We start from the raw sequence: 57,671 nt of genomic DNA on the forward strand, positions 1-57,671 counted from the left end.
AACGCCGTGTCGGCGAGGTCCGGCGCCGTGGGCGCATCCAGGTCCGCGGCGAGCGCCGTGGCGCTGCGCGACAGGGCGGCGGCGTCGCGGGCGGAGAGGGTGACCAGCTGCGGGCCGCCAGTGCCCGTCGACGGTGCCGGACGCTGGGGAGCCTCCTCCAGGATCACGTGTGCATTGGTTCCGCCGATGCCGAAGGAGCTGACGCCGGCGCGCCGGGCCTGCCCGCCACTCTCCCACGTGCGCAGATGGGTGTTGACGTAGAAGGGGCTCGCGGCGAAGTCGATGCGCGGATTGGGCTGTTCGTAATGCAGGCTCGGGGGCAGTTGGCCCTGCCGCACCGCGAGCACCGCCTTGATGAAGCCGGTGACGCCGGCTGCGGTGTCCAGATGGCCGATATTGCTCTTCACCGAGCCCAGCGCGCAGAAGCCGCTGCGGGTGGTGTGCCGCCGGAAGGCCTGGGTCAAGGCGGCAACCTCGATCGGATCGCCGAGGGCGGTGCCGGTGCCATGGGCTTCCACATAGCCGATGCTGTCCGCGTTCACGCCGGCCATGGCCAGCGCATCGGCGATCACCGCCGCCTGGCTGTCCACCTGCGGCGCGGTGAAACTCGCCTTCAGGGCACCATCATTGTTGATGGCCGAGCCGATGATGACCGCGTCGATGGCATCGCCGTCGGCCAGGGCATCGGCCAGCCGCTTGAGCACCACGATGCCCACGCCGCTGCCGGGAACCGTGCCTGCCGCGCTGGCGTCGAAGGCGCGGCAATGGCCATCGGGAGAGAGGATGCCGCCCTCCCGGGCGCGATAGCCCGATGCCTGCGACAGCGAGACCCCGCCGGCCAGGGCCATGTCGCAGTCGCCGGCGAGCAGGCTCTGCACCGCCAGATGCACGGCCACCAGCGATGACGAACATGCGCTTTGAACCGTCACCGCCGGTCCGCGTAGGTCGAGCTTGAAGGCGGTGCGAGTGGCCAGGAAGTCCTTGTCGTTGGAGACGAACAGCTCGTAGGGGCTGACGGTGCCGCGGATCCGCGCGTTGTCGTGCAGGTTCAACAGGTAGGTGTTGATGCCCGCTGCCGCGAAGACGGCGGTGGCGCCTGGCCGCCGGCCCCCGGCATAGCCTGCGGTTTCCAACGCCGCCCAGGCACATTCGAGGAAGACGCGCTGCTGCGGATCGAGGATTTCCGCCTCGGCCGGGCTGTAGCCGAAGAATGCGGCGTCGAAGCGATCGGCCCCCTCCAGCGGTCCGCCCGCCGCGACAAAGTCGGGCAGGTCCAGTTGCGCTTCCGACACGCCGTTGGCTCGCAGCGCATCCCGGCTCCAGCGGGGAATGGAGTCGACACCGCCAAACAGGTTCTGCGCAAAGTCTCCCACGTTCTGCGCGCCGGGAAAGCGGCCTGCCATTCCGATGACGGCGACATGGTGTTCGCTGGCATCGGCATGAATGGGGGCGGACATGTCGTTCATGAGCGAATTCCCTGCGGGGCCGAGGCGTGAACCTCGCGCGGTCACGAATGGAAGGGGCATCTCTTGCCGGCGGGATCGATCAGGCTCAGGCGGCCGCGCTCGAAACGGCGCAAGGTTTCCACCGCATGGCGATCGTCGTAGCGCAGGCTGCCGGCCTCGCTGCCCACGAACCGCGCGCAAATGCCCGTGTGGCTCTGCGCGAGGTGGCGATAGGCGGCCACAAAGCCGCCGTGGGCATCGGCCAGCTCTTCTGGAAGCTGCTCGAAGACCGGTCGCAGGTCCCGCCACACCCCCACCAGGACGGCATGCTCCCAGGACATCAGGCCGCTGAAATCATCGGACTCCACCGAGGGCCGCATCATGGATTGGCGGATGCTGTTCTCGTAGTCGTCCTTGGTGAAGCTGGCGGCCAGTTCCATGGAGGCCGCCGACGCGGTCAGCAGCGTGGCCGCCGCCGTCAGCTCCTCTGCGGCGGCGGCGCGCGATCCGCGCTCCAGCAGCAGGCGAAAGCGCCTGAGCGCGACGATGAGACCCTGGACATTGAGGAAGAAGGCCCAGTGAAACTCACGCCAGATCGCGTAGGGAGACGGAGGCGCGCCACTCATGCGAGAGGCTCCAGCCCGAAGGTTCTGGCCAGCAGATGAGTGTGGCACACGAACCCGTCGATCTGGCGGCGCACCTGGAGTGGGGCCAGATGATGGCTGCGCTCGAACAAGTGCGTCACCGCCCGCGCGGTCTGCACCAGGCTGCGCACCATCGCGATCGCCGGCGTGTCGGACGACAGGCGGTTGACGCGGAAGTAGCGGTCGTAGTCCTTGGCCTGAAACGGCGTGAGCTGCAGGCCAGTGGTGTCGATCTCTGCCGGTGGACCGAGCGGCGGGGGGATGTCGCGCAGCAGCGCATCCAGCTGCTTCAGGCAGGCCGGGCGGTCGAGTTCCAGTGCCTTCAGCAGTCCGTGCAGCAGAGCGCGCAGGTGCCGGCTGTCCGCCTCGCCGAGGGTAGCTTCGGCCACCAGCTTGTCCGGCAGCGGCAGATCGAGCCAAGGGTCGTGTCGGGCCGCGGCGTCCGCCGCGGGCGGCGGGGCAGCTCTCACCGGGGTCGGGGTGCCCGGGGCTTGCGGCTCGGAGCGCCGGGCATCGGGGAGGTCGGCGGCCAGCGGCGCCGACGTGTCCAGAGATCTGTCCAAGGCGCCTACTCCTGCCGGGAGGGTGCGGCGGGCAGGGCCCCGTCCATGAGGCGGCGCAGAGCCAGCGGCCGCATGTCGGTCCACACCTCGCCAATATGGTCGAGACAGGCCTGTTTGGGCCCGGAGAACCCGCCGTCGCGCCAGCCGGAGGGGATGTCCTTGTAGGTCGGCCAGATCGAATAGCGTTCCTCGTCGCTGATTACGACGCGGTAGTTCGGCTCGTCGGCTTGATCCGGAGTGCTCATGGTGTGTGTGCTCCATCGGCGAGAGGAAGGAGACCGAGGCCCGCGAGGGACTGGAGGCTCTGGCAGAAGGCGTCGTGGATGGTGTCGATGTCCGCGTCGCCGTGCGCCGTCGACAGGAAGCCGCCTCTGTCGCCGCCGCGCAGATGAATGCCTGCGGTGAGCAGCAGCAGCGACATCAGGTTCAGGGCGAGGGGCGGCACCCGGCTGCGGCCCGCCGCCAGGGCGAAGAACGAGCCGAAGTGCGTGAACACCACCGGCAGCTTGGCCGTGGCCAGGGACTGGTTGAGCCGCGTCACCAGGGCGCCGGTCCGGGCGTTCAACTGCTCCTGCAGCGCTGGTCCCTGTTCGAGCATGTGGCGGGCCGCAGCACGGGCAGCCGCGAGGGCGAGGGGGTGCCGGCAATAGGTGCCGGCGACGAAGGTGGGGGTGACCCGTGGCGCGGAGGCATCGCCATAGTGCCAGTCTCCGCCGTCGACATGATCCATGAAGCGGCTGCTGCCGGCGATCAGGGCCAGCGGCATCCCGCCGCCGGCGATCTTGCCGTAGGTCGCAATGTCCGCCTTTACCCCGAAATGCGCCTGGGCCCCGCCCGGCGCCACCCGAAAGCCGCTGATCATCTCATCGAAAATCAGCGCCGTGCCGGTCTGCTCGGTGATGGCGCGCAGGGTGCTCAGGAAGGCGCGCGGCTGGAGATCGATGTTGCGGCTCTGTACCGGTTCCACCAGAACCGCTGCGATCTGCCGGCCCTTCCGGCGGAGCAGGTCCAGCGATCGCGGATCGGCATAGTCCAGCAGGACGACATCGCGCGCACCGGCCGGCGGGATGCCGGTAAAGGCCGGCATGGCGCGGTACGCCATCCACCGCCGCGCCAGTGGGGGCATCACGCGCCGCAGGGCTCCCGGCGCGTCGCCGAAGGTCGCGGGGCGGTTGAGCACCTGGTCGCAATGGCCGTGATAGGAGCCGGTGAAAATGGCGATCCGGCTGCGTCCGGTGGCGGCGCGGGCGATGCGCAGGGCGGTCATCACCGCCTCGGTGCCGGTGTTGCTGAAGGTCACCCGTTCGTGGCCGGTCAGGCGGCAGAACATCTCCGCCGTCTCGCTGGCGAGGTCCGACTGCGGGCCCAGGGCGAAACCCTTGGCCAGCTGCTCCTCGATCGCCTGCCGGATGAACGGTGGGTTGTGGCCGAACAGATTGATGCCCATGCCCATGAGAATGTCGACATAGCGGTGGCCGTCGGCGTCCCACAGGTACGGCCCCTCGGCGCGGGTGGCGACCAGCGGATAGAGCGCCTCCTTGGCGAGCTGGGAGAACGGCACGCCAATCCCGCTCTTGTCGGCGAGGACCCGCCGGTTGGCGGCGCTTGCCGCCTTGGACTGCAGCGTGCGCCGGTTGAATGCGGCGATGATGGACGTTGCGGCCGCCGCCGGCGTCGGGGTGTCGGCGCGGGCGTTCATCGGGCGGCCGCCTGTGTCATCGCCCGCGGGGCTGGGGTGGCGATTTCAGGCGAGGTGGTCGTCGCGTTGGCGACCTTGCGGCAGAGGAAATAGGCCGCGTGCTGGTCGTCGATGGCGCCGCCGCCGGTGCTCCGCAGTTCCGGCTCGAAGCCGCATGCGCCCAGCAGCTCCGTCATGGCGTCGAGATCGTGCCCCCAGACGGTATTCGCCACCGAGTGCCGCTCCCAGTCGGGGCAAAGGCTGCCGTAGCGGGCCAGCAGCGCGAGGCGGGAGCGGCGCAGAGCCTTGCCCCGGGTGACGCGGGCGATCACGCTCCCGAGGGGCAAGCGTCTCGCGTTCCGGGGTCGCCGGTAGATGTCGACGGTGAAGGTGCCGCGGCCGGCCGCAGGGTCATAATCCGGGGTGATCAGCCAGGCATAGTCGGCGTGCAGTTCGCCTTCGGTGGGCCGTCCCCGCCAGTGGCGGGACATCTGGGCGGGATGGTTGACGTCGAAAATGAACAGGCCGTCGGGCACGAGGGCGGCGTTGGCGCTGGTGAATACGCCGCACAGGTCCTCCAGCGCGGCCATGTGGTTGAGGGATGCGCTGGTGCACAGAATGGCGTGAAAGGGGGCGTCGAACGCAAAGGCGCGGGCATCACCCTGCACGAAGGTGGCGGTGGGGGCGTTCTGGCGCGCATGGCGCAGCATATCCGCAGAGCCATCGAAGCCGGTGACGGCATAGCCGCGCTCGGCCAGGCGCCCGGCCAATTGGCCTGTGCCACAGCACAGATCGAGGATCCGGCCGCCGGCAGGGACATGGGGAAGAACGATCCGCGCGATGGGGCCGATCTTGTGCGCCACATATCTCGGGCCCAGGGTCTGATTGTAGAGCCACGCCCAATCATCATAAGTCTTGGCTTGCTCAAGCATGGATCAAACTGGCCTCGGCTGCGGGATTTAGCGCGCCTGCCCGGATGAAGGCGCGCAGATACTTGCGGAATAGCGCGGTATCGAGCGCCGGTTCGGTGAAGGGCGCGTTGGCGAGGGCCGCAGCGGCGCGGCGCCGATCGATGGGTGCGAGCGCCCTGCCGGCGGTCTCCCCGGCCGCCGCGGCGGCCTGCTCGAACAGGCCCATGAGCGGGTAGAGCGGGTGGCTGGGATCCTCGCGCGCGATACGTTTCAGGGTCGCCCGCCAGGCCGCGCGCGGCACGCGCTCAAGCGACAGACCTTCCAATGCGCAGGCCTCGAAGAGGCGTGCCGAGGAGACCGGAGCAGAATGGGTGAGGTGGAAGGTCTGCCCCGCCGAAGTCGGCTGGTCGGCCAGCGCGACGATCGCCCGGGCCACATGGTCCACCGGCAGCATCTCCAGCATGGTGTCGCCGGCCGGCGCGGCGCCGCAGCGCAGGTAGCCCTGCATCAGACGGCAGAGAATGTCCGCGCCGTTGAATGCGCCCGTTTCGCTGTCGCCGGAGATCGCGCCGGGCCGGAAGATGGTGACCGGCAGCCCCCGCTGGCGGATCTCCTCGGCGAGATGCTCGCACACCCATTTGCTGCGGTTGTAGCCGCCGATTGGTGGGGGAAAGGCACCGATACCGTCACTTTCGAGAATGGGCCCCGTCGCACCGCGCCGGGTCAAGGCGCTGAGGGAAGAGACCAGGTGCAGGGGCCGCCCCGTGCCGGCACAGGCCAGCCGGATGATCTCCCGGGTGCCGTCCACATTGATGGCCCGCAGCCGCTCATAGGGAAAAAGGTGATGCACCTCGGCGCCATTGTGCAGGATGGCGTCCATGGTGCCGGCCAGATGCGCGCGGGTGCCGGCGGAAAGGCCCAGGTCCGGCAGGGCGAGATCGCCCTGCACCACATGCAGACGTTCGGCCAGCGCCTCCTGCCACAGGCCATAGCGATCGAGGGCGGCCCGCAGGCGCTCGCGGCCACCGGTGCCGCGCACCAGGCACCAGACCTGGCGCGCCTCGTCGCGCAGCAGTTCGCGCAGCAGGTAGGCGCCGAGAAAGCCGGTTGCTCCCGTCAGCAGAACCCGGCGGGGGGGATGGACGCTCCGCACACCGGCAGGAGGGCGGAGCGACGTGTCGAGGCGGATGTCAGCGCGCAGCGGCTCATCCTGCGGCGTCGATGCCGGGGGCACGGAGAGGGTACGCCGGGCCACCCGCGCGGCCAGCGCCTCCACGGTGGGGGCCTCGAAGAGATCGAGAACCCCGAGCTCCAGCGCGAACCGCTCCCGGGCGCGGCTCACGAGCCGGGTGGCCAGTAGCGAATGGCCGCCGAGGGTGAAGAAGTCATCCTCGGCGCGGATCGAGGCGAGGCCGAGCACCTCCTGGAAGGCGCCGGCAATGGCCGTCTCCAGGGGGCCGTTCGGTGCCCGGCCGGCGCTCGCATGCGCCATATCCGGCGCAGGCAGCGCCTTGGTGTCGATCTTGCCGTTGACCGTCAGTGGCAGGCTGTCGAGCCAGACGAATGCCGCCGGCATCAGGAACCGGGGCAGGCGCTCGGCCAGCCAGGCGCGCAGCGCCGCGGGTGCCGGTGGGGACGCGGCCTTCGCCACGCCGTAGGCGACGATTTGTGCGCTCCCCGCTACGTCGGCGCGGATGGCGACCGCCGCTCCCGCCACCTCGGGATGGCTGAGGAGGATGGCGGCTAGCTCGCCCGGCTCGATGCGGTAACCGCGAATCTTCACCTGGTCGTCGAGGCGCCCGAGCACGCGAATGCGCCCGTCCGGCAGCCGGCAGGCCCGGTCGCCCGTGCGGTAGAGAACGCCGGACGTGCCCGGCGGTCGGAAGGGGTCTGGAACGAAACGCTCCGCCGTCAGGGCAGCGCGCCCCAGGTAGCCGCGGGCGATGCCCACCCCGCCGATGTGCAGCTCCCCCGGCACCCCTACCGGCAACGGTTCGAGGTTGGCGTCGAGCACATGCAGATGCTTGTTGGCGGCCGGGCTCAGTGTGGCGTCGAGCGGATGCCCGTTTCCGCAATTGACCATGCTGGCGTTCACCGTCGTCTCGGTGGGGCCATAGGCGTTGATGAAGTGGTGTTGGCCACTCCAGCGCGCAATCAGCTCCGGCGATGGCGCTTCGCCGCCCACCAGCACCGTCCGCAGCATCGGATAGTCGCCCGGCGGCAGCGCCAGCAGCGCCGATGGCGTCATGGTCACGTGGGTCACACCGTGCGCGCGGAGCCGTGCGGCCAGCGTGGGGCCAGGCAGCAGGTCTTCGGCGGTGAGCAGCAGCAGGCAGGCGCCGGCGCCCAGGCTCATCACCAGCTCCGGGATGGAAGCATCGAAGCTGAAGCTGAAGAACTGCAGCACGCGGTCGCCAGGGCGGACGTCACAGCAGCGGATCTTGTCGGTGGTCAGGTTGGCCAGCCCGCCATGCTCCACCAGCACGCCCTTGGGCCGGCCTGTGGAGCCCGAGGTGTAGATCAGATAGGCCAGATGACGCGGGTGCGAGACGGGCGCGGGATTGGTCTGCGGCGCCTGCTGCGGCCAGTCGGTATCGAGATTGATCCGCGAGGTACCTTCCGGCAACCGTATGGCGCTGTGGGACAGGATGAGCCCTGCACCGGAATCTGCCAGCATGTAGGCGATGCGTTCGGTGGGATAGGCCGGATCCAGGGGCAGGTAGGCGGCGCCGGCCTTCAGCACGGCGAGCCAGGCCGCGACCATGTCGAAGCCGCGCTCAAGGGCGATGGCGACCACGCTCTCCGGCCCTACGCCTCGCCCGCGCAGCATGTGCGCCAGCTGGTTGGCGCGGCGATTGAGCGCGTCATAGCTCAGGTTTCGCGTGCCGTCGGCGGTGGTCTGGAGCAGCGCGGCGGCTTCCGGTGCCCGCGCCACCTGGCGCTCGAACATCGCCTGGAAAGTGTCGCTCTCGTCCTGCTCGCGCCGTGTGGCGTTCCACTGGATGAGCTGCGTGTGTCGCTCGTCTTCCGGCAGGAGCGACACGCTGGCCACAGCCTGTTCGGGTGCCGCGGCGATGGCCCGCAGCATGATGAGGAAATGGGTGGCGAACGATCTGATGGTTTCGGGTCGAAACAAGGCGGTGTCGAACTCGATCGCGCCGGTGAGGCCCTCCGGCCCCTCCTGCATGTTCATGCTGAGGTCGAGCTTCGCCACACCATCACGAGGGGGCAGACGGCGCAGCTCCACGCCGGGCAGGCCGGCAGGCTGGCGGGGGGCGGAATCGAGCTGGAATTTCAGCTGGAACAGGGGATTGAGGCTGGCGTCCCGCTCCGGCTGCAGCTCTTCCACCAGCCTTTCAAACGGCAGGTCCTGATGCTCCAGAACGTCCCACAGCGTCGCCTGGGTGTGCTTGAGATTCTCCAGGAATCCCGCCGCGAGGTTCAACCGGGAGCAGATCGGCAGCGGATTGACGAACAAGCCGATGAGGTCCTCGGTCTCCTGCCGCGGGCGGTGGGCCACCGGCGTGCCGATCACGAGGTCGCTCTCGCCGGTGTGCCGCGCCACGAAAATGTTGAATGCCGTGAACAAGGTCGCGAACAGCGTCGCCCCATGTGCGCCCGACAGGCGGCGCAGGGCCGATGCCGTGGCGGTGTCGACGACGAAGCCGTGGATCTCGCCCACATTGCCGGGGGTCGGCGGGCGTTGAAAGTCGCCGGGTAGGCGGGTCTGGGGCAGCGGCCGCTCCAGATGGCGGCGCCAGAAGGTCAGCGCGCGTTCAAGGTGCGGCCCTTGCAGGTGCGCGCGCTGCCAGGCGGCGAAATCGCCATATTGGATGGGCAGGGCGGGCAGATCCACGCCGGCGCCGGAGACCGCGGCGGTGTAACAGGCTGCGAGATCCCGCATCAGGATCTCCATGGACCAGCCATCGGCGCAGATGTGGTGTAGCGTCAATTGGAGCAGGGTGAGCTCCGGCTCCAGCTCAACCACCGTCAGGCGCAGCGGTGGCTCGGCCGTAAGGTCGAACGAACGTCGCGCCTCGGTCTGTAGCAGCGTATGGATCTCTGACGGGCTGGGCGCCGCCGCACCGCGATCGATCCGCTGCACCGGAACGCGGGTATCGGCGACGACGCGCTGCACGGGAACCCCCTCTTGCGTGTCGATGCGGGTGCGCAGAATGGCATGCCGCGCCACAACCTGCGCCAGCGCGGTGTCGAGGGCTGCCAGATGAAGCCGGCCGCGCGCCTCCACGGCGAAAGACATGTGGTAGAGCCCGGCATCCGGCAGCATCTGCTCGATGAACCAGAGCCTTTGCTGCGCGAACGACAGCGGCGGTGAGGCATCGCCGCGCCCTTCGATTTCAGGCGCAACCGGCGGCGTTGTGGAGACAGCGCTCTCGAGAAAGGTCAGGATCTCGGCTTTACGGTTGCGAATGGCCTCGGTGACCTGCGGCGTGAGCGCTTGCCGAGGTCCTGAGCAGCGCAGCCGCCCACCATCGTTCCACACACGCACGCCCTGTCCGGACAGGTCTTGCAGCAGATTTTTGATTGCCTCGTGGCTCGTCACTGCGATGCTCCCGGGACCGTAAAGTCGGATAGAGCTGGCCGCAACAGATGTGCGGTTGGCAGAGATCTTGGATATAGAGACGATTGCAGGGTAGATGTTGAATTTTTAATGATTAAAAACGTTCTCTCGGGGTGACTGTCCCCTGTCCCGCGTGTGTCGACTTTATGAATTCATGTTCGCGGCCCGTCAGGGTGGCGCGTAAATGTTGACTACTGGATTCAATAATTATATGCAAGAGGCAATTCGTCAACGGCGTTTATACGCATGCGAAGGTTACATTTCAGAGATTCTAAGTTGTCGTCGTAGAAATGGCATGCCTGCAGGCGTGCCTACGCGTTTTCGGCCTTCCCCTCCAATAAGGAGAAGATGGACATGCACAACACCTCTTTGTCGGGCCGGGATAGCGGCGGCGAGAGCGGGTTCGTGAGCATCGTGCACATGCTCGAACGCAGGGCTGTCGCGACGCCCGATGAGGTGGGCTTCCGCTTCTTCTCCGACAGCGCGGTGCCGGCCGCTGAGGCGCGCTTCGATGCCTGGACCTGGCGGGAGCTGCGCGAGCGGGCGCGGGGTGTCGAGCGGGCGCTGCGCGCTGAGGGCGCGGTCGCCCCCGGCGCGCGCATTCTCGTCGTCTATCCGCCGGGCCTCGATTTCATCGCGGCCTTCTTCGGCTGTCTCTATGCGGGCGCCGTGCCGGTGCCGGCCCCTGCGCCCCGGCGCGCGGATGGCATTGAGCGCTGGCTGCATGTGGCGCGGGATGCCGGCATCTGCGGCGTGCTGTGCCCGGCGGATCTGGTCGAGCCGCTCCTGCCGCTGCAGCAGGCTGTGGGGCGCGGCTTCTGCTTCGCGCCGGCGGCTGCAGATGCCGCCGCGCCGTGGTGCACGTGCGACGAACGTCCGTTCGTTCCGCCCGGCGCGCGGCAGGTGGCCTTTCTGCAGTACACCTCCGGTTCCACCAGCAATCCCAAGGGCGTCATGGTGACCCATGGCAACCTGATGGCCAACTTGCGGCAGATCAGCGTGGCCTTCGCTTACAGCCGGCAGGACCGATCGGCCTGCTGGCTGCCCCACTATCACGACATGGGCTTGATCGACGGAATCCTGTCGCCGGTGTTCAACGGTTTTCCCGTCTCGCTCATGGCGCCGGCGTCGTTCCTGCGCCGGCCCCTGCGCTTCCTGGATCTTGCCTCCCAGTGCCGCGCCACGGTGATCGGCGGACCGAACTTTTCTTACGAGCATTGCGTGGAAAAGTTCACGCCGGAGGCCGCTGCGGGCCTCGACCTGTCCGCCATCCGCATCGCCTACAATGGGGCGGAGCCGATCCGCCCGCGCACGCTGCGCCGCTTCGCCTCGACGTTCGCTTCATCGGGCTTTCGCTGGGAGGCGTTCTATTGCTGCTACGGCCAGGCGGAGGCGACGCTGTTCCAGACCGGCAATGGCCCGGCCGATCCCCCCGCCTTCCTCGCCGTGCGGCGGGAGGACCTCTCGACCCGCGGCGTCGCGATCGAAGCGGAGGCGGATGGGGAGAAGGCACTGGAGCTGGCGGCGTGCGGCCATCCGGCGGACGGGCTCGACCTCGCCCTGGTCGATCCGGAGCAGCGCCAGCGGGTGGCCGATGGCATCGTGGGCGAGATCTGGATCCGGGGGCCCAACGTCACCCCCGGTTATTGGGGCCGCGCCCAGCTGAATGCGGAGACCTTTGACCAGCGCCTCGATGGCGCGGGCGGCTGGCGGCGCACCGGTGACCTCGGCTTCCGCGTGCGTGGGCAGATCTACATCGCCGGCCGGCTCAAGGATCTGATCATCGTCCGCGGGCAGAACCACCACCCCGAGGACATCGAGCAGTCGGTCTTTTCCTGCCATCCCGCGCTGGCCCAGGGGCGGGCGGGTGTCTTCCCCATCGAGATCGAGGGAGAGGAGCAGGTGGGCATCGCCTGCGAGCTCACGCGTGACGGCCTGCGCGATCTTCCCGCCGACGAGGTCCTCGCAGCCATCCGAGGGGCGGTTTCCCGCAGCCACAGCCTGAAGGCGGGGGTCATCGCGCTGCTCAGGCCGGGTAGCCTGCCGCGCACCCCGAGCGGCAAGGTGCGCCGCTTCGCCTGCCGCCAGGGTGTGGCTGACGGCGCGCTGCGCATCGTTGCGCGCTGGGACGCGCAGCCCGGCGCGGCGCTGGCAGCGCCGGCGCTCCAGGAGCCGGTCCCCTGGCGCGAGCAACTGCGCGACCAGCCCAGGGCCTTTCGCAGGGATGGCCTGCGGCGTCTCATTCGCCAGGAGGTGGCTCTGCTCGCGCGGCTGGCGCCGGGAGAACTGCCGGAAGCGTCCACCGGCTTCTTCGACCTCGGGCTCGATTCTGTTGCCCTCGTCAACATCGGCGCCACGCTTGAACGGGAGCTGGCGTTGCAGGTGAAGCCCACGCTGATCTTCGAGCATCCCACCATCGAGGCGCTGACCGACTATCTGCATGGCGTGCTCGATGCCGGGTTCCCCGACCTGCCGGTTCCGCACCATGGAGCCCTCGCCTCCGTTCCCGGCATCCCGCCATCCGGCGCGTCGACCATGCGGTCATAGCCGCCCGCACGATCCCTCCCGACCAACGAGAGCGAAAGCAAAAGCGATGACTGATGTCGACACGCCGGCGATTGGTTCCGAAACCTTCGATCGGGGGACGCGCGCGGCGGCGCAGGAGGAGCGGATCGCCATTGTCGGTCTCGCCGGGCGTTTCCCGGGGGCCAATGACATTGACGCTTTCTGGCAGCTGCTGCACGCCGGGCGGAGCGGCCTGCGCACCGTCGACGATGCCGAGCTGACGCGGGCGGGGGTCGACCCGGCAACATCGGCGCGGCCGGACTATGTGCGGGTCTGGGGCGGGTTCGACGATCCCACCGGCTTCGATGCGGGGTTCTTCGGCTATGCCCCGCGCGAGGCGGCGCTGCTGGATCCACAGCACCGGGTGTTCCTTGAATGCGCCTGGGCGGCGCTGGAGCATGCCGGCTACGACAGCCGCGCCTTCGCGGGGCGGATCGGTGTCTACGCGGGCGGCGCGCTCACCTATCATTTCAGCCACATTCACGCCGATCCGGCCTTGCGGGAGAGTGTGGACCCGCTCCACGCCGGCCTGAGCAACGTGCTTGGCATGATTGCCGCCCGCACCGCCTATCACATGGACCTGAAGGGGCCCTGCGTCGGCGTCCAGGCAACGTGCGCCACCTCGCTGATCGCCGTGCATCTCGCCGCCCGCAGCCTGCTGGCCGGCGAAGCGGACATGGTGCTCGCCGGCGCCGTGGCCGTCGGCCAGCCGCGACCCGAGGGCTATGTCTACAAGAGCGAGGGCGTGGTCTCGCCGGATGGTCTCTGCCGCCCGTTCGATGCCGCCGCGCAGGGCACGGTCTTCAGCAATGGCGTCGGCGTGGTGGTGCTGCGGCGGCTCAGGGATGCGCTGGCGGACGGCGACACCATCCATGCGGTGCTCCGTGGTTCGGCGATGGGCAATGACGGCGCCGCCAAGGTGGGGCTCACCGCGCCCAGCGTCGCCGGCCAGGTGGCGGTGCTGGAAGCCGCCCTGGCCGACGCCCGCATCGCGCCGAGCAGCGTCGATTATGTGGAGACCCACGGCACCGCCACCGTGCTCGGCGACCCCATCGAGCTGGCCGCGCTGAACCGGGTCTATGGGCCGGGGCTCGATGCGGAGGGCCGCGTCTGCGGGATCGGCTCGGTCAAGGGCAATGTCGGGCACATGGATGTGGCCGCCGGCATGGGCGGCCTCATCAAGACCATCCTCGCCCTGCGGCACGAAACTCTCCCCGCCAGCATCAATTTCGCCGCGCCCAATCCGGGCTTTGATCTTCCGGCGAGCCCGTTCCGCGTGGTGACTGAGAACCGGCCCTGGGGCCGCACGCCGGACCGGCCGCGGCGGGCGGCCATCAGCGCCTTCGGCATGGGCGGCATGAACGCCCACGTCATCCTGGAAGAGCCGCCGGGCCAGCCGCGGGCATCCGCGGTCGCCGGCCCGCATCTGCTGCGGCTGTCCGCCCGCGATGCCGAGGCGCTGGCGCGGATGCGCCGGGCTCTCGCCGCCGCCATCGGCGCTGAGGACGGCCCCGCGCTGGCCGATGTGGTCCACACGTTGCACACCGGCCGGCGCCCCATGGGTCGGCGCTTCGCCTGCCTGGCCCACAGCCGCGCGGAGGCGGTGGCGCTTCTGGAGCGGGGGGAGGGGCCCGCCTGCGTCGAGGGCGAGGCGCTGCCGGGCACGCCGTCGCTCGTCTTCCTGTTTCCGGGCCAGGGCGCCCAGTATCCCGGCATGGCGCGCGCGCTACTGGAGCACGAGCCAGAATTCCGCTCCGCTTTCGAGGCATGCCTCGATCTGCTGCCGGACACCCTGGATCTCAGGGCGGTGCTTTATGGTGACGCCGAGACGCTGCGCCGCACGCAATGGACACAGCCGGCGCTGTTCGTGGTGGAATATGCGCTGGCGCGGATGTGGCTGGCAAAAGGCCTGCGGCCGCGCGCCCTCATCGGGCACAGTATTGGTGAGTATGTCGCCGCGTGCCTTGCCGGCGTGTTCTCGCTCGCCGATGCGCTGCGGCTGGTCTGCGCACGTGGCACGCTGATGCAGGCCTGTGCGCCCGGAGCGATGCTGTCCGTCGCCCTGTCCGAGGCGGAGGCGCGGGCGCTGGTGTCGCCCGAGGTGGACCTCGCCGTGGTCAATGGACCGCGCAGCTGTGTGCTCGCGGGCACGCTTTCGGCCATCTCCGCGCTCGCCTCTGATGTCGAGCAGCGTGGTATCGGCAGTCGCTTGCTCAAGACGTCTCATGCCTTCCACAGCTTCATGATGGAGCCGGCGCTGGCCCCCTTCTCCCGGCTCCTCAGCGAAATTCCGCTCCATCCGCCGACCCTGGACATCGTCTCCAACCTGACCGGGGACTGGCTCACGGCCGGGCAGGCGACGGATCCGACCTATTGGGTGGCGCAACTGCGGCAGGCGGTGCGGTTCGGCCCCGCCCTGTCGCGGGCGTTGGAAGTGCCGAATCCGCTTCTGCTCGAAGTCGGGCCGGGGGCCACGCTGACCCGGCTGGCGGCCCAGCCGTCCGGTCCCGGCCTGCGCGCGGTGACCTCGCTGCCCGACACCGCCGAGCAGGACGCTGCCGAACACGTGGCCCTGGCGCATGCGCATCTCTGGGTCGCAGGGCTGGAGACGGAGCGCGATGAGCCGGACGCGGGGGCCACGCCGCGGCGGGTGGGTCTGCCCACCTATCCATTCCGTCGGGAATCCTTCTGGGTGCCGCCTGCGTCGCCGGTGCAGGGCGAGATCGAGGCGCCGGGGCGGCGTGCCGACCTCGCCACCTGGTTCCACCAGCCCCTCTGGCGGCGCTGCGCTGCCCCGCGCGCGGGTGACGCCGAGCTCCCGCGGGCCCGCTGGCTGCTGCTCGGGGGCGCTGCCGCGCTGGCCGCCATCGGCACGGTGCCGGCGCAGGTGGAGGTGATCAGCGTCGAGGCGGCGGCTGGATTTGCCCCGGCGGGTGCGGGCTTCGACCTTGATCCCGCCGATCCGGATCACTATCGCGCGCTCTTCACCGAACTGGCGGCCAGGGACATCTGGCCAGACCAGATCATCAATGCCTTCCCGCTCGATCCTGCCGCGGCGCCTCAGGCGCCGTTCACCAGCGTCTTCGCCCTGGGTCGAGCTCTGACGACGCTGGATGAGCGGCCCGCCGTGCTCACGGTGCTCGCCCGGGGTATGCAGCAGGTCACGGGGGGAGAGGTGCTCGCGCCCGCCGCGGCCATGGCGCTCGGGGCACTGCGGGTGTTGCCGCAGGAGGTACCGTACCTGCAGTGCCGCAGCGTGGATCTGCCGGCCGTCGCTGCCGGCCCGGTGGCGGGGCTTCGCGCTGCGCTGACCCGTCCGTGGCAGAAGGATGCCACCGTATTGGCCCTGCGTGGCGGCCTCCTCTGGCGGGAGGAGGTCACGGCCGCGCCGCTCACTGAGCCTGCGGAGGTTCCGGCACTCTCCGCAGGGGCGACCTATCTGGTGGTCGGCGACCTGACCGAGGGGCTCGGCCTCATCTATGTGCGGGCGCTGGTCAGGTCGCTGCGCGCGCGGGTGGTCGTGGTGGGCCGGGCTGGGCTGCCGCCGGCGGAAGAGTGGGAGCACTGGCTCGCCTCGCATAGTCCGCAACACCCGGTGAGCCGCTTCGTGCGGGCACTCCGCGACATCGGTGTACCGGGGCGGGACTATGTGCTGTTCAGCGGTGATCTGACGGATCCGGACTGGCTGCGTGGCTGCATCGCTGACAGCCAGCGGCGCTTCGGGCCGATCCAGGGGGTGTTCCATACCGCCGGCATGGGCGAGGGCCACCATTGCCCCCTGGCCGAGGCGACGCCAGAGCAGGCGGGCGGCTTGTTCGCCACAAAGATCGCCGGCATGACGGCTCTGGCCGATGCCATCGTCGGCATCGCGCCCCGGTTCGTGCTGGTGCAATCCTCCTTCTCCACTGTGGTGGGGGGCGTGGGCCTCGTCGCTTATGCGGCAGCTAACAGCTTCCTCGACGCCTTCGTCGATGCCAGGCGCGAGGCGGGACCGGCCATGCCGGAGGCGACCAGTTGGCAGGCCATCGACTGGGATACCTGTCTGCCTTACGGGCAGGGGCGCGAGGACCTCGGCGGGTCTCTCGCGGCCCCATTTGCCCACGCGATGGATGGCGACGAGGTGTGGCGGGTGACCCGCGCGGTGCTGGCGCGGCCCGATGTTTCACGGGTCGCCGTCACGCCGGAGCCGCTCGAACGCCGCATGGCCGCGGCGGCGCAGGTCGCGATGGTGGACGCGGGCGACACGGCCCGCAGCGCCCGCCCTGATCGTGCCACGGGCGGCCCCCCGCGCGATGCGGTGGAGGCGGCGGTGGCGACGATCATGGGCGAATTGCTGGGCATCGAGGGGATCGGTGTCGATGACAATTTCTTTGCGCTTGGCGGCCATTCGCTGCTTGCGGTGCAGGTGGTCATGCGCCTGCGCAAGCATTTCGCAACTGAATTGCCCATGCGCGCCCTCCTGTTCGAGGCGCCCACCGTTGCGGGGATCGCGGCGGTGATCCGCGGATCGCTCGAAACCGCGCAGCGGGAGCAGGAGACCCTCGCGGCGCTGCTCGACGAAATCGAAGCCGACGGTCAGCGGCAAGAGGCCTGATGGCGCGCTCGAGCCGGGTCGGTCGGCTGAGGCGTCGGCAAGCATCGCATGTGAAGATCCGGCATCAAACGCCGCAAGGAGAAAGAGAAAGCATGAAATTCAGTCTCTTCTACTTCGATGGCGACGGCGACACCGCCGTTGGCGATCGCTATCGCCTCTTGATGGACAGCGCGCGCTTCGCCGATGCCAACGACTTCACGGCATTGTGGGTGCCAGAACGGCATTTCCACGCCTTCGGCGGTCTCTACCCCAACCCGTCGACGATCCACGCCGCACTGGCGATGGTGACCCAGCGCATTCAGCTGCGCTCCGGCAGCATCGTCCTGCCTCTGCATCATCCGGTGCGGGTGGCGGAGGAGATCAGCGTCGTCGACAATCTGTCCGGCGGACGTGTCGGCGTCGGCATCGCCTCCGGCTGGACGCGGGATGAGTTCGTGCTGTCGCGTGAGCCCTATGGCAGCCGGCGCAGCCTGATGTGGCGCAATTACGAGGTGATCTCGAAGCTGCTCGCGGGCGAGCACGTGAGCCTCGAGCATGCCGATGGTCAGGTTACGGAAGCGCGGACTTTGCCGCGGCCGGTGCAGCCGCGCATTCCCTTCTGGGTGGCCAGCCAGTCCACCGAGACCTTCATCGAAGCCGGGCGCCGTGGCGTCAATGTGCTCACTGCTCTGCTCGGCGAAACCCTGGAAGGGCTGGCGCCGAAGATCCAGGCCTACCGGCGATCCCTGGAGAAGCACGGCCACGACCCTGCCTCTGGCACCGTGACCATCATGGCGCATACGTTCCTGGGGGCCGATGCGGCGCAGGTCAAGGCGACCGTGACTGGCCCCTTCGGGGATTATCTGCGCACCCATTATCACCTGCTGGAGGGGCTGGCCCGCAGCATGGGGCTCGATATCGCCCTGGAGAACTTCAGCCAGGACGACCTCGACAGCCTCATCCAGTTCGGCATTGAGGGGTTCATGCGCGGGCGCTCCCTCATCGGTACCCCGGACGGCGCAGCCGAGACCGTCGAGGCGCTCGCGGCCGCCGGCGTGGATGAGATCGCCTGCCTCATCGACTTCGTCCAGGACTACGGCCTGGCGATGGGTGGCCTGCCGCATCTCCTGGCGCTGGCCCGCCGTTACGCGCCGGTGCCCGCCTTGAGCAAAGCCGTGTGAGGAAGGGCCCTGTCGTGAGCAACGCAGATCCGATGGACAGGTTGCGGGCGCGGGTCGCGGCCCTGGACCCGGCGCAGCAGGCGGACTTCCGCCGGCAGCTGGAAGCCCGCGGCATCGCCTGGGACAGCCTCGCGCCGCAGGCTGAAGCGGTGAGCCGGCCCGACCGCCTGCCGCTCTCGCCGGGCCAGATGCATTTCTGGATTCAGCAAAGCCTTTATCCGGAAAGCTCGGCCTATCATGTGGCTTATCGCTGGCGACTGCGTGGCCCGCTCGACCGCGCCGCGCTGGAGAAGAGCCTGCAGGCCATCGTCGATCGGCATGCGCCCCTGCGCACGGCGTTTCCGCTGCATGAGGGCGAGCCCTGGCAGCAGGTGCTGCCCGGCTGCGCATTCGCCCTCGATTTCACCGACGCGGAGGGATCCGAGGCCCGGCTGGAGGAAGTCGCGCACCGCGCCGCCACCGCACCGTTCGATCTGACCCAGGCGCCGCTGTTTCGGGTCCACCTCGTGCGGTTCGGTGCGCAGGAGCATCTGCTTGCCATCACCTTGCACCATATGATCGCGGATGGATGGTCGCGCGGCGTGCTGATGCGCGAGCTGGCGGCGGGCTATCGCGCCTTCTGCGCCGGTCGTGCGCCGGACCTGCCGGACCTGTCCGGCGACTTCGCCGCCTGTGTGCGCGCGCAGCAAGACTGGCTGCAGGGCTCCGCCAGCCACCGGCAGCGGGCCTATTGGAAGGCGCGCCTGAGCGACCTCAAGCCGCTGGAGCTGCCGACCGACCGCTCCCGGCACAGCACCATCGACATGGCGGCGGCGCGCATCACGCGCGACCTTCCATCCACGCTCTACGCGCAGGTCGGTGTGCTGGCGGCACGGCTCGGCACCACGACTTTCACCGTCCTGGCCGCGACGTTCAAACTGTTGCTCCACCGCTATTGCGGCCAGCGGGACCTGGTCATCTGCACGCCGGTCGCCGGACGCATGGGCGCGGAGGCCGCCGGCCTGATCGGCCTGTTCACCAATACCCTGGTGCTGCGCACCCGGCTGGACCCGGGCCTGACCTTCTCGCAATGGGTGGGGCAGGTTCAGGACTGCGTTTCCGATGCGCTGGACCACCAGGAGCTGCCCTTTCCCATGGTCGCCGAGGCCCTCGGCCTCAATCGCGACGCCCGGCAAAATCCCCTGTCCCAGGTGATGTTCCAGGTGCAGACCGGCGGCTACCAGCAGCAGAATGCCGAAGAGGTCGATCTCGGCGTCGCGGGCCTGTCGGTGCGGCAGCAGCCGGCGCCGCTGCGGGAGACCAAGGTGGATCTCAGCTGGTACATGATGGAGCGGGAGAGCGGCTGCCTCTTGACCATCGAGTATCGCACCGCCCTCTTCGATCCCTGGCGCATGGCGCGCATGGCGACCCATTTCGAGCATCTGCTGCAGTCTGTTCTGCAGGCGCCCCATGCGCTGTTGCCGACCCTGAACTACATGTCCGAAGAGGAGCGGCACGCCCTTGTCGCGCTCGGCACGCCGGTGGAAGCGCAGCTGCCCCGCGTCACGGTGCACGAGGTCATCGCCGATGTCGCCCGACGCTATCCCGAGGGGGTGGCTCTGGAGAGCGATGGCCGGAGCTGGAGCTATCGGCAACTGGAGGATGACGCCCATCGGCTGGCGCGATGGCTGTCGTCGGGGCCGGAGCCGGTGCGGCCCGGTGATCGGGTGGCCGTTTCGCTGCCGGGCAAGGGGGCCTCCATCGTGGCGCTGCTCGCGCTCCTGAAGGCCGGCGCCATCTATGTGCCGCTCGATCCTGACCACCCGGCGGACCGTGTGGCCTATGTGCTGCAGGATGCCGGCGTGAGCCTGATCCTGACCGATCAACCGCAGCTCTACCCCGCGCATCGCTGCCTGGATCCGCTGGCGCCGGTGCTGGAGGCCGACCCTGCGGTGGCGCTGCCCGCGGCGGACCCGGCGCGCCTGGCCTATCTTCTCTATACCAGCGGCAGCACCGGCCGGCCGAATGGCGTGCCCATCGGCCATATCAGCCTGCTCAACCATCTGTGGTCCATGGCCCGGTGCCCGGGCCTGCGTCCGGGCGATCGCATGCTGGCCATCACCACGCCGACCTTCGACATCTCCATTCTCGAGATGCTGCTGCCGCTCAGCATCGGCGCGACGGTGGTGCTCTACGGCCAGGGGCTGCTGCTCGCCCCGGCGAAGCTGGCGGAGGTGTTGAGCCGCGACCGCATCACCCACATGCAGGCCACCCCCGCCTATTGGCGCATGCTGCTCGACAGCGGCTGGCGGGGGTGCGCGACGCTGACCGCGCTGTGCGGCGGCGAAGCGCTCGATGCACCACTGGCCCGCCGCCTGCTGCAGCACGTGGGCACCTTGTGGAACGTCTATGGTCCCACCGAGGCCACCATCTGGGCGAGCGCGCTCGTGGTGACGCAGGAACATGCGGAAAGCGGCAAGGTCCCCATCGGCGGGGCGGTCGACAACACCCATCTCCATGTTCTCGACACCTATCTGGAGCCGCTGCCGCGCGGCATTCCGGGCGAGCTGCATATTGGCGGCGCCTGCCTGAGCCCAGGCTATTGGAACCGCCCGTCGCTGGCCGCCGCCCGCTTCGTGCCCAATCCGTTCCGGGCCGCGCCGGGTCAGCCGCTGCACCTCTATCGCACCGGCGACGCCGTGGTCCGGCTGGCGGGGGATGAGATCGAGTTCATCGGCCGCACCGATTTCCAGGTGAAGCTGCGGGGCTACCGCATCGAGATCGGCGAGATCGAGGATTGTCTGCTCAAGGAGCCCCTGGTCGAGCAGGCGATCGTGATGCTCGATGCGCCGAACGAACGGCTGGTAGCTTATGCGCTGGTGCGCGATCCCGCTGCCGCCATCGACGATGGGTCCACGGAACGTGCGCTCCGCCAGTCCCTCGCGGCGCAACTGCCGCGCTACATGGTGCCGACCGCGTTCGTTCTGATGCGCGCCTTCCCGCTCAATCCGAACGGCAAGGTGGATCGCAAGCAGCTTCCTTTGCCGAAGGCGTCGGTGGCGCGTGCGCGACCCACCGCCCCGCGCAATGCTGCAGAGGCGACCCTGCTGGCCATCTGGATGGCGGTGCTGCAGCGCGACGACTTCGGTGTGGAAGACAATTTCTTCGATCTCGGTGGCGATTCCATTCTCGGCGTCCGCATCGTCGCCCGCGCTCAGGCGCAGGGCCTGGGGCTTGAGCCCACGCAGATCTTCGAGCACCAGACCGTCGCCGCGCAGGCGGCCGTCGCCGCTCGGAAACTGTCGCACAGGCCGCAGCTCTCGCGCTGGCAATGCTATGCGATCGGTGCGGACCTCGCCCCGTGGCTCGTCACCTTCCACGCGCCGGCGCCCGATGCGGTGATGCGACGCGCGGCGGAGCTGGTGGCGCACCACCACCCCGCCCTGCGCGGCCATCTGGTTCCGGACGCCGTCCACGCCTCCTTAGACTGCGGGGGCGACGACGATCCGGCCCTTGCGCAATGGGCGCGCGATGTCTCCCGCCAGGGCGGGCGCATGACCTTCGGTCTGCGCACATGTTTGCGGGATGGCGCACCGATATGCGCCCTTGCCGCCCATCCGCTCCTGGTGGACGCTCTGGCCATCGGCTGGATGGTCGCCGACCTCGAAGATGCGGCCGGCGCGCTCATGGCCGGCGCCGCGCCGGTGCTGCATGCGCCCGGCAGCGACGAGGCTTGGCTTGCCCAGGTGGGAGGAGAGACCCCGGTCCGCGCGCCGCCTTTGTCCGACGCCGCTCTCGCGGGCGAGGTGTGTACGGCTCTCGGGCCGGATGCGGTGGCGCGTCTGCGCACGACGGCGCGACACCTGGAGGTGCCGCTGGAGCTGATGGTTCTCAAGGCGCTGGAACAGGCGCTCGCGCCTGCGAGCGGGGGCGATGCGCCCGCCTTGGCGCTTTTGACCGCCACCCGGCCGGACGCAGCGTACCGGCGGACGGCGGGAAATTTCACGCGGCTCGTTCCGATCTCCACTGCGCCGCGCCCGCGCGCCCACGACCCCGACTGGTTCGTGGCTCAGAAGGCCCGCCTCGCCGCCGTCGGGCCGGGGGGCGATCCAAGCGATGCCGGCACAGCACGGATCGTCCTGTCGTGGCAGGACCGGGAGGCCGATGCGCGGGCGCCGGGGGATGGCGGCGATCGCGGGGACCTCCAATGGCAGCTGGCGCCCCGCTGCGTGTTTCCGCAGGGGTGTATCCTGGGCGTGGAGGCGCTCGCGCATGGGGAGGGCCTCGACCTGCGCTGGCATTTCGACCCCGCCCGACAGCCCCGTGCCGAGGTGGAGGCGCGGGCGCGCCTCCACCTGCAAGCGCTGACCGGCATGAAGGCGGAGGCCTCCAGCTCGGCTGCGAAAGTGGATCGCCTGCTGGACAGGCTCAGATCGCGGAAGGATTAGCGCGGTGGCCGAGGTGGTCGATGTCTTCGAAATGACGCCGATGCAGAGCGGAATGCTCTTCCATACCTTGATGGAAGAGCATTCCGGCACCTATTTCGAGCAATGCTGGTGTCGCCTTGATGGGCACCTCGACGTCGCGGCCTTCCAGGCGGCGTGGCAGCGGGTGATCGCCCGTCACGCGGTGCTGCGCGGCGAATGCCATTGGGTGGATCTCGATCGCCCGGTGCTGGTGATCCATGACGGGGTTGAACCGGAGTGGCATCTGGCGGATTGGACCACCCTCGACGCCGTGGCGCAGGAGCAAGCCTTTGCCGATTGGCTGGCCTCCGACCGCCGGCGCGGATTCCGGCTCGATACGGCGCCCCTCATGCGTTTCGCGCTGTTCCGCGTGGGACCGGACAGCCACCGCTTTGTCTGGAGCTTCCACCACCTGCTGATGGATGGCTGGTGTGGCTCTCTGCTGGTGGGCGAGATGCTGCGCGCCTATGCGGGCCGGGAACTGCCTCCGTCGCCGGCGCCCTATCGCCGCTATGTGGAGTGGCTCGCCGCGCAGGATGGAACTGCGGCGCGCGCCTATTGGAGCCGTACTCTGGCGGACCTTCCGGAAGCGCCGGTTCCGGAGCTGGCGCCTCTCAGCCATGAGGCGGCAGGCAGCGGCGACGAGGCCGGCACCGTCGAGTTCCGCGAGGTGGTCGATCCTGACCTTGTCGCCCGGCTCACGGCCATGGCGCGGCGGGAGCGCCTCACCCTCGCCACTGTTCTCCAGGGAGCATGGGCCCTGCTCCTGTCCCGCTACAGCGGCACGGACGATGTGGTGTTCGGAACCGTGCTGTCGGGTCGGCCGGCGGACTTGCCGGGAGCCGATGCCATGATCGGGCTGTTCCTGAACACGGTGCCGCTGCGGGTGGCGACCGATCCGGCTCGGCGGGTCGCTCCCTTTCTGCGCGATCTGCAGGCCGAAAGCCGCCACCGTGAGCGGCACGGCCACGCTGCCCTCACTGACCTGCAGCGTTGGAGCCGCAGGGAGGCGGGTCAGCCGCTGTTCGAGACCTTGCTGATCATCGAGAATCTGCCCCTGTCCATGCAGGATGCCTTCGCGCGGGAGGCCGGCGAACTGGCGCTTCTGGAGGCGGGGAGCTTCGAGCGCACCCATTATCCGTTGGCCCTGCGCGTGTTTCCGGGCACACAGACCGTACTGGCCCTGGGCATCGACACGGCTCGGGTCGCACCGGCGCATGCCCGGCAGATGCTGCGCCACTATCAGGGCATCCTCTCCCGCCTTGCCGACGCCCCCGAGGCCTATCTCGGCGACATCGAGCTGCTGGCGGACGCGGAGCGCGGCCGGCTGCTGGAGATGGGCCGTGGCCCGGCGGGTCCGGCGGCCGAGCCGATTCCGGTGCAGGTCTCCGCCCACGCGGCGCGGACGCCGGACAAGACCGCGGTGGTCTACGCCGCACCCTCCGGCGACGTGATGCTGAGCTATCGCCAGCTGGAGGCGCGCAGCGAGGACTGGGCGGCGCGTCTGCGGACGCGGGGCATCGGCCGTGGCGCGGTGGTTGCCGTGTGCCTGCGCCGTGGACCTGATCTGCTCGTCACTTTGCTCGCCGTCCTGAAATCGGGGGCAGCCTATCTGGCCATCGACCCCGGTTATCCGGCGGAGCGCATCGGCTACATGCTCGCGGATTCCACGGCCGCGCTGCTGCTCACCGACCTCGCGCCGGCGGAGCGGCCGGCGGTGCCCGAGGGGGTGCCGGTGATCGCTCTCGATGAGCCCGAGGGCGCTGTACGCGCCATTGCCGGTGCGTGTCCCTCGCCCGACCCCGAAGACCTTGCCTATATCCTCTACACCAGCGGCAGCACCGGCCAGCCCAAGGGCGTGGCCATTCAGCACCGCGCACTGAGCAATTTCATCACCGCGATGGCGGCTCGCCCGGGCATCGATGCCGCCGACCGGCTGCTCGCGCTCACCACCGTCGGCTTCGACATCGCCGGCCTTGAGCTGTTCGGCCCCCTCGCGCGGGGCGCGACGGTGCTGTTGGCGGACACTGCGGCCGCTCGCGATGGCGCCCGCCTCGTGGCGTTGCTGCGGCGGTTGCGGCCCTCGCTCATGCAGGCGACGCCGGCAGGCTGGCGCATGCTGGTGGACGCCGGCTGGGAGGGGGATCGCGATCTCAGGATGCTGTGCGGCGGCGAGGCGCTCGACGGGCAGCTGGCCGCGCAGCTGCTGGCGCGTGGTGGCGAGCTGTGGAACCTGTACGGGCCGACGGAAACCACTATCTGGTCGGCAGCGGTCGAGGTGCGCGCCGAGACCCTCCAGAGAGGCCGAGCGCCGGGGGCCGGGGTGCCGGTGGCGGGCCCCATCGACCAGACCATGCTTTATGTGCTCGACCCGCGTGGCCTGCCGGTTCCTGTCGGCATCGCCGGCGAGCTGCATATCGCCGGAGCGGGGCTGAGCCCGGGATATTGGGGCGAGCCCAGCCTGACCGCCGAGCGCTTCGTGCCCAATCCGTTTCGCGCCGGCCCGCAGGACGGGCTGCACCTCTACCGCACCGGCGACCTCGTGCGCTGGCGCGCCGACGGGGCGCTGGATTTCCTGGGGCGCATGGACAGCCAGATCAAGCTGCGCGGCTACCGCATCGAACTCGGTGAGATCGAGGCGCGGCTGTCCGCTCATCCCCTGGTCGCGGAAGCGGCCGTGCTGGCGCAGGAGGGGGCCGCGGGCATGCAGCTCGTGGCTTATCTGCGCTGGGCTGGCCCGCCGCCCGCCGATCCGGCGGCGAGCCTGCGCGATCACCTGGGGCAGGCGCTGCCGGCCTATATGGTGCCAGCCGCCTATGTGCCGCTGGAGCGCTTTCCCCTGACCCCCAACGGCAAGGTCGATCGCAAGGCCTTGCCGGCGCTGCGCCCGAACCTGCCGACCCGGAATGCGGAACAGGTCTCCACCCTGGGCGAGCCCGCGGCAACACTGGCGGCGCTCTGGTGCGACATCCTGAAGGTGGGGCCCATCGCGCCGCAGGACAATTTCTTCGCCCTCGGCGGCCATTCGCTGCTGGTGATCGCGCTGCAGAATGCCGTGCGCCAGCGGTTCGGGATCACGCTCGACATCACCGATTTCTTCCGCTTTCCCACGTTGCAGACCCTGGCGACCCGCATCGCTGGATTGACGGGGATGGCGACCGGCGAGGAGCGGGACTGGCACGACCGGGCCGGATCGCAACGCGCGGGCCGCGCCCGGCTCGCCCAGCGCCGGGACCTGAAGCGACAGGATCCGCGCCGCGGCGGCCCGGCGGACGGGCCGCCGATGCCGTCACCATGAGCGCTCTCCTCCGCCGATGTCACGCTGAGAGCGGCGTTCCGCGACATCAATGCGGATTGGTGTGATGAAACGCGACAACGCCATAAATTGGAGCGCCCGCCGCAAGCCAAAGGGCCCGGAAGATGATCGAGGGAACACGGGGCACGGCAGGAGCCGTGGTCCAGGGGAGCCGGACGGGCGAGGGAGGGGCGAAGGCGGGGATGGACGCAGAACACAGGCCCGGCGAGCGCGGCCACGCGCCCGATGGCGCTCCGGGGGCCGCCGCGCAAGCCTCGCTATTCCAGCTGAGCTTTCCCATGTTCCTGCATTCGGTGCTGACGTGTGCGGTGATGCTGCTGGAGGGCGTCATCATCAGCGCGCACTCCGCCGATGCCATGGCCGCGGTGGCGGTGGCCAAGCAGGTGCTGCAGATCGCGTTCGAGATGTCGGGCATGGTGGGCATCGGCGCCGTCATCCTGATCTCCCACAGCCTGGGCCGTGGGGAGCGGGAGCATGCGCGGCGGGTGGCCGCCGCGGCGCTCAAGGCGAATGCTGTGCTGGGCCTCGCCATCGGCGTGCTGCTGCTGCTGCTGAGGCCGGTGGTGCTGTGGCTCCTCGACGTTCCCGAGGCGTTGGCCGACGATGCGAGCACGTATCTGGCCATCGTGGCCGGGTCCATGTTTTTCAACGGCATTGCCGCGGCCGCGCTGTCCTGCCTGCGGGCATTCGGCAAGAGCCGGATCATCCTGCGCGTCGGGCTGGCCCTGTCGGTTCTCTATGTGGCGACGCTGTATGTGCTGGTGCTCGGCGCCGGCCCTGTGCCGCCGCTGGGCGTCATGGGTGCCGCGCTCGGCGCCTTCTTCCTCCGCGTCCTCATGGCCGTGCTGTTCGGTCTGGCGCTGTTTGTCGAGCTCGGTCCGTGGTCCGGGGGAAGGCCGTTGTTGTCGCAGCTTCCGCTGGTGCGCAAAATGCTTGGGCTGGCCTATCCCAGCGTGTCCGATTACATCGGCTACAGTTTCTATCAATTGGCGCTGCTCAGCCTCGTCACGGGTTTCGGCGTCGCCGCCGTTCTGGGCCGCGCCTATGTGCTGCTGGCCATGTCGTTCCTGGTGCTCGTCGTCATGGCCATCAGCCAGGGCAATGAGGTGCTGCTCGGCTATCGGTGCGGTGAGCGCCGGCGCGAACAGGCCTTCCACCAGGCCCTGCGCTCCAGCGTCATCGCCGCGACCCTTACCACGGTGCTTGCCGCGCTGGTGTGGCTGCTGGCCGACCCGTTCATCGGCCTGTTCCGGGCGACCGACGAAATCCGCGCGCAGGCCGAGCGCCTGCTGCTGCTGACCATCTTTTTGCAGCCCGGGCTGGCGTTCAACACCATCCTGTTGCAGTCGCTGCGCGCGGTGGGCGACGTGCGCTGGCCGGTGGTGGCCAGCGTCGCCATCACCTGGGGCGCGGGGCTGCCCCTGGCCTGGCTGCTGTGCGTGCGGCTGGACCTGGGGGTGGAGGGCGTGTGGTACGCGCTGATCGTGGAAGAGACGGCCAAGGCCGTCATCATGCTGCTGCGCTGGACCCATCGCGGCTGGTTGCGCCATGGCTTGGTGTGAGGCTCTGCCACCCGGTGAGGTGCACCTGCATCTGGTGGACGACACCGCCATTGTCGCGCCGGAGCTTCTGGCGCGCTATGCGGCCTGGCTGAACCCCGAGGAGGCGGCCCGTCACCAGCAGTTTCGCTTCGCCCGGCATCGCCACCAGTTCCTAGTGGCCCGCGCCCTCGTGCGGGAGACCCTCTCGCTTTATTGCCCCTGGATCGCTCCGGCCGAGTGGTGCTTCGCCTTTAACGCCTATGGTCGCCCGGGGCTTCGCGCCTCGCTCGCCTGCAACATGGATTTCAATCTCTCGCACACGGACGGCCGCATGGTGCTGGCCATCTGTCGGGCGCCGTCGCCGGGTGTCGACATCGAAGGGCTCGATCGGCCGGAGATCGCTCCGGACGATATCACGCCGTTCTTTTCCGCCGGAGAGGAAGCGAGCCTGCGCGGTCTAGCGGAGCCGCTGCGCCGCCGGCGCTTCTACGAGCTTTGGACCCTGAAGGAAGCCTATCTCAAGGCCCGTGGGCGGGGATTGTCGATCCCGCTGCGCGATTTCACCATCGGCTTCACCGCACCGGGCGCGCTCTCCATCACCTTTGCGGACGGCGTCGACGACAGGGCGGGGCGCTGGCGCCTGTGGTCGGTGTGGGCCGGCGCCGGCTATGCCCTGTCCCTTGCCCTTGCCGACGCGCCTGCGCAGCGCCTGCGCTTGTTTCAGCGCGTGCCCCTTGCCGGGGGGCGGGAACTGGCATGCCGGATCCTCGGCCAAACGTGACCGGCGCGCGGATTTTTCCTGCCCGCGAGTCCCAAAGCCCGAACCTCAACCGTCACCAAAGTACCGGACGCCTGGCCGCCATGTAATGACAACTGGCGAGAGCGCTCCGGCTTCGTGGCGGATGGGGCGGTGACGATGAGCGACGTACGTGAGAGACGCAGGCCTGGACGCGCCGGGGCTCGGCTGAGGTTTTCCCTCCTTGCCACGACGATGCTCGCTCTGGGCTCCGCCCTGCCCGCCGATGCCCAGACTCCGGCGCCCGCCAGCTCTGTCCAGCTCGCCATCTCCATCGGCCCAGGTACTTTGACCGCGGCGCTGAACCAGCTCGCCGCGCAGGCGGGGCTGGAGATTCTCTTCGATGCGGAACTGACCAGCGGCCGGCTGACGAACGGCGTGCGTGGCACCATGACGCCGAACCAGGCGCTGGACACGCTGCTGGCGGGAACGGGCATTCGGGCGCGCTTTGCCGGCCGGAACCAGGTTGTTCTCAGCGGCAGCAATGTCTCGCCTTCGGATGACGTGGTCTATGGCGACACGATCGCGCTCGATGCCATCACCGTCTTCGGCGCCCGCAACGCCACCATCCTGCAGGACGTGAGCTCGAGCGTCGGCATCGTTCGGGCTGAGGAGATCGAGGACGGCGAGATCACCTATCTGCAGGATACGTTCCGCCTGCTCGGCAACGTGATGGACAGCGCAACCTTGAACTCGGGGTTCGTCATCCGTGGCATGAGCTCCGAGGGGTTCGTCCCCGCCGGCGCGCCTGCCGGTTCGCTCTATGTGGATGGCGTGCTGCAGACCCGCTACAATGCCCGTTTCGGGGCTCGCAGCACCTGGGATGTGGAGCAGGTGGAGGTCTATCGCGGGCCGCAATCCACCCTCAGTGGCCGCGCTGCCCTGGTGGGTGCGATCTATGTCAAGTCGAAGGATCCGACCTTCGACAAAGAGCTTTTGGTCTCCGGGACGCTCGGAAATTACGAGCTGATGGGTACCTCTTTTGTCGTGAATACACCGCTTGTGGCAAACCAGGTTGCCCTTCGTGTGTCCGGCACCTTCGAGCAGTCCAAGACCTCGGTTTCGTATCCGACCTTCGTGAATTATGCGGGCTATGGCGACCTGACCACGGAGATCGGCGGGAGCATCCGTGCCAAGCTGCTGCTCACGCCCGATGCGCTGCCGGACACGCGGGCGCTGCTCACCTATTCGTTCTCCAACGATCGTCCAAACGAGCGCCTGATCGGGATCGGGCCGGGCTTCGATCTGGACGACGAGCGAGGCGATTTCTACGATCCCATCACCTATGCGGAATACCGGGCGATCAAGGCGCATAACCTGGGCCTGGAAATCACACACGATTTCTCGGATGCGCTGCGGCTCACCTCGCAGACCGGCTTCCAATATGGCGAAACCACCCGTCGCTCCGTCGACGCGGACACTCCCGGTACGCCGAACGGCATCTGGGGCACGGTGGATGACACGCTCATCACGCAGGAGCTTCGCCTGAACTATCAGAAGGACCGCTGGAGATGGGTGGCGGGCCTGTTCGGGAGCTATCAGAATTTCGACAGCGAATTCGATGCCGTCGCGTATTCCTACTATCAGTGGGATCAATACCAGAGCCGGAAGACCACCAACCTCGCGGCTTTTGGTGAAGTGACCTATGAATTCGTGCCCAGTTGGTTTGTCACGGTTGGTGGCCGTGTCGACTACCTGCGCGAGAAGATCGTGGAGGACAATGCCGAAGGCCTCTACGGGACGAGCCTGCCCGTGGTCCGCAACAATGCCGACTTCAACGAGACGAACTTTGTGCCAAAGCTCGGCATTTCAAAGAAATTCGGTGAAATGCACACGGCCGGATTCACCTTTTCACAGGGCTTCCGCACCGGTGGCTTCTATGTGAATTACGAAACGTTCGAGCCGGAATATTACGATCCGGAAACGGCGAATAACTACGAGCTTTTCTATAAGGGAAGCTTCCTGGACAATCGCCTGACCATCAATGCTAATCTGTTCTACACGACTTATGACAACCAGCAGATCGAGGTTCGGCCGGACCCGAGCCGTCCGTCCTATCGCATCACCACCAATGCGGCCTCGTCGCGGTCGTGGGGCTTTGAAATCGAGCCGAATTTTCAGGTGAACGAGCAGATGTCGGTGTTTGCATCGATCGGCTACCTGAACACGAAATTCCTCGAATTCGATCATGCGGTGTATGGGGATCTCGCTGGCGAGGCCTTCCCGGAAGCTCCGGCATGGAGCGTGGCCTTCGGTGGAAAATACAAATTCGAGAATGGAATTTACGTCTCTGCCGATGCCAAATACACATCGAGCTACACGGCCCGCTTCGGTGTCCCGCCTCTCGACTTTATTGATCCGCGCTTCATCGTGAATGCGCAGGTGGGCTATAAGAAGGACAATTGGGAAATCATCGCCTATGCGGAAAATCTATTCGACTCCCGTTATCTGACGGTGGTCGATTACGATGCGACGCCGGTCTACGGCCAGCTTGGCGCCCGCCGCGCCCTGGGCGTCAACCTCAAGGCCCGCTTCTGAGGGAGCGGGCGCGCGAGGTGGCGCCACGCGCTCCGGTCGTTGAGACCGGGGCGCGGCCATGACGGCGTAGCACGCCCAAGAGCTATCGCATCACGGCCTTGCGGTTTGCGCGTCAACGTGTGTCCAGTCGTGGCCGGCCGTCTGTCGCAGGTTGGGAGAAAGCGGATGTATTTCACTCGCCAAACCGAGATCGCGGTGTCCATCCTGTCCCTCTGCGCGCGGGCGCCGGAAACCTACGTCACGAAACGCGAAATGGCTGATCATGCCCAGGCCAGCGCCGGGACGGCGGCGCGCGTCGCCGCCACGCTGGCGCAGAGGCGCCTGTTGCGCAGCCGGCATGATGGGAGCGTGCAGCTGGCGGTGGATCCGCGCGAGGTTACGCTGGCGCAGATCCTCAGCATCACCCAGCCGGGGCTCGCGTGGCTTCAGGAGGAGCGCAGCGTGACGGTGTCAGCGGCCAGCGCGTTTCACGTGGTGGTGGAGGCGGGATACCGAAACCTGCTGCATCTGGCCGAGCGTTACACCGTTGCCGACTTTGCCTCCGAGCCGCACGCCTAGGGGCCCGTGGGATAGGGCACTGGGAGGGGCCTCTGGTGCTCTCTCAGGCCGTTCCCGCCCGTGAAAGCGCCGCTCGTGCCCGGGTGGCGCCACGGCCGCGGGCCAGACGAGCAGCGCCGGACGGCGGGGAAGGTGGCGGAGGTTCGGCGGGCGCGGCCATCAGCAGGCTGTGAACTGAAGCCGCCTGGTCGGCATCCATGGGGGCGACGAGGTCGGCAATGGTAAAGCGGTCCAGCAGGCGCACGAAGAAGGAGGACGCCGCCGCGACGATGGTGTCGAGCAGCGCCTGCCCGTTGGGAGACGCCGCGGCCGGGTCTTCCTTGGGCTTGCCTTCGAGGTTTGGCTGGGTGATCCGCAAGACGTCCACGAGCTTGATTTTGTCGGGGTCCATGGCGAGGCGGACGCCGCCACCCGGACCGCGCTCGCTGCGCAGGAAGCCGTGGCGCACCAGAAGCGCGATGACCTGATGCGCGTGATCCTTCGTGGCGCCCACCTTGTCCGCGAGCAGTTGAGCCGGGAATTTTTTCTCTGGATTGCCAGCGCAGACCGCCAGGATATTGATGGCAATTTCAGATTGTCGTTTCAATTGCATGGCGCGCAGTCGCTCGGGAGCATCACCGGTCGGCACAACCAGCCTTGTCGCATATTCATTGCCGCATGACCATTCGCAATTGCAGCGGGCGCCAGTCTTCGGCGCCGGTCGCGGTGCGTCCGCGCTGAGCTTTTTGGCACCGCGTCGTCCCATTGGGCCGCGCTCGTTCGTCTGTTGATCGAGCGGGCATGCGCCCCTCGATGATCAGCCACGGGTGGGGCGGCATGGTTGAGGCGGGGCGGAACGTGTCACAGGCTCGCACAGTGCGTGGGGCCGCGCAGCTGAGCCGCGGCCGGCGGACCGGCGCGTGCGCGGCGCGTTGGGCGGGGCGTCTCGTGCCGCTGCTCCTGTGCCTGTGGCTCCCACCGGGGGCCTTCGGAGGGGGATGTGACGGCCGGGTGGTCGCGGAGCATATCCTCGGCGCGTCCGTCTGCGTGCCGGAGCAGCCGCAGCGCGTGGTAGTGCTCGATCCGTACTTCAGCCTTGGAATGGCGCGTGAGCTCGGCGTTGCTGTAGTGGGGGCGCCCCTTTCCACGGCGGCGGACGCAGCGGTGGTCGAGGGGGCTCGGCAGGCGGGGGTGGTGGACATCGGCGATTTCCGGCAGCCGAGCCTGGAGAAGATCATCGCCTTGAAGCCGGATCTGATCATCGGCATCGGGCAGATGCACGGCGAGCTCAGGGAGCGGGTGACGCGCATCGCGCCCACGGTGCTCATCACCGCCGATGACTGGAAGGCGCATTATCTGGCGCTGGGCGCGGCCACCGGGCAGATGGAGGCGGCGCTGCAGAACCTGCACGCCTATGAGGCGCGCGCCGCGGCGCTGCGGGCCCGCGCGCCGGAGCAGAAGGTTTCCGTTATCCGCATCGCCCCCTACGGCTTCCAGGTCTATCTCGATGGGCCGAAGGCATACGCGCCCTATGCGGTGCTGCGGGAGGCGGGGGTGAAGCGCACGGCCTATGAGACCACCACCGACGACACGGTGTTCCGGCGTCCGGATTGGGAAGCCCTCGCGGCCCTCGATGGCGATGTGATCCTCTATGTGGTCGTCAACGCCTACGATCCCGCGAACGACGATGCTCTGGCCGCCGAGACGCTGAACAATCCCCTGTGGCAGATGCTGCCCGCCGCCCGCGCAGGCCATGTGCATCGCCTCGAGCGGGGCGCCTGGATGGGCTTCAACAGCGTCGCTTCCGCCCATCGTATCCTCGACGATGTGGAGCGCTACATCCTCGCGGAACGTCCTGTTCCATGATGTCCGAAGGCAATAAGCGGGTGGCCCTCGCCGCGCTCACCGGTCTCGTCATCGTGGCGGCGCTGGGGTCTGCCGTGGTCGGCAGCGCGCGCATAGGCGGTGCCGACGTGGTGCAGGCGCTGTTCGCGTTCGATGGCTCGCGGGAGCATCTGGTGGTGTGGACGCTGCGCCTGCCGCGGGTGCTGGCTGGGCTGCTCTGTGGCGGGGCGCTGGCGGTGGCCGGGGCCATCATGCAGGCGGTCACCGCCAATCCTCTCGCGTCGCCCGGGCTGTTCGGCATCAACGCCGGCGCCGCCTTCGCCGTGGTCATCGCCATCAGCCTGTTCGGCATCGGCTCGAGCAGCGTCTTCGTCTGGTTCGCCTTCGCCGGGGCCGGCGCCGCCGCCGTGGTCACCTATGCGGTCGGCGCCCTCGGGCCACGCAGCGGCGTCACCACGCGGCTGGTGCTGGCCGGGGCGGTGCTCACCACCTTCCTGACCTCCCTGACCACCGCGATCCTCATCTTCGACCAGACCACCCTCGATGCCGTACGGCTCTGGACCGCCGGCTCGCTCGCAGGGCGGACCATGGACCAGGTGCTCGCGGTCTCGCCTTACATGATCGCCGGGCTGGTGGGCGCGCTGCTGCTCGGCCGTCATCTCATGACCCTCAGCCTGGGGGCCACGGCGGCGCGGTCGGTGGGGCAGCATCCCCTCGCCTGGCGGAGCGTCGCTGTGGTGCTCGTGATCCTGCTGGCGGGCGGGGCGGTGGCGCTGGCCGGGCCCATCAGCCTCGTAGGGCTGGTGGTGCCGCACATGGTGCGCATGACCATCGGCTTCGACTACCGCTGGATCATCCCCTTCTGCGCGGCCGGCGGCGCCCTGCTGGTGCTGGCGGGTGATATCGTGGGGCGTCTTCTCTTTTCCAATCAAAGCTTTCCCGTCGGCGTTACCATGGCTCTCATCGGCGCGCCGTTCTTCATCGCGCTGGCCCATGGCAGGTTGGGGAGCTTGCGATGACCGCCTGCGTCCTCTCCCTGTTGCTCGCCATCGGCGTGCTCGCGGCCGCCGGGCTGGGGGTCGGCGATCATGGGGTTCCGCTCGGCGCGCTCGTTCAGGGGCTCTTCGGCGGCCCGCCGCTGAGCCCCCAGGCGTACATGATCATCATGGATCTGCGCCTGCCGCGGGTGCTCCTCGAGGTGCTGGTGGGCGTCAGCCTCGCCGTGGCCGGGACCATCGCCCAGGCCCTGATGCGCAATCCGCTGGCCGAACCGGGGTTGCTCGGCATCAATGCCGGCGCGGCGCTGGCGACCACGACGGTGATCGTCGCATGCGGCGTCAGCGACGCGCAGCTCCTGCCGGTGGCCGGTTTTGCCGGTGCGGGTGCGGCGACCCTGGCGGTCTATGCGCTGTCCTGGCGCAATGGAACCGCGTCGCTCCGGATCATCCTGATCGGCATCGGCGTCAGCGCCCTGGCCACCGCCGCCACCACCTTGATGACCGCCTTCGGCGATGTGAAGGAGGTGCAGCGGGCGCTGATCTGGCTGGCAGGCAGCCTCTATCTCGCCGATTGGGACAAGGTGCGGATCCTTGCCCTCTGGCTGCTGCCGGCGCTGACGGTGGCGCTGTTGTCCTGTCGCGACCTCGATCTCATCCGCTTCGGCGACCAGGTCGCGCGCAGTCTGGGGCAGCGGGTGGAGGGCGCGCGCGCCGTCATGATCCTGCTGTGCGCCCTTCTGTCGGGCGCCGCCGTGGCGGCCGCCGGCCTGATCGGTTTCGTCGGGCTGATGGCGCCGCACATGGCGCGCGGCCTGGTCGGTCCAGGCCACCGCCGCGTCATCCCGGTGGCGGCGCTGATCGGCGCGGCCATGGTGATGGCGGCGGATCTTCTGGGCCGTACGGTGGTGGCGCCGGTGGAGCTGCCTGCGGGCCTGATGACCGCGCTCGTCGGTGCGCCGTTCTTCGGTTATCTGCTCTGGGGACGTCGCCATGTCGCCGTGTGACGATCAAGGCGGGCTGCGTGCCCGGAACCTCTCCGCCGGCTATGGGCGCAGCCTGATCCTGCGCGAGCTGGACCTTGCGGTTCCGCCGGGTGCCTTCACCGCTCTGGTGGGGCCGAACGGCAGTGGCAAGTCCACCCTGCTGCACGCCCTGGCGGGTCTTCTGGCGCCGCGGGAGGGCGCGGTGCTTCTGGACGGCGAGGCCATTTCCCGCTTGCCGGTGAAGGCGCTGGCGAAGCGGGTCAGCCTGCTGGCGCAGGGGCCGATCGCACCGGAAGGCCTCACGGTGTTCGATCTCGTTCAGCAGGGCCGCTATCCGCACCGCGCCCTGTTCGAGCGCTGGTCTGCGCGCGATGTCGCTGCATGCGACGAGGCCCTGCGGCTCACCGACATGGCGGCCCTGCGCGATCGTCCCCTGGCGGATCTGTCCGGTGGCCAGCGCCAGCGCGCCTGGATCGCGATGACCCTGGCGCAGGAAGCGGACATCGTCCTGCTGGATGAGCCCACCAGCTTCCTGGATCTGGCGCACCAGATCGAGGTGATGGAACTGGTGGTGGAACTGGTCCGCGGCCGCGGCAAGACATTCGTCGCCGTGCTGCACGACCTCAACCAGGCGGCCCGCTATGTCGATCACATGGTGTTGCTGAAGGCCGGGCGGATCATGGCCGCCGGCGCACCCGCGCAGGTCCTCACGGCCGAGGCCATCGCTACGGTCTTTGGTGTCGCCGCCACCGTCGTGCCCGATCCGGTGACCGGCACGCCCATGTGCGTCCCGCTATGTGCTTCCCTCTTGCCGGTCGTGCCCATGGCGGCGGGAGGAGGTGGCGTTGCGTAAGGGCAACACTGCGTGGAAATTGACCGGCGGCTGTGGGGGCACACCACGGCGGGCGGCCGGCTATGGGCCGGATTCGTTGAGCTATATCAGCCATTAACCGGCGCGCCCCGGGTTTCTCCTCGGGTTCACTCAAGCAGATCTGGAGTAGTTCTAAGTTATTGTTATTGAATGATTTTCCCATCTGCCTATATTTTACCATCATGTATTCATCTCGGACCGGTCAATCGGTTGGCGCTCACCGCGGCAGAGGCGCGAGGCGGAAGACTAGTGGGTGGCGGTAGGCTCCTGCCGGTCTCTTTTTCCCTCGCCCGGGACGCAGTGCGCCACGGATATCCTCTATGGAATTGCGGCGATGGCATCTCTCTCGAGCTCTCTGACCTGCTCGACCAATATCGACAGCAACGAATTGCTGAATCGGGCCATCGAGGCGCATTACGAGGAGATCACGGCCGCCGTGCGCCGGCGCGGCCATTCCCGTGGTGCCGCGCTGGACATCGTGCACGACCTCTACGTCAAGCTGGCCGCGCAACCTGACGTGCTGCGGGACAAGCGCTCGATCCGCGCCTTTCTGTGCCGCGCCGCCGTTAATCTGGGCATCGACCGTTTCCGGCGCGAGCGGTTCGAGATGCGCCTGTTCGCCGGCACGGAGGAAGAGGCCTGTGTCGTGCCGGCGGATGCGGCCGCCCCCGACCGGGGCCTGGATATCGAGGCGCGGATCATCATCCTGCGGGAGGCCATCGGCGAACTGCCCCCGCGACGCCGGGCGGTCTTCATCATGCACCGGCTGCATCATATGTCGCCGGATGAGATCGCGCGGCGATTGAAGATCAGCCGCAACATGGTGGACCGCCACCTGCGGCAGGCTCTGGCCCATTGCCTCGACCGGCTTCTTCTGCACGGCTGATGGCCGGCCCCCGGTTGCCTGGTTTTACGTCGCTCTCCGCGAGAAAGGTGCTACCCGCGTCGCGCGAAATTGCTCTAGATGTCCCATTTTGATAGGCCGGCTCGTCTACTGAGTGAGACTGCGAGACTTTCGGGACCCCCGATGCCAACCAGGCAAGGCGCGCGCGCGCAACATCGACGCCATGTGGAGGCTGCGGAATGGCTGCTGCGCAACCGCGATGCATCCTCATCCGCGAGCGACAGGGCGGCCTTTCAGCTCTGGCTGGACGAGGACCCGGGCAACCGCCGTGCCTATGAGCTCGCGGAACTGCTGATGGGCGATGCCCGCGCTGCCATCGAGTCCGATCCCGAGCTCCGCAGCTTCAAGGTGAAGCCGCGCAGTGTCGCCAAACCGGTGGCGGGCTGCCTTCTGGCCCTCGCCCTTGCCGGGGGCCTGTTCGTGGCACTGGATGGTCCCATGCGCCTTCAGGCGGATGTCATCTCGGGTGCCGGCGAACGGCCCGTGATCGCGCTGGCGGACGGCAGCACCATGCAGCTCAATGCATCATCGGCGGTGGCCTATGATTATGACGGCGCGCAGCGCACCGTGCGGCTGCTGCGGGGGCAGGCCTTCTTTCAGGTCGTGCGTGATCCCGCGCGCCCCTTCAGCGTGGAGGTGGGGAATGCCCGGGTGGTGGCCCTCGGCACCGCCTTCGACGTGCGCCTGGGCGAGGCGGAGACCGACGTGACGGTCACGCAGCACGCCGTGCTGGTGGAGTTCGCCGAGAGCGTGCGCCCCGCGGTGCGGGTTGCCGAGGGGCAGCAGGGCATCCTGAACCGCGGGACGGGAACGAGCGAGGTGAAGCCGAGCGACCCCACGCTGGCGCTGGCGTGGCGGCGCGGCCAGCTGGTGGTGGACGGCGCACCGTTGTCCTTCGTCGTCGAGGAAATGAGCCGCCACTTCTCCGGCCGGATCGTGATCGCTGGCGAGGAGCTGGCGCAGCGTCGCGTCAGCGGTACTCTCGCTATCACCGACACCACCGCCACGCTTTCCTTCATCCAACGCGCCCTCGGCGTGTCCACGTTCAGGATTGGCCCCCTGATCGTCATCCGCGGTTGACCGTCTGCCACCGCTCGCCCCGTCGACCTGCGCATCGGCAGATTGCCCGCGACGTGATCGCTTCGGCGGCCCCGCATTGCATGGTTACGGCAAGATCTGAGTCTGGGCTGGAGGCGTCCTTGGCACGGGTTTGGGCGCCATCATGCGCGATAAACATCAGTATTGATGAGTAAAATCAGTTTTGTGTTCTGCTTCTCGTGTGGCTGAGATGGTGGGCGTCCGGTCTCGGGTCCAGCGCGCGCGGGTCGCACGCACGGCGCCGGGCTGCGTCAGCGGTGGGTGAAGCGGGGCGGACGTTTTTCCACGAAGGCGGCCATGCCTTCCTTCTGGTCGGCCGTGGCGAACAGCGCCTGGAATACCCGCCGCTCGAAGCCCAGCCCCTCCGACAGGGAGGTGTCATAGGCCCGGTTGACGCTTTCCTTGATGCTCAGCACCACCGGCAGCGATTTTTCGGCGATGGTGGCGGCGATAGCTTGTGCGGCCGGCAGCAGCTCGGTGGCGGGGACCACGCGCGAAACCAGGCCGATGCGCTCCGCTTCGGCGGCGTCGATCTGACGGCCCGTGAGGCACAGGTCCATGGCCTTGGCCTTGCCCACCCAGCGGGACAGGCGCTGGGTGCCGCCGGCGCCGGGCATGATGCCGATGGTGACCTCTGGCAGTGCGAAGCGGGCCGTGTCGGCGGCGATGATGAGGTCGCACATCATCGCCATTTCGCAGCCGCCGCCAAGGGCATAGCCCGCCACGGCCGCCACCAGCGGCTTGCGGGCACGGGCCACCACGTCCCAGCTGGCCAGGAAATTCTCCAGCAGGGTGTCGGGATAGGTGCGGCTGGCGGCTTCCTTGATGTCGGCGCCGGCGGCGAAGGCGCGGTCGGAGCCGGTGATGACGATGGCGCCGATCTCCGGCGTCGTCTCGAACGTGGCGAGGGCGGTGGTGATCTCGGCGATCATGGCCGAGTTGAGGGCGTTGAGGGCCTCCGGCCGGGCCAGGGTGATGGTGCCGACGCGGCCTTGAGTGTCGACCCGGATGTGGGAGAAGGTCATGTTAACCCCTTGAGAACAGGCGGATCAGTAGCGCAGCGGCCAGCGCCGCAGGCGCGCCTTGGCATGGCTGACGAGCCGCGCGAGGCCGTGCGGTTCCAGGATCAGGAAGCCGACGATGAGCGCGCCGAAGATCATCAATTCCAGGTTGGCGATGACATCCGGCTTGATGGCCGAGCCGAACACCGCGGCCCCGTTGGTGATGGCGACGGGCAGCAGCACGATGAAGGCGGCGCCGAGGAAGGACCCCATGACGGAGCCGAGGCCACCGATGATGATCATGAAGAGGATCTGGAAGGAGCGGTGAAGCGAGAAAGCCTCGATTTCGATGGTGCCGATATAGAGGAAGCTCCAGAGCGCGCCCGCCACCCCGCAGTAGAAGCCGCTCACCGCGAAGGCGGAGAGCTTGGCGCGCACGGTATCCACCCCGGTCAGCTCGGCGGCGGTCTCGTGGTCGCGCACCGCCATCCAGGCCCGCCCCAGTTCCGAGCGCACCAGGTTCATGGCGAGCACCGCCAGGCCGGCGACGATGATCAGGGCGGTGACGTAGCGGGCCGGGATCGAGGCCACCTCGAAGCCGAGCCAGCCCAGGGTGGGGGTGGAGACCACGCCGGAATGGTTGTCGAGCAGCAGCCACGGCACGTGGGTGCAGAGCCATTCGATGAAGAACTGGGCCGCCAGGGTGGCGACCGCCACATAGAAGCCGCGGATGCGCAGGCTGAGCAGGCCGAACAGGGCCGACACCAGGCCGGCGATGAGGCCGGCGAGGGCGAGGGAGAGGGGGAAGGGCAGCGCCGGCACGCGCGCCACCAGGTTCAGCGCCGCATAGGCGCCCACCGCCATGAAGGCGGCTGAGCCCAGCGAGAGCTGGCCGGCATAGCCGGTGACGATGTTGAGGCCGATGGCGGCCAGGGACAGGATGAGGAACGGCAGCAGGATGGAACCCAGCCAATAGTCGCTGGCCACCAGCGGCACCACCACGCCGGCCACCAGCACCAAGGCGATCATGGCGCGGCGGTCGAAGGCGAGGGGAAACAGCGCCGCATCCTGGGCGTAGGAGGTCTTGAGCGCTCCGGCGTCTCGATAGAACATGGGTCAGACCCTCGCGATACGGGCGGCGCCGAACAGGCCGGTGGGGCGCCACAGGAGGACGGCGACGGCAAGGGCGTAGGGGAACCAGTTCTCGATGCCCCCGCCCACGAACGGGCCGAGATAGACCTCGGCCAGCTTTTCGCTGACGCCGATGACGAGACCGGCGACGATGGCGCCGGCGATGGAGTTGAAGCCGCCGAGGATCATCACCGGCAGTGCTTTGAGCGCCACCAGGGTCAGGGCGAACTGCACGCCCAGCCGGGCGCCCCACACCAGGCCGGCCACCAGGGCGATGAAGCCGGCGACGCCCCATACCACGGCCCAGATGAAGCCGAGCGGCACCCCCGCCACCTGGGCGGCCTGGGTGTCGTCCGCCACCGCCCGCAGGGCGCGGCCGATGCGGGTGGTGCTGAAGAACACCGAGAGCACCGCCACCAGCACCGCCGCCATGACCGCGGTGGAGAGGTCGAACTGCGAGACCAGGATGCCGCCCCATTCGATGGGATCATCGGGAATGCCGAGATCGAGCCCGCGCACCCCGGTGCCCCAGATGAGCTGGGCCAGGCCCTCGAGGAAGATGGACAGGCCGATGGTGGCCATGAACAGGATCATGGCGTCCTGCCCCAGCAGCGGGCGCAGCACGGCGCGTTCGATGCCCACCGCCAGCGCCATCATCACCACCAGCGTCACCAGGAAGGCGGCCCAATAGGGCAGCCCGTATTCGGTGAAGCCGACGAACGTGAGCGCGGCGAACAGCACCATGGCGCCCTGGGCGAAGTTGAACACGCCGGAGGCCTTGAAGATCAGCACGAAGCCGAGAGCCACCAGAGTGTACATGACGCCGGACAGCAGCCCGCCCACCACCACTTCGAGAAAGAAGGAGAAATCGGACATGGGAGCGCTCCTCAGGCAGCCGTGCCGCCGATGGCGGCAGAGCCGAGATAGGCGGCGATGACGTCAGGGTCGGCCCGCACCGCGTCGGGCGGGCCATCGGCGATCTTGCGGCCGTAGTTCAGCACCACCACCCGGTCGGACAGGCCCATCACCACGCCGATGTCGTGCTCGATGATGAGGATGGTGGTGCCGAAGCTCTCGTTCACCGCGCGGATGAAGCCGCACATGTCGGCCTTCTCCTCGTGGGTCATGCCGGCCATGGGCTCGTCGAGCAGCAGCAGGCTCGGCTCGGTGGCCAGGGCGCGGGCCAGCTCCACCCGCTTCTGCACGCCATAGGGCAGGGTGGCCACCGGCACCTTGCGCAGATGCTCCAGGTCGAGAAAGGCGAGGATCCGCTCGGCGGCGGCGCGCTCGCGGCTTTCCTCGCGGGCGGCCGCCGGCAGCCGCAGGGTCTTGGCCAGCACCGAGGCGCGAAAGCGTGCGGCGCGCCCAACCATCACGTTGTCGATGACATTCATGCCTTTGAACAGGGAGACGTGCTGGAAGGTGCGCCCGATGCCGGAGCGCGCCGCGAAGGCCGGGCGCATCCGCGCCCGGGTCTTGCCGCGGAAGGTGATGGTGCCCGCGCGGGGGTGGTAGACGCCGTTGAGCACGTTGAGCAGCGAGGTCTTGCCGGCGCCGTTGGGGCCGATGACGGAGAGGATCTCGCCGGCCCGCACGTCGAGGGAGACGTCGGTCAGCGCCTTCACGCCACCGAAGGCGACGCTCACATCGCGGATCTCCATCAGCACCGCCCCGCCGCTGCGCGGCGCCGGGCCACCGGAGCGGCTGGTCTGGTGCGCCGCCGGCGCTCCGACCCGGGGAGCCGTCGGGCCGGAGCGCCGGACCTCGCCCGCCAGGGTCAGCTCGGCGGGGCTGAAGCCCTGGGGGCGGATGCGCACGGTGGTGATCTTTGGCGCGGCGCCGCTGCGGCCGGCATTCACCGCGGCCACCGCCCGGTCGGCGAGGCTGCGCACGGCGGGCAGCGCGCTGGCGCCTTCCCCAGCGGGCAGGCCGTTGGCCTCCAGGAAGCGGTCGAGCGCGGCGGGGTCGAAGGCGATCTCCGCGAGCAGGCCGTTGTCGGTGGCGCTGACGCGGGCGCGCTCGATCTCCGGCGTGTCGCGCAGCAGCGCCTCCACATGGGCGAGGGGGCACCGCCCGCCCTCAGCGGGAGTCGCGGGGGCCGCGGGCACGATGGCCCCCGCCGCGGTCTGCGCATATTCGGTGCGCAGCGGCACGCCATAGCCGAGCAGGCGCGCCACCATGCCCGGCTCCGGCTCTGCGCCGGTGACCACGGCGCTCCGGCAGCGGCTGAGGCCGAGGGCGTTGAGGAGCGGCGCCGCGAACAGCAGCGTGCCGCCGGGCAGGCCCGCCCGCGCCAGGCGCTGCAGGGCGCGGCCGACGCCGCTCTGGGTGCCGAGCCGCGCGGTGATGGAGCGATCAAGCAGCTCGAACACCCGCGCGGGCGCGCACAGATAGGTGGGGGCCACCTCCTGCAGGTCCAGGGGGAAGGTGGCCGGGCCCTCCACGCAATGGACGCACAGGCCGCTGACCAGCGGCTGCACGAGGCTGGTGGCGGCATCGGCGATGCCGGACATGGGCAGGAAGGCGAGGGTGGTGTCGCGCGCGCCGAGGCCCAGCTCGTTGAGGGTGGCGCGGCCGGCCTGCAGCAGGGCCGCGTGGGAGAGGGCCACCGGCGCCGGCAGGCCCTCAGCGGTGTCGTCATGAAGGATGAGGGCGGTGTCGGCGGCGCCGGGCCCGGCCGCGCGGATGGCAAGCCAGGCCACCGCCTCGTCGCGGTCGACATCGGGGTTGGGGGCGATCTCGTCGAGCCGCAGCAGCGGGCCGGAGAAGCCCGGCAGGCGGGCCTGCCACAGCAGCGCCGCCTCGGCGCCGTCGCACAGCACCAGGTCCGGGGTCTGCGCGGGGGCGCCGAAGCGCCGCAGGAATTCCCCGCTCAGGGGCATGGCCGCCGCGCCCAGCGCCTGGGCGGCGAGATGGGCGGCATAGAATTCCGGCCGGTTCTCGCCCACGGTGGCGAGCACGCTGCCGGCGCGAAGGCCCATGCCATCCAGCAGCCGGGCCATGGCGGCCACATGGCCGAGATAGGCCTCGAAACTCCAGCTGTGCCAGATGCCGGCGCGCTTGTGGCGCAGGGCCGGGCGGCCGGCGTGGTCGCGGGCGGCGGCGAGGAGCGCCTGGGGCAGGGTGCCCGCCGGCGCCAGGTGTGACAAAGCGGCGTGATCCGGCGCGCTGTTCATGGGGCGTTCCTTGCGAAGCGGGGTCACGAGAGCCATCGGCGGCGGCGGTCGGCGAGGGCGGCATCGCCCATGCGCGCGGCGCTGGCATCCAGGCCGAGATAGGAGGCGCGGATTTCCGGGTCGTCCATCAGGACCTCGGGGGCGCCTTCGCGCACCACCCGCCCGCTTTCGATGAGATAGCCATAGGTGGCATAGCGCAGCGCCACCGAGGCGTTCTGCTCGGCCAGGAGGAAGCTCATGCCCTCCTTGCGGTTCAGCTCGCGGATGATGACGAAGATCTCTTCCACCAGCAGCGGGGCGAGGCCCATGGAGGGCTCGTCCAGCAGGATCAGGCGCGGCCGGGCCATCAACGCCCGGCCGATGGCGCACATCTGCTGCTCGCCACCGGACAGGAAGCCGGTGGCCATGTTCCGCCGCTCCCTGAGACGCGGGAAGTAGCTGTAGACGAGCTCCAGGCTGTCGGCGATGGCGCGCCCCCCGTCGCGACGGGAGAAGGCGCCCACCTTCAGGTTCTCCTCCACCGAGAGGGTGGGGAAGCAGTGCCGCCCCTCCATCACCAGGGAGAGCCCGCGGCCGGCGAGGTCGCAGGCGTCCAGCGTGTCGATGCGCGATCCGTCATAGTGGATGGAGCCGCGGGTGATCTCGCCGCGTTCCGAGCGCAGCAGGTTGGCCACCGCCTTCATGGTGGTGGTCTTGCCGGCGCCATTGGCGCCGAGCAAGGCCACCACGCCCTGGCGTGGCACGCTGAGCGAGAGGGCCCGCAGCACCAGCGCCAAGCGCCCGTACATCACCTCGATGGCGTTGATGGTCAGCAAGGCGTCTTCCGGGGCTGCGGCAGTGTTCTGGGCCGCGGTATCCCGGCGCCCGACGTTCTGGGTCATGGTGGTCCCTCCCGTGGGTGTGGCGACGTCCGGCTCAGTCCTCCTTGGCGCAGTCGCGCGGGGTGATGTTCTTCTCCTGCGCATACTTGGCGGCGGAGGCCTCGATCATGGGGCGCACCAGCTCATGGTCGGGCTTGATCCAGTCGGAGATCATCACCCACTTCTCGCCGTCCCACTGCTGGAAGCGGATGGCGCCGCCGCCTTCGTGATCGGCGCAGGTGACGGAGATGGCCGGCATCAGCCCCTCCAGGCCCAGCTCCTTGATGCGCTCGGGCGTCATGGTCAGGTGTTCCAGGCCCCAGCGCACCTGATCGCCGGTGAGCGGCTTGTTGCCGAACTTCTTCATGGCGGTGCGCATGGCTTCGGTGATGGTCGCCCCGTGCAGCACGCCGCGCACGTAATAGACCGAGCCGATGCGGTTCTCCTCCACATTGCCGAGGCCCTTGGCGTAGACATACTTCTTGATGTCCTCGAACACCGGATAATTGGCGCCGGTGGCGTGGAACTGGGAGGTGATGAAGCCCTTCGCGGCGGCGCCCGCCGGCGTCACGTCCTCTTCGGAGCCCGACCACCACCAGCCGATGATGCGATCGCGCGCGATGCCGGCACGGGCGGCTTCCTTGAGGCCGGTGGGGGTGGCCGCGCCCCAGCCGCGGAACAGCACCCAGTCCGGCTTGTACTGGCGCACCTGGAGCCACACGGCGCGCTGGTCGAGGCCGGGCGGGGCGATGGGGAAGGTGGTGACCTCGAAGCCGTAGCGCTTGGCCTGCGCGTCGAGAATGGGCTGGGTCTCACGACCGGCGGCGAAATCCATCACCACATTGGCGATCTTCTTGCCCTTCAGCTTCTCCATGCCGCCTTCCTTCTCGCCAATAAAGCGGATGGTGGCGGTATTCTCGCTCCAATAGTTGGAGATCAGCGGGAAGAAATAGGGAAAGACCCGGCCGTCCGACGAATCCGTGCGGCCATAGCCGATGGTGACCGAGGGGATCTTGTCCGCGGTCATGCGGTCGATGAGGGCATACACCCCGCCGGTGCCGGAGGGGGTGAAGGCGGCCGCGCCGGTGGGGCCCTTGCCCTTCTGGCGCTCGTAGCACTCGATCATGCGGTCGGGCTGGTAGCCGGTCTCGCATTCCTCGGGCACCAGCTTCACGCCATTGACGCCCCCGTCGCGCTGGTTGAGCAGGGTGAGATAGTCCTCATACGCCCCATAGATGCCCGAACCGCCCGGCGCATAAGGCCCGGTGCGGTAGATGGCGATGGGCATGAACTGCTCCATGGCCGTCCCGCCCTCGGCGCGGGCCGGGGCCGGAGCGACCATGGCGCAGGCAAGCGCAAGCATCCCGACTTGGTGAAGTTTCACGGCTGAGCCTCCCTCGGCCTGTGCATTTTGCCAGGCTATTTTTATCTGATGATCCGACGATAATAGGAGCCTCTGTCTTTCGTCAAGAACACGATGATTTTCCGGGGTGTTCTAAAAATTCACGTTATTTCATATAATTGCTGCGATGTATGCTGATTTTTCGCTGCTCTGCATCACATTTTCATGCTTGACCGGACAATTTTGGTCCGACAATTTTGGTCGGACAATTCGAGAAGGACGTTTCATGTCTGAGGCGAGATCCGAGGCCCGCGCTGCTGGCCCGTCGGCGGCCGTGCCGGCCGGCGTCGCGTTGCGCGGGGCGCAGGAGAGCCGGCCGCAGGATTGGGGGGCAATCTCCCGCCACCTCGCCGGCGTGGGCCTCGCCCTCGACCCGGGGATGGCGCCGCGCCAGTTCGCCGGTGGGCTGGCCAATCTGAACTACCTGCTGCGCCTCGCCGATGGTGGCTGGGCGGTGCTGCGCCGTCCGCCCGACGGGCCGCTGCCGCCCGGCGCCCATGACATGGCCCGCGAGCATCGCATTCTCTCCCGCCTCTGGCGGGCGCTGCCGCTGGCGCCGCGCAGCCTGCATCTGTGCGCTGACGCCGCCGTGGCTGGCGCGCCGTTCCAGATCCTCGAGTTCCGCGCCGGCATCGCCATCCGCGGCGACAGCCTCGCCCCGCTGGATGAGAGCGCGCAGACCGGCGCGCGCCTCTCGGCGCTGCTGGTGGAGACGCTGGCAGCCATCCATGCGGTGGATGCGGACGCGGTGGGGCTCGGGGATCTCGGCCGGCCCACCGGCTTCTTCGCCCGCACCGCCCACGGCTGGCTCACCCGCGCCGCGCGGATCGGCGACGGCGCGGTGTCGCCGGCGGTGCGCGCCATCGCCCGGTGGCTGGAGCAGGTGCGCGAGCCCGCCGGCAACGCGCCGACCCTGCTGCACAACGACTTCAAGCTCGACAACATGCTGCTCGATCCGACCCGCCTGACGCCGGTGGCGGTGGTGGACTGGGACATGGGCACCCGCGGCGACCCGCTGTTCGACCTCGCCACCCTGCTCAGCTACTGGACCGAGCCGGGCGACCCCGGCTGCATGCACCGGCTCGCCCAGATGCCCACCGCCAAGGCCGGCTTCGCCAGCCGCGAGCAGGTGGCGCTGGCCTATGCCCGCGCCACCGGGCGCACGCTCGATGCGCTGAAGCCCTATCGCGTGCTGACCATGCTGAAGCTCGGCGTGGTGTTCCACCAGCTCCACGCCCGCTACCGCGCCGGCGAGACCTCCGATGCGCGCTACGCGCCGTTCGGCGTGCTCGGCGACGAGTTGCTCGATTTCACCCTCGACATCGTCAACGACAAGATCTTCTGAGGCGACGCCCCATGGATTTCTCCCTCCCTCCGGACCTTGCGGCGCTGCGCACGCGCACCGCACGCTTCGTGCGCGACGTGGTCATTCCCTTCGAGACCGATCCGCGCCGCACCGCGCACGGGCCCACCGACGCATTGCGGCAGGAGCTGGTGGGCGCCGCCCGGGCCGCCGGCCTGCTGAGCCCCCATGTGGCGCAGCGGTGGGGCGGGCTCGGCCTCTCCCATGTGGGCCGGGCGGTGGTGTTCGAGGCGGCCGGCTATTCCATGCTGGGGCCGGTGGCCCTCAACATCGCGGCGCCCGACGAGGGCAATATGCACCTGATGGCGGCGGTGGCGACGCAGGCCCAGCAGGAGCGCTGGCTGAAGCCGCTGGCGGCGGGCGCGACCCGCTCCTGCTTCTGCATGACCGAGCCCCACCCCGGTGCCGGCGCCGACCCCACGCTGCTCAAGACCACCGCCGTCAAGGACGGCGACAGTTTCGTCATCAACGGCCGCAAGTGGCTCATCACCGGGGTCGACGGGGCGGCCTTCGCCATCATCATGGCGCGCACCCTGGTGGACGGGCAGGACGTGGGCGCCACCATGTTCCTCACCGATCTGCCGGCGAAGGGCTTTGCCGTGGCGCGGGAGCTGGACACGCTGGATTCCTCCTTCACCGGCGGCCATGGCGAAGTGGTCTTCGAGAACCTGCGCATTCCCGCAAGCGATGTCTTGGGCGCGGTGGGCGAGGGCTTCCGCTATGCCCAGGTGCGGCTGGTGCCGGCCCGCCTCACCCATTGCATGCGCTGGCTCGGCGCCGCCCAGCGGGCGCATGACATCGCCGCGCATTATGCGCGCGAGCGTGAGGCGTTCGGGGCCCGGCTCATCGCCCACGAGGGCGTCGGCTTCATGCTCGCCGACAATGAGATCGACCTGCACACCACCCGCCTCGGCATCTGGCACGCCGCCTGGATGCTGGACCAGGGCGAGCGGGCCAACATGGAAAGCTCCATGGTGAAGGTGCACGCCTCGGAAGCCATCTTCCGGGTGGTGGATCGTGCCCTGCAGATTCTCGGCGGCCTCGGCATGACTCGGGATACGGAGGTGGAGCGCATCTTCCGCGACGTGCGCGGCTTCCGCATCTACGACGGCCCGTCGGAGGTGCACCGCTGGAACATCGCCCGGCGGCTCGGCAAGGCCGAGGGACGGAGGGCGGCGGCATGAGCGCGCGGGTCTCTCCAGCGGCGCTGGCCGCGGTGCCCGACGGGCTGGCCGACAAGGTGGTGATCGTCACCGGCGGTGGCCGCGGGCTCGGCCGCGCCCTCGCCGAGGGCTTCGCGGCGGCGGGCGCCCATGTGGTGATCACCGGGCGCGACGCCGCCACCCTCGCCGAGACGGTCGCGGCGCTCACCGCGCGCGGCGGCTCGGCCCTCGGCGTGCCCGCCGACGTGGCACGCGCCGCGGATATGGAGGCCTTGTGCGCCACCGTGCGCGATGCCTATGGCCGCATCGACGTGCTGGTCAACAATGCCGGCATCAATCCCTGGTACAAGCCGGCCCAGGACACCAGCCTGGACGAATGGCAGGCGGTGATCGACACCAACCTCACCGGCGTGTTCCTGGCCTGCCGCGAGGCCGGACGGGTGATGCTGGCGCAGGGGGCGGGCGCCATCGTCAACGTCACCTCCGTGGCCGGCCGCGTGGCCCTGGCCAAGACCACCGCTTATTGCGCCGCCAAGGGCGGGGTGGAGCTGATGACGCGCCAGCTGGCGCTGGAATGGGCGCGCAAGGGGGTGCGGGTGAATGCCGTGGCCCCCGGCTATTTTGAAACCGATCTCACGCAGGGCCTGCGCGCCAATCCCGCCCTTGCGGAGCGGGTGACGGGGCGCACCCCCATGGGCCGCTTCGGGCACCCGTCCGAGCTCGTGGGCGCCTGCCTGTTCCTTGCCTCGCCCGCCGCCAGCTACATCACCGGAGCTTCGCTCGCGGTGGATGGCGGCTGGACCGCCGCCTGATGGGGACCTCTCACATGACCATGCTCACACCCCCCGCCGCCGCGCGCCCCGCCACGGTTCCCCCGGCCCTCGACGGCCTCAAGGTGCTGGATCTCACCCGGCTGCTGCCGGGGGCCTTCTGCTCCATGATGCTGGCGGACCTCGGCGCCGACGTCACCAAGATCGAGCAGCCCGATGGCGGCGACTACAACCGCACCTTCGCGCCCATGGCGAAGACGGTGTCGGGCTCGTTCCTGCTGCTCAACCGCAACAAGAAGAGCCTCACCCTCAACCTGAAGACGCCGGAGGGCAAGGCCATCCTGCGGCGCCTGGCATGCACCGCAGATGTGCTGCTGGAAGGCTTCCGCCCCGGCGTCATGGAGCGGCTCGGCCTCTCCTATGAGAGCCTGGCGGCGGACAACCCGCGCCTCGTCTATTGCGCCATCTCCGGCTACGGGCAGGACGGGCCGAACCGGCTGAAACCGGGCCACGACCTCAACTATCTGGCCGAGGCCGGCGCGCTGCAATTGTTCGGCAAGGCGGGGGAAGGGCCGATCGTGCCCGGCCTGTCCATCGCCGATGTGGGCGGCGGCTCGCTGATGGCCACCACCGGCATCCTTGCCGCGCTGCTCTCCCGCGGGGTGACCGGCAAGGGCCAGTTCGTGGATATTTCCATGCATGACGGCGCCATCTCCTGGCTGGCGCTGCACGCGGCCGACCATCTGTTCGCCGGGCTGGAGCCGAAGGGCGGCGAGCGGCCGTTCATCGGCCAGGCGCCCTGCTACAATGTCTATGCCTGCGCCGACGGAAAATACGTGGCCCTCGGCCTGATCGAGGAGCATTTTTGGCACCGCTTCTGCGATGCGGTGGAACTGCCCGCCTTGAAGGCCGAGCAATGGCCGCAGGGCGCCGCCTGCGAGGCCCAGAAGCGCACCCTTGCCGACCTGTTCGCCACCCGCCCGCGCGATGCCTGGGTGGGCGCGCTGGAGGCCGCCGACATTCCGGTGGGTCCGGTGCTGTCCATGGAGGAGGCGTTCGCGGCGCCCCATGCCCGGCATCGCCAGATGCTGCTGCACATGGAGCATCCGCAGGAAGGCACCATTCCCCAGCTGGGTTTTCCGGTGAAGCTGTCCGGCACGCCGGCCAGCCTGCGCGCGCCGCCGCCGCTGCTGGGCGAGCACACGGCGTCCATCCTGTCCGGCCTCGGCTACAGTGAGGACGATATTGCCGGGCTGCGCACGGCCGGCGCGATCTGAGAAGAGAACCCGCGAGAGGTTCCCGGGAGGAGCATATGGCGCCCAACATGACCGATTACGAGGCCACCCGCCGGACGTTCCGATGGCATGTGCCGGAGACGTTCAATTTCGGCGTCGACGTGGTGGACCGCATGGCCCGCGAGGATGATCGCCCGGCCCTCATCTGGGCCAATGCGCAGGGGGAGGAGAAGGTCTTCCTGTTCTCCGACATGGCCCGGCTGAGCGCCCGCTTCGCGGCGGTGCTGGCCGCCCGCGGCATCGGCAAGGGCGACCGCGTGCTCATCATGACGCCGCGCATTCCCGAATGGCAGATCGCCATGGTGGGCTGCCTGAAGCGGGGCGCGGTGCCCATTCCCTGCATCGAGATGCTCACCGCCAAGGACATCGCCTATCGCGTCCGCCATGCGGGCGTGCGGGCGGTGCTGGCCCGCGCCGCGCACACCCACAAGTTTGCCGAGGTGATGGACGAGGTGCCGGTCCGCCTGTCCATCGGCGAAGCGCCGGGCTTCGAGGCGCTGGCGCCGGCCATGGCGGCGGCGGCGGAGACCGCGCCGGCGGTGGTGGAGGCGGATGATCCCGCCGTTCTCTACTATACCAGCGGCTCCACCGGCCTGCCGAAGGGGGTGCTGCATGCGGCCCGGGGGCTCTATGCCTGGCGTAATTCAGCCCGCTACTGGCTGGACCTGCGGCCCGGCGACATCATGTGGTGCACCGCCGACGTGGGCTGGAGCAAGGCCGGCACCTCCATCCTGTTCGGTCCCTGGAGCTGCGGCGCCACCACCTTCTTCTACGACGGTCCGTTCGACCCCCAGGAGCGGCTGCGGCTGCTGGAAAAATACAAGGTGAGCGTCTATTGCGCGCCCGGCACCGAATTGTTCCGGGTGGTGGATGCGGGGGTGGAGGCGCACGATCTGTCGGCGCTTCGCCACACCGTCTCTTCCGGCGAAACCCTGAACGGGGCGGTGGCCGACCGGTGGCTGGCCAAGACCGGCATCGCCATTCTCGAGGCCTATGGGCAGACCGAGACGCTGATGACGCTGCTCAACTATCCCGCCAAGCCCACGCGCATCGGCTCCATGGGCCTGCCGGCGCCGGGCCTGGAGCTGGACATCATCGACCCCAACGGGGTGCGCCTGCCGCCGGGGGCGGAGGGGGACATCGCGCTGCTCACCCCCAACCCGCAGATGATGCTCGGCTATCTCGACGACCCGGCGCGCACCGCCGACTGCTACGTGGAAGGCCCCGAGGGCCGCTGGTTCATCACCGGGGATCTCGGGGCGAAGGACGAGGATGGCTATTTCTACCATCGCGGCCGGCGCGATGACGTCATCAATTCGGCGGGCTACCGCATCGGCCCCTCGGAGGTGGAGAATGCGCTTCTGGAGCACCCCGCCGTGCAGGAGTGCGCGGTGGTGGCGGCGCCGGATACGGAGCGGGGCGAGATCGTGAAGGCGTTCGTGGTGGTGCGGTCGGGGGTCGTGGCCGATGCGGCGCTGGTGCGCAGCCTGCAGGACCATGTGAAGGCCGTGACCGCGCCCTATAAGTATCCGCGGGCCATCGCCTTTCTCGATGAGCTGCCGAAGACCATGACCGGTAAGATCCAGCGGCGCGTGCTGCGCGATATTGAAAAGGAACGCGCGGCCTTGGGTGGAAAGATGAAACATGTCCCTGTTGTTTGATCCGGTTCAGGCGGAGCCCGCCTTCCGCCTGGTGGCCCGCACCATCGAGGAGAAGATCCTGGCGGGGGAGATCGCCCCCGGAGATCCGCTGCCGGCAGAGGCCCGGCTGGCCGAGCAACTGGGGGTCAACCGCTCCACCGTGCGCGAGGCGATCCGGGTGCTGGAGCAGAACGGGTTCGTGCGGCGCGAGCTGGGCCGCAAGAAGCTCTATGCCTCCATTCCCGAATCCGACGTCATCTCCCGCCGCCTCACCGCCGCCATGGTGCTTCACCAGGTGACCTTCGAGGAATTGTGGGAGGCCATGTTCGCCTTGGAGCCGGCCGCCGCCGCCTCGGCGGCGCACCGTTCGGACGAGGACGATCTCGCCGCCATCGCCCGGAACCTGGAGGCCACCCGCCAGGCGCTGCAGGACAGTTCCAGCCTCACCAAGCTCGACATCGAGTTTCACGAACTGGTGGCCAAGGCCACCCGCAACCGCGCCATCCAGGTGGCGCGGTTGCCGCTGAGCGAGCTGTTCTACCCGCCCTTCTACCGGGTCATGTCGCGCCTCAACGCCGGCCAGCGCCTGCTGGTGGCCCATGAAAGCATCTACGAGGCCATCCGCGATCACGACGAGAAGCGGGCGCGGGACTGGATGGAAAAGCACATCCTCGATTTCAAGCGGGGGTACGAGCTCGCCAACCTGGACATGTCCAGCCCCGTGGACATGCCCGAGAAATGAGGGTGCCGCCCATGTCCTCCATGTCCTCCATGTCCTCCATGTCCTCGCCTTCGATCTCCTCGCCTTCGATCTCCGCGCCGCCCGTCGCTCCCACGGGCCGCTCCGCCGCGGCAACGGCGGTGGAGGCTATCGCCTCACGGCGCGCGGTGCGGGCCTTCCTGCCCGACGAGGTGCCGCCGGCGCTGGTGCTGCAACTGCTCGATCTGGCCGCCCGGGCGCCGTCCGGCAGCAATGTGCAGCCCTGGCAGGTGCTGGTGCTCACCGGCGCGCCGCTGGTGGCGCTCGGCGCCGAGCTGCGGGCGCTGTCACTGGCGGGCGCGGTGGGCCAGGAGGAATATGCCTATTATCCGCGGAGCTGGCGCGAGCCCTATTTGGCGCGGCGGCGCAAGGTGGGCTGGGACCTCTACGCCAGCCTCGGCATCGCGCGCGGCGACAAGGCCGGCACGGCGGCGCAGATGGCCCGCAACTTCGTGTTCTTCGATGCGCCGGTGGGGCTGTTCTTCACCATCGACCGGGATCTGGAGAAAGGCTCCTGGCTCGATTACGGCATGTTCCTCGAGAACATCATGATCGCGGCGCGCGCCTTCGGCCTGGATACCTGCCCGCAGGCGGCCTTCAACCATTATGGCCATGTCATCACCCAGCGCCTGGCGGTGCCGCCCACGCAGACCCTGGTGTGCGGCATGGCGCTCGGCTACGCGGACATGAGCGCGCCGGAAAACACCTTCGCCACCACCCGCGAGCCGGCGGCGCACTTCACGCGCTTCATCGACCGGCTCGCCTGAGCTGCACCATCACACATCATCTGGGAGGACAACGCCATGCAGCTGCAGGGAAAGACCGCTATTGTCTCCGGCGCCGCCTCGGGGCTGGGGCGGGCCACCGCCGAGCGCCTGGCACAGGAGGGCGCCCGGGTGGCGCTGGTAGATCTCAATGCGGGGGCGCTCGATGCGCTCGCCGCGTCCCTCGGTGCCGGTGCCTATGCGTGCGACGTCACCGATGGTCCGGCGTGGGAGGCCGCGTTCGCCCGCATCACCGCCGATCTCGGGTCGCCGTCTGTATTGGTGAACTGCGCCGGCATCGCCCCCGGAGCGCGCATTGTCGGGCGGGAGGGACCGGCCTCGCTGGCCGAGTTCGAGCGGGTGGTCCGCGTCAATCTCACCGGCACCTTCAATCTCATGCGGCTGGCCGCCCATGCCATGACGGCCCACGCTCCGGATGCGGAGGGAGAGCGCGGGGTGATCATCAACACGGCGTCGGTTGCCGCCTATGAGGGGCAGATCGGCCAGGGGGCCTATGCCGCCTCCAAGGGCGGCGTGGCGGCGCTTACCCTGCCGGCGGCCCGCGAGCTGGCCCGCTACGGCATCCGCGTGGTGGCCATCGCGCCGGGCCTGTTCGGCACGCCCATGGTGGAAGCCATGACCGAGGAGGTGCAGCAGGCGGTGGTGGCCAACATCCCGTTTCCCAAGCGCTTCGGCAAGCCGTCCGAATATGCGGCGCTGGTCTCGAGCATCATCGGCAACCCCATGCTCAACGGGTCGGTGCTGCGCCTCGACGCGGCGCTGCGCATGCAGGAGCGCTGAGAGCGGCGCCGTCAGTTCTTGCGGGTCATGGCCAAAAGCGCCTCGATGGCCCGTTCGCCCTCCGCGTCGGAGAGGGGGGCGAGGCCGCTCAACTCGGCGAGCCACAGGCCGTCCGCCGCCAGCCGCACGATCTGCATGGGGGCGGTCTTCTCCTCCGGGGCGAGGGCGTCGAGGCGGGCGGTGATCCAGTGCCGCCACCGCTCGCGCAGGGAGGCCTCGGCCAGCAGCAGCACGGCGAGGCTGTTCCAGCGCTCGGCATCCGCGTCGGCGCCGGCATCCAGGCTGGCCAGCAGATAGGCGCGGGTGAAGCGGCCGTGGGGATCCACATCCTGGGCCATCAGCTCCTGGATCTGTGCCTGGGCATGCTCCAGCAGGGCGTCGTGCAGGGCATCGATCAGCGCCCGCTTGGTGGGAAAGTGATGCAGCAGCCCGCCCTTGCTGACCCCGGCGGCGCGGGCGACCGCATCCAGCGTCAGCGCGTGCAGGCCGGTGTCGACGCACAGGCGCGCCGCCACCTCCAGCAGCTGGCTGCGTACCAGCTGGGGCTGCTTTCTGCGTTGATGCGCCTCGCTCATGCTTGGGTCCTCCCCGGCGCCCGCCGGCGCCTGCTCCCGCCTCGGCGCGACGCAGGAGTGATGCGGGGAGGGCGTTTAGCACCGGCATTTCAAACCGTCCAGATGGTTTGTTTGGGTCCGGCCGATGTCGCACCGTCCGCACCGCGCGCCCGGGAGATTCGCCGGCGGTGGGCGGTGCCGCAACCCGGATGAGCTGTGCCGCGCCGCCTTCCGGTTGCGCAAATGGTCCGCTAGATGAACCAATGGTTCAAAAATTTGCATCCGCGCCCCATGCTGTCTAACGTGAGGCCACGCGCCCGTTGGGACGGGCCGACAACAAGCAAGATTGGGAGGAAGAGGATGGGTAGTCTCCGCAGGCTGGCGCTGGGCGCCATCGTCGCGACGCTCGGCTGGCCGACGCTGGCGGCCGCGCAGGATGTGAAGCCGTTCCGCATCGGCGTCTCGAACGATCAGTCCGGCCCCTATGCCGATCAGGGCGGCCCCGGCTCGGTGCTGGCGGCGAAGATGGCGGCGGAGGACTTCGGCGGAAAGGTGCTGGGCCGGCCGATCGAGATCCTGGTGGCGGACAATCAGAACAAGCCGGACATCGCCGGCCAGATCGCCCGCCGCTGGTTCGACGTGGATGGCGTTTCGGCGATCACCGATGGCGGCTCCTCGGCCTCGGGCCTCGCCGCCCAGGCCGCCGCCGCCGAGCGCAAGAAGGTGACGCTCATCACCGCCGGCACCGCGCCGGACTTCAGCGGCAAGCTGTGCTCGCCCTATGGCACCCAGTGGGCGACCTCGTCCTATGCCCTGGCCAACACGGTGGTGAAGGACCTGGTGCGCGACGGCGGCAAGAAGTGGTTCTTCCTCACCACCGATTTCGTCTTCGGCCACGCCCTGGAAGCGGAGACCTCCAAGGCCATCAAGGCGGCCGGCGGCACCGTGCTCGGCAGCGCCAAGCACCCCATCAATACCCAGGACTTCTCCTCCTACCTGCTGCAGGCACAGGGCTCGGGCGCCGATGTGGTGGCCATTGCCGCCGGCGGCTCGGACATGATCACCGCGGTGAAGCAGGCGAAGGAATACCAGATCCCCGGCAAGCTGGTGGCGCTCTATGTGAGCCAGCCGGAAGTGGACGCCATGGGCCTCGATGCCGCCCAGGGCCTGCGCTTCGCCACCCCCTTCTACTGGGATCTCAACGACACCACCCGCGCCTGGTCGAAGCGGTTCCAGGAGCGCCACGGCAAGATGCCGTCCATGATCCACGCCAACACCTATGCCGCCGTGACCCATTACCTGAAGGCGGTCCAGGCGGCTGGCGAGGACGATGCGGCCAAGGTGATCGCCAAGATGAAGGCCACGCCCATCGGCCAGGATGCGCTCATCCAGAATGCGTCGATCCTCGAGAACGGCCGGGTGATCATGGACATGTATGTGGCCAAGGTGAAGAGCCCCAAGCAGTCCAAATTCCCCGGCGACAGCTTCGACATCGTCGCCACTTTGCCGGCGGCGGAAGTGTTCGAGGGCATCGCGGCGTCCGATTGCCCACTGTTGAAGAAGCAGTGAGAGAGGATTTCCAGTATGGCTTCGGGTCTCTTCATCGGCGGGCGCTGGCTCGATCACGGCACGCGCGTCGCCAACATCAATCCCTCCGACACCTTGGATCCGCTCGGCGACTACAATTGGGGAACGGTCGCCGATGTGGAAGCCGCGGTGGCGGCCGCCCGGGCGGCGCAGCCCGGGTGGGCGGCGGTGCTGCCCGAGGCCCGCGCCCGGCTGCTGCGCCGGGTGGGTGACGAACTGCTGGCCCGCGCCGACGAGCTCGGGCGGCTGATGGCGCGCGAGCAGGGCAAGACCGTGCGGGAAGGCCGCGGCGAGGTGATCCGCTCCGGCGAGATCTTCCATTTCTTCGCCGGCGAGACCGTCCGCAACCACGGTGTGTTCACGCCGGGGCTGCGGGAGGGCTTCACCATCACGGTGAGCCAGGAGCCGGTGGGGGTGATCGGCGTGATCACCCCCTGGAACCTGCCCCTGTCCATTCCCGCCTGGAAGATCGCCCCGGCCCTCGCCTATGGCAACACGGTGGTGTTCAAGCCGAGCGAGCTCACGCCCGATTGCGCCTTTGTGCTCACCGACATGCTGGAGCGCGCCGGGGTGCCGGCGGGGGTGTTCAACCTGGTGATGGGCAACGGCCGTGATCTCGGCCCGGCGCTCATCGATGGCTGTGATGCCATCACCTTCACCGGCTCCGGGCCCACCGGCGCCGCGGTGGTGGCCGCCACCGCCGGGCAGATGAAGAAGGTGCAGGCGGAACTGGGCGGCAAGAGCGGCCTCGTCATCGACAAGACCTGCGAGCTCGACCTCGCCGTGGAAGTGGCGTTCCAGGGCGCCTTCCACGGCACCGGGCAGCGCTGCACCGCCTCCAGCCGCATCATCGTGCTCGATGCGGTGCGCGACGCCTTCCTGGACAAGTTGCTGAAGCGCATGGCCGACAGCCGCATCGGCCACGCCCTGGAGGAGGCGACCGAGATCGGGCCGGTGGTGGACCAGCGCCAGCTCGACAAGGATCTCGGCTATATCGACATCGCCCGCACCGAAGGCGGCGAGGTGCTGGGCGGCGGCAGCGTGCTGGAGCGCCCCCACGCGGGCTTCTATCTCGCGCCCTGCCTCATCGCCACCACCAACAACGGGGCGCGCATCAATCAGGAGGAGGTGTTCGGACCGGTGGCCTCGGTGCTGGCGGCACATGATCTCGACGAGGCCATCGCCATCGCCAACGATGTGCATTACGCCCTTTCGAGCGGCATCTGCACCACCGACCTGATCGCCGCGGAGACGTTCCGGAGTCGCTCGCGGGCGGCCATGGTCACCGTGAACGCTCCCACGGCGGGCCTCGATTTCCACGTGCCGTTCGGTGGCCGCGCCCCCTCGGGCTATGGCCCCCGCGAGCAGGGCATCGCGGCGCGGGAGTTCT

The 57,671-nt window shown here is 68.9% G+C and carries 40 protein-coding genes and 1 pseudogene (2 of these 41 only partly in view); 25 read left to right on the forward strand and 16 right to left on the reverse strand.

Going from position 1 to position 57,671, the window contains the following annotated elements; all coding sequences use genetic code 11:
• The 7 genes in view from ACU4E7_RS08025 to ACU4E7_RS08055 are tightly spaced (at most 41 nt apart) and all read right to left on the reverse strand, a layout consistent with a single transcriptional unit that may run on beyond the window.
• A protein-coding gene (locus tag ACU4E7_RS08025; protein ID WP_447021193.1) for a beta-ketoacyl synthase N-terminal-like domain-containing protein crosses the window boundary here: on the reverse strand, positions 1-1,466 show its 5' end (the start). It extends 2,959 nt beyond the left edge of the window; only the first 1,466 of its 4,425 coding nucleotides appear in the window; the start codon lies at positions 1,464-1,466; its stop codon lies beyond the left edge, outside the window.
• 41 nt (positions 1,467-1,507) lie between these two features.
• The gene (locus tag ACU4E7_RS08030) at positions 1,508-2,071 is read right to left on the reverse strand and encodes a siderophore biosynthesis protein (protein ID WP_447021194.1); all 564 of its coding nucleotides are present in this window, start codon (positions 2,069-2,071) and stop codon (positions 1,508-1,510) included.
• The gene (locus ACU4E7_RS08035; RefSeq protein ID WP_238122261.1) at positions 2,068-2,652 is read right to left on the reverse strand and encodes a hypothetical protein; all 585 of its coding nucleotides are present in this window, start codon (positions 2,650-2,652) and stop codon (positions 2,068-2,070) included. The genes ACU4E7_RS08030 and ACU4E7_RS08035 overlap by 4 nt, the downstream gene beginning before the upstream one ends.
• Positions 2,653-2,657: 5 nt before the next feature.
• Positions 2,658-2,897 (reverse strand): MbtH family protein, encoded by a 240-nt coding sequence (locus ACU4E7_RS08040; RefSeq protein ID WP_238122260.1) that lies wholly within the window; start codon positions 2,895-2,897, stop codon positions 2,658-2,660.
• Positions 2,894-4,351: an aminotransferase class III-fold pyridoxal phosphate-dependent enzyme gene (locus tag ACU4E7_RS08045; RefSeq protein ID WP_447021195.1), complete on the reverse strand. Its 1,458-nt coding sequence runs from the start codon at positions 4,349-4,351 to the stop codon at positions 2,894-2,896. The genes ACU4E7_RS08040 and ACU4E7_RS08045 overlap by 4 nt, the downstream gene beginning before the upstream one ends.
• Complete coding sequence (locus ACU4E7_RS08050) at positions 4,348-5,262, reverse strand: class I SAM-dependent DNA methyltransferase (protein WP_447021196.1); 915 nt, start codon at positions 5,260-5,262, stop codon at positions 4,348-4,350. The genes ACU4E7_RS08045 and ACU4E7_RS08050 overlap by 4 nt, the downstream gene beginning before the upstream one ends.
• Complete coding sequence (locus ACU4E7_RS08055; protein WP_447021197.1) at positions 5,255-9,805, reverse strand: amino acid adenylation domain-containing protein; 4,551 nt, start codon at positions 9,803-9,805, stop codon at positions 5,255-5,257. The genes ACU4E7_RS08050 and ACU4E7_RS08055 overlap by 8 nt, the downstream gene beginning before the upstream one ends.
• Positions 9,806-10,177: 372 nt before the next feature.
• Here ACU4E7_RS08055 and ACU4E7_RS08060 point away from each other — a divergent pair, with 372 nt between their 5' ends.
• The 9 genes from ACU4E7_RS08060 (at position 10,178) to ACU4E7_RS08100 (ending at position 31,336) form a co-directional block, all read left to right on the forward strand.
• Entirely contained in the window at positions 10,178-12,370 is a 2,193-nt protein-coding gene (locus ACU4E7_RS08060; protein ID WP_447021198.1) for an AMP-binding protein, read from the forward strand.
• A gap of 46 nt (positions 12,371-12,416) precedes the next feature.
• A complete protein-coding gene (locus ACU4E7_RS08065; RefSeq protein ID WP_447021199.1) occupies positions 12,417-16,982 on the forward strand; it encodes a type I polyketide synthase in 4,566 nt (1,521 codons plus the stop codon).
• A gap of 92 nt (positions 16,983-17,074) precedes the next feature.
• On the forward strand, positions 17,075-18,142 hold the full coding sequence (locus ACU4E7_RS08070; protein WP_447021200.1) for an LLM class flavin-dependent oxidoreductase: 1,068 nt from the start codon (positions 17,075-17,077) through the stop codon (positions 18,140-18,142).
• A gap of 14 nt (positions 18,143-18,156) precedes the next feature.
• Positions 18,157-22,569 (forward strand): non-ribosomal peptide synthetase, encoded by a 4,413-nt coding sequence (locus ACU4E7_RS08075; protein WP_447021201.1) that lies wholly within the window; start codon positions 18,157-18,159, stop codon positions 22,567-22,569.
• Between the two features lie 52 nt (positions 22,570-22,621).
• Positions 22,622-25,885: an amino acid adenylation domain-containing protein gene (locus ACU4E7_RS08080; RefSeq protein WP_447021202.1), complete on the forward strand. Its 3,264-nt coding sequence runs from the start codon at positions 22,622-22,624 to the stop codon at positions 25,883-25,885.
• 200 nt (positions 25,886-26,085) lie between these two features.
• The gene (locus tag ACU4E7_RS08085; RefSeq protein ID WP_447021203.1) at positions 26,086-27,465 is read left to right on the forward strand and encodes an MATE family efflux transporter; all 1,380 of its coding nucleotides are present in this window, start codon (positions 26,086-26,088) and stop codon (positions 27,463-27,465) included.
• Positions 27,452-28,225 (forward strand): 4'-phosphopantetheinyl transferase family protein, encoded by a 774-nt coding sequence (locus ACU4E7_RS08090; protein WP_447021204.1) that lies wholly within the window; start codon positions 27,452-27,454, stop codon positions 28,223-28,225. The genes ACU4E7_RS08085 and ACU4E7_RS08090 overlap by 14 nt, the downstream gene beginning before the upstream one ends.
• Positions 28,226-28,360: 135 nt before the next feature.
• Positions 28,361-30,778, forward strand: coding sequence for a TonB-dependent receptor domain-containing protein (locus tag ACU4E7_RS08095; RefSeq protein WP_238122249.1), 2,418 nt, complete (start codon positions 28,361-28,363; stop codon positions 30,776-30,778).
• 165 nt (positions 30,779-30,943) lie between these two features.
• Complete coding sequence (locus ACU4E7_RS08100) at positions 30,944-31,336, forward strand: Rrf2 family transcriptional regulator (protein ID WP_447021205.1); 393 nt, start codon at positions 30,944-30,946, stop codon at positions 31,334-31,336.
• A gap of 43 nt (positions 31,337-31,379) precedes the next feature.
• Here ACU4E7_RS08100 and ACU4E7_RS08105 read toward each other — a convergent pair whose 3' ends face one another.
• Positions 31,380-32,081 (reverse strand): RrF2 family transcriptional regulator, encoded by a 702-nt coding sequence (locus ACU4E7_RS08105; RefSeq protein WP_447021206.1) that lies wholly within the window; start codon positions 32,079-32,081, stop codon positions 31,380-31,382.
• A 245-nt stretch (positions 32,082-32,326) separates the two neighbouring features.
• Here ACU4E7_RS08105 and ACU4E7_RS08110 point away from each other — a divergent pair, with 245 nt between their 5' ends.
• The 6 genes from ACU4E7_RS08110 to ACU4E7_RS08135 all read left to right on the forward strand — a co-directional run bounded on the left by ACU4E7_RS08110 (position 32,327) and on the right by ACU4E7_RS08135 (position 37,996).
• Positions 32,327-33,181 carry an iron-siderophore ABC transporter substrate-binding protein gene (locus tag ACU4E7_RS08110; RefSeq protein ID WP_447021207.1) on the forward strand — a complete coding sequence of 285 codons (855 nt, stop codon included), beginning with the start codon at positions 32,327-32,329 and terminating at the stop codon, positions 33,179-33,181.
• Positions 33,178-34,179: a FecCD family ABC transporter permease gene (locus ACU4E7_RS08115; protein ID WP_447021208.1), complete on the forward strand. Its 1,002-nt coding sequence runs from the start codon at positions 33,178-33,180 to the stop codon at positions 34,177-34,179. The genes ACU4E7_RS08110 and ACU4E7_RS08115 overlap by 4 nt, the downstream gene beginning before the upstream one ends.
• Positions 34,176-35,162, forward strand: a complete 987-nt coding sequence (locus tag ACU4E7_RS08120) for a FecCD family ABC transporter permease (protein ID WP_238122244.1) — start codon at positions 34,176-34,178, stop codon at positions 35,160-35,162. The genes ACU4E7_RS08115 and ACU4E7_RS08120 overlap by 4 nt, the downstream gene beginning before the upstream one ends.
• Entirely contained in the window at positions 35,149-35,994 is an 846-nt protein-coding gene (locus ACU4E7_RS08125) for an ABC transporter ATP-binding protein (RefSeq protein ID WP_447021209.1), read from the forward strand. The genes ACU4E7_RS08120 and ACU4E7_RS08125 overlap by 14 nt, the downstream gene beginning before the upstream one ends.
• Before the next feature lie 352 nt (positions 35,995-36,346).
• A complete protein-coding gene (locus tag ACU4E7_RS08130; protein WP_447021604.1) occupies positions 36,347-36,898 on the forward strand; it encodes an RNA polymerase sigma factor in 552 nt (183 codons plus the stop codon).
• Positions 36,899-37,039: 141 nt separating this feature from the next.
• Positions 37,040-37,996, forward strand: coding sequence for a FecR family protein (locus ACU4E7_RS08135; protein WP_447021210.1), 957 nt, complete (start codon positions 37,040-37,042; stop codon positions 37,994-37,996).
• Between the two features lie 269 nt (positions 37,997-38,265).
• On the opposite strand, the gene ACU4E7_RS08140 is transcribed toward ACU4E7_RS08135, so the two are convergent.
• The 7 genes and pseudogenes from ACU4E7_RS08140 to ACU4E7_RS08170 all read right to left on the reverse strand — a co-directional run bounded on the left by ACU4E7_RS08140 (position 38,266) and on the right by ACU4E7_RS08170 (position 45,566).
• Positions 38,266-39,039, reverse strand: a complete 774-nt coding sequence (locus tag ACU4E7_RS08140) for an enoyl-CoA hydratase (RefSeq protein ID WP_447021211.1) — start codon at positions 39,037-39,039, stop codon at positions 38,266-38,268.
• A gap of 24 nt (positions 39,040-39,063) precedes the next feature.
• Positions 39,064-40,128 (reverse strand): branched-chain amino acid ABC transporter permease, encoded by a 1,065-nt coding sequence (locus tag ACU4E7_RS08145; protein WP_238122239.1) that lies wholly within the window; start codon positions 40,126-40,128, stop codon positions 39,064-39,066.
• 3 nt (positions 40,129-40,131) lie between these two features.
• The gene (locus tag ACU4E7_RS08150; RefSeq protein ID WP_238122238.1) at positions 40,132-41,022 is read right to left on the reverse strand and encodes a branched-chain amino acid ABC transporter permease; all 891 of its coding nucleotides are present in this window, start codon (positions 41,020-41,022) and stop codon (positions 40,132-40,134) included.
• 11 nt (positions 41,023-41,033) lie between these two features.
• Positions 41,034-41,807, reverse strand: coding sequence for an ABC transporter ATP-binding protein (locus tag ACU4E7_RS08155; RefSeq protein WP_238122457.1), 774 nt, complete (start codon positions 41,805-41,807; stop codon positions 41,034-41,036).
• Positions 41,808-42,185: 378 nt separating this feature from the next.
• Positions 42,186-43,358 (reverse strand): annotated as a pseudogene (locus tag ACU4E7_RS08160) (AMP-binding protein); the annotation flags it as partial.
• Positions 43,346-44,203 (reverse strand): ABC transporter ATP-binding protein, encoded by an 858-nt coding sequence (locus ACU4E7_RS08165; protein ID WP_238122237.1) that lies wholly within the window; start codon positions 44,201-44,203, stop codon positions 43,346-43,348. The pseudogene ACU4E7_RS08160 and the gene ACU4E7_RS08165, both read right to left, overlap by 13 nt.
• Before the next feature lie 34 nt (positions 44,204-44,237).
• Positions 44,238-45,566 carry an ABC transporter substrate-binding protein gene (locus tag ACU4E7_RS08170; RefSeq protein WP_238122236.1) on the reverse strand — a complete coding sequence of 443 codons (1,329 nt, stop codon included), beginning with the start codon at positions 45,564-45,566 and terminating at the stop codon, positions 44,238-44,240.
• A gap of 244 nt (positions 45,567-45,810) precedes the next feature.
• Between ACU4E7_RS08170 and ACU4E7_RS08175 the strand changes: the two genes are divergently transcribed.
• From ACU4E7_RS08175 to ACU4E7_RS08210, 8 genes are read left to right on the forward strand one after another with little or no spacing between them, the layout of a single operon-like run.
• Complete coding sequence (locus ACU4E7_RS08175; protein WP_238122235.1) at positions 45,811-46,929, forward strand: phosphotransferase family protein; 1,119 nt, start codon at positions 45,811-45,813, stop codon at positions 46,927-46,929.
• A gap of 11 nt (positions 46,930-46,940) precedes the next feature.
• The gene (locus ACU4E7_RS08180) at positions 46,941-48,131 is read left to right on the forward strand and encodes an acyl-CoA dehydrogenase family protein (RefSeq protein WP_447021212.1); all 1,191 of its coding nucleotides are present in this window, start codon (positions 46,941-46,943) and stop codon (positions 48,129-48,131) included.
• A complete protein-coding gene (locus ACU4E7_RS08185; protein ID WP_447021213.1) occupies positions 48,128-48,922 on the forward strand; it encodes an SDR family NAD(P)-dependent oxidoreductase in 795 nt (264 codons plus the stop codon). The genes ACU4E7_RS08180 and ACU4E7_RS08185 overlap by 4 nt, the downstream gene beginning before the upstream one ends.
• Positions 48,923-48,936: 14 nt before the next feature.
• Positions 48,937-50,157, forward strand: coding sequence for a CaiB/BaiF CoA transferase family protein (locus ACU4E7_RS08190; RefSeq protein WP_238122232.1), 1,221 nt, complete (start codon positions 48,937-48,939; stop codon positions 50,155-50,157).
• A gap of 35 nt (positions 50,158-50,192) precedes the next feature.
• The gene (locus tag ACU4E7_RS08195) at positions 50,193-51,836 is read left to right on the forward strand and encodes an acyl-CoA synthetase (protein ID WP_447021214.1); all 1,644 of its coding nucleotides are present in this window, start codon (positions 50,193-50,195) and stop codon (positions 51,834-51,836) included.
• A complete protein-coding gene (locus ACU4E7_RS08200; protein ID WP_238122230.1) occupies positions 51,820-52,557 on the forward strand; it encodes a FadR/GntR family transcriptional regulator in 738 nt (245 codons plus the stop codon). Before ACU4E7_RS08195 ends, ACU4E7_RS08200 begins: the two co-directional genes overlap by 17 nt.
• Positions 52,558-52,568: 11 nt before the next feature.
• Positions 52,569-53,342: a nitroreductase gene (locus ACU4E7_RS08205; protein WP_447021215.1), complete on the forward strand. Its 774-nt coding sequence runs from the start codon at positions 52,569-52,571 to the stop codon at positions 53,340-53,342.
• A gap of 36 nt (positions 53,343-53,378) precedes the next feature.
• Positions 53,379-54,140, forward strand: coding sequence for an SDR family NAD(P)-dependent oxidoreductase (locus tag ACU4E7_RS08210; RefSeq protein ID WP_447021216.1), 762 nt, complete (start codon positions 53,379-53,381; stop codon positions 54,138-54,140).
• 11 nt (positions 54,141-54,151) lie between these two features.
• Here the strand turns inward: ACU4E7_RS08210 and ACU4E7_RS08215 are convergent, their stop codons facing one another.
• Positions 54,152-54,715 carry a TetR/AcrR family transcriptional regulator gene (locus ACU4E7_RS08215; RefSeq protein WP_447021217.1) on the reverse strand — a complete coding sequence of 188 codons (564 nt, stop codon included), beginning with the start codon at positions 54,713-54,715 and terminating at the stop codon, positions 54,152-54,154.
• Positions 54,716-55,054: 339 nt separating this feature from the next.
• Here ACU4E7_RS08215 and ACU4E7_RS08220 point away from each other — a divergent pair, with 339 nt between their 5' ends.
• Positions 55,055-56,263 carry an ABC transporter substrate-binding protein gene (locus ACU4E7_RS08220; RefSeq protein ID WP_238122226.1) on the forward strand — a complete coding sequence of 403 codons (1,209 nt, stop codon included), beginning with the start codon at positions 55,055-55,057 and terminating at the stop codon, positions 56,261-56,263.
• Between the two features lie 15 nt (positions 56,264-56,278).
• Positions 56,279-57,671 carry the 5' portion of an aldehyde dehydrogenase family protein gene (locus tag ACU4E7_RS08225; RefSeq protein WP_238122225.1) on the forward strand. The gene runs 47 nt beyond the window's last position, so the window shows 1,393 of its 1,440 coding nt (coding positions 1-1,393); the start codon lies at positions 56,279-56,281; the stop codon falls past the right edge of the window.

The organism is Xanthobacter sp. ZOL 2024, assembly GCF_052932325.1.

What these genes read in the sequence shown, in the direction of transcription:
- ACU4E7_RS08180 (WP_447021212.1), top strand. Translation starts at nt 46,941, where the DNA reads ATGGATTTCTCCCTCCCTCCGGACCTTGCGGCGCTGCGCACGCGCACC.
- ACU4E7_RS08090 (WP_447021204.1), top strand. Translation starts at nt 27,452, where the DNA reads ATGGCTTGGTGTGAGGCTCTGCCACCCGGTGAGGTGCACCTGCATCTG.
- ACU4E7_RS08215 (WP_447021217.1), bottom strand. Translation starts at nt 54,715, where the DNA reads ATGAGCGAGGCGCATCAACGCAGAAAGCAGCCCCAGCTGGTACGCAGC.
- ACU4E7_RS08105 (WP_447021206.1), bottom strand. Translation starts at nt 32,081, where the DNA reads ATGGGACGACGCGGTGCCAAAAAGCTCAGCGCGGACGCACCGCGACCG.
- ACU4E7_RS08065 (WP_447021199.1), top strand. Translation starts at nt 12,417, where the DNA reads ATGACTGATGTCGACACGCCGGCGATTGGTTCCGAAACCTTCGATCGG.
- ACU4E7_RS08125 (WP_447021209.1), top strand. Translation starts at nt 35,149, where the DNA reads ATGTCGCCGTGTGACGATCAAGGCGGGCTGCGTGCCCGGAACCTCTCC.
- ACU4E7_RS08080 (WP_447021202.1), top strand. Translation starts at nt 22,622, where the DNA reads ATGCTCTTCCATACCTTGATGGAAGAGCATTCCGGCACCTATTTCGAG.
- ACU4E7_RS08140 (WP_447021211.1), bottom strand. Translation starts at nt 39,039, where the DNA reads ATGACCTTCTCCCACATCCGGGTCGACACTCAAGGCCGCGTCGGCACC.
- ACU4E7_RS08185 (WP_447021213.1), top strand. Translation starts at nt 48,128, where the DNA reads ATGAGCGCGCGGGTCTCTCCAGCGGCGCTGGCCGCGGTGCCCGACGGG.
- ACU4E7_RS08115 (WP_447021208.1), top strand. Translation starts at nt 33,178, where the DNA reads ATGATGTCCGAAGGCAATAAGCGGGTGGCCCTCGCCGCGCTCACCGGT.
- ACU4E7_RS08130 (WP_447021604.1), top strand. Translation starts at nt 36,347, where the DNA reads ATGGCATCTCTCTCGAGCTCTCTGACCTGCTCGACCAATATCGACAGC.
- ACU4E7_RS08200 (WP_238122230.1), top strand. Translation starts at nt 51,820, where the DNA reads ATGTCCCTGTTGTTTGATCCGGTTCAGGCGGAGCCCGCCTTCCGCCTG.
- ACU4E7_RS08030 (WP_447021194.1), bottom strand. Translation starts at nt 2,071, where the DNA reads ATGAGTGGCGCGCCTCCGTCTCCCTACGCGATCTGGCGTGAGTTTCAC.
- ACU4E7_RS08050 (WP_447021196.1), bottom strand. Translation starts at nt 5,262, where the DNA reads ATGCTTGAGCAAGCCAAGACTTATGATGATTGGGCGTGGCTCTACAAT.
- ACU4E7_RS08155 (WP_238122457.1), bottom strand. Translation starts at nt 41,807, where the DNA reads ATGGAGATCCGCGATGTGAGCGTCGCCTTCGGTGGCGTGAAGGCGCTG.
- ACU4E7_RS08150 (WP_238122238.1), bottom strand. Translation starts at nt 41,022, where the DNA reads ATGTCCGATTTCTCCTTCTTTCTCGAAGTGGTGGTGGGCGGGCTGCTG.
- ACU4E7_RS08135 (WP_447021210.1), top strand. Translation starts at nt 37,040, where the DNA reads ATGCCAACCAGGCAAGGCGCGCGCGCGCAACATCGACGCCATGTGGAG.
- ACU4E7_RS08070 (WP_447021200.1), top strand. Translation starts at nt 17,075, where the DNA reads ATGAAATTCAGTCTCTTCTACTTCGATGGCGACGGCGACACCGCCGTT.
- ACU4E7_RS08100 (WP_447021205.1), top strand. Translation starts at nt 30,944, where the DNA reads ATGTATTTCACTCGCCAAACCGAGATCGCGGTGTCCATCCTGTCCCTC.
- ACU4E7_RS08040 (WP_238122260.1), bottom strand. Translation starts at nt 2,897, where the DNA reads ATGAGCACTCCGGATCAAGCCGACGAGCCGAACTACCGCGTCGTAATC.
- ACU4E7_RS08210 (WP_447021216.1), top strand. Translation starts at nt 53,379, where the DNA reads ATGCAGCTGCAGGGAAAGACCGCTATTGTCTCCGGCGCCGCCTCGGGG.
- ACU4E7_RS08045 (WP_447021195.1), bottom strand. Translation starts at nt 4,351, where the DNA reads ATGAACGCCCGCGCCGACACCCCGACGCCGGCGGCGGCCGCAACGTCC.
- ACU4E7_RS08095 (WP_238122249.1), top strand. Translation starts at nt 28,361, where the DNA reads ATGAGCGACGTACGTGAGAGACGCAGGCCTGGACGCGCCGGGGCTCGG.
- ACU4E7_RS08205 (WP_447021215.1), top strand. Translation starts at nt 52,569, where the DNA reads ATGTCCTCCATGTCCTCCATGTCCTCCATGTCCTCGCCTTCGATCTCC.
- ACU4E7_RS08220 (WP_238122226.1), top strand. Translation starts at nt 55,055, where the DNA reads ATGGGTAGTCTCCGCAGGCTGGCGCTGGGCGCCATCGTCGCGACGCTC.
- ACU4E7_RS08145 (WP_238122239.1), bottom strand. Translation starts at nt 40,128, where the DNA reads ATGTTCTATCGAGACGCCGGAGCGCTCAAGACCTCCTACGCCCAGGAT.
- ACU4E7_RS08175 (WP_238122235.1), top strand. Translation starts at nt 45,811, where the DNA reads ATGTCTGAGGCGAGATCCGAGGCCCGCGCTGCTGGCCCGTCGGCGGCC.
- ACU4E7_RS08165 (WP_238122237.1), bottom strand. Translation starts at nt 44,203, where the DNA reads ATGACCCAGAACGTCGGGCGCCGGGATACCGCGGCCCAGAACACTGCC.
- ACU4E7_RS08085 (WP_447021203.1), top strand. Translation starts at nt 26,086, where the DNA reads ATGGACGCAGAACACAGGCCCGGCGAGCGCGGCCACGCGCCCGATGGC.
- ACU4E7_RS08120 (WP_238122244.1), top strand. Translation starts at nt 34,176, where the DNA reads ATGACCGCCTGCGTCCTCTCCCTGTTGCTCGCCATCGGCGTGCTCGCG.
- ACU4E7_RS08190 (WP_238122232.1), top strand. Translation starts at nt 48,937, where the DNA reads ATGACCATGCTCACACCCCCCGCCGCCGCGCGCCCCGCCACGGTTCCC.
- ACU4E7_RS08060 (WP_447021198.1), top strand. Translation starts at nt 10,178, where the DNA reads ATGCACAACACCTCTTTGTCGGGCCGGGATAGCGGCGGCGAGAGCGGG.
- ACU4E7_RS08195 (WP_447021214.1), top strand. Translation starts at nt 50,193, where the DNA reads ATGGCGCCCAACATGACCGATTACGAGGCCACCCGCCGGACGTTCCGA.